This is a genomic window from Gluconobacter sp. P5E10 (assembly GCF_018812145.1).
Taxonomy (GTDB): Bacteria; Pseudomonadota; Alphaproteobacteria; order Acetobacterales; family Acetobacteraceae; genus Gluconobacter; species Gluconobacter cerinus.
The window spans coordinates 230,687-288,000 of the sequence record NZ_JACRVZ010000003.1 but is presented as its reverse complement, the minus strand read 5'-3'; the positions used below and the strand labels follow the sequence as shown (position 1 = coordinate 288,000).

At 56.5% G+C, this 57,314-nt stretch carries 53 protein-coding genes, 2 tRNA genes and 1 pseudogene (2 of these 56 running past the window's edge); 32 read left to right on the top strand and 24 right to left on the bottom strand.

All coding sequences use genetic code 11. The annotated features are described in order from the left end of the window. Positions 1 to 334 carry the 3' portion of a DUF1217 domain-containing protein gene (locus KP707_RS07845; protein WP_211502738.1) on the top strand. It extends 485 nt beyond the left edge of the window, so 334 of the gene's 819 nt are visible here — the last part of the coding sequence; its start codon lies beyond the left edge, outside the window; the stop codon is at positions 332 to 334. A gap of 73 nt (positions 335 to 407) precedes the next feature. Then, positions 408 to 1,820, top strand: coding sequence for a pyridoxal-dependent decarboxylase (locus tag KP707_RS07840; protein WP_211502737.1), 1,413 nt, complete (start codon positions 408 to 410; stop codon positions 1,818 to 1,820). Here KP707_RS07840 and KP707_RS07835 read toward each other — a convergent pair. From KP707_RS07835 to KP707_RS07825, 3 genes are all read right to left on the bottom strand, one after another. Further along, the gene (locus KP707_RS07835; RefSeq protein ID WP_211502736.1) at positions 1,789 to 3,663 is read right to left on the bottom strand and encodes a cobaltochelatase CobT-related protein; all 1,875 of its coding nucleotides are present in this window, start codon (positions 3,661 to 3,663) and stop codon (positions 1,789 to 1,791) included. The genes KP707_RS07840 and KP707_RS07835 overlap by 32 nt on opposite strands. Positions 3,664 to 3,669: 6 nt before the next feature. Beyond that, positions 3,670 to 4,686: a cobaltochelatase subunit CobS gene (gene cobS / locus KP707_RS07830; protein ID WP_211502735.1), complete on the bottom strand. Its 1,017-nt coding sequence runs from the start codon at positions 4,684 to 4,686 to the stop codon at positions 3,670 to 3,672. A gap of 78 nt (positions 4,687 to 4,764) precedes the next feature. Continuing rightward, entirely contained in the window at positions 4,765 to 5,379 is a 615-nt protein-coding gene (locus KP707_RS07825) for a J domain-containing protein (protein WP_211500707.1), read from the bottom strand. Positions 5,380 to 5,446: 67 nt separating this feature from the next. On the opposite strand from KP707_RS07825, the gene KP707_RS07820 reads away from it, so the two are divergent. Continuing rightward, positions 5,447 to 5,737 carry a BolA family transcriptional regulator gene (locus KP707_RS07820; RefSeq protein WP_099212308.1) on the top strand — a complete coding sequence of 97 codons (291 nt, stop codon included), beginning with the start codon at positions 5,447 to 5,449 and terminating at the stop codon, positions 5,735 to 5,737. Then, positions 5,734 to 6,327, top strand: a complete 594-nt coding sequence (locus KP707_RS07815; protein WP_211502734.1) for an outer membrane lipoprotein carrier protein LolA — start codon at positions 5,734 to 5,736, stop codon at positions 6,325 to 6,327. Before KP707_RS07820 ends, KP707_RS07815 begins: the two co-directional genes overlap by 4 nt. Here the strand turns inward: KP707_RS07815 and lipB are convergent. Further along, positions 6,308 to 6,991, bottom strand: a complete 684-nt coding sequence (gene lipB / locus KP707_RS07810; protein ID WP_211502733.1) for a lipoyl(octanoyl) transferase LipB — start codon at positions 6,989 to 6,991, stop codon at positions 6,308 to 6,310. The two genes, KP707_RS07815 and lipB, sit on opposite strands and share 20 nt — an antisense overlap. 75 nt (positions 6,992 to 7,066) lie before the next feature. On the opposite strand from lipB, the gene KP707_RS07805 reads away from it, so the two are divergent. From KP707_RS07805 to KP707_RS07775, 8 genes and pseudogenes are all read left to right on the top strand, one after another. Beyond that, a tRNA-Leu gene (locus KP707_RS07805) sits at positions 7,067 to 7,152 on the top strand. A 216-nt stretch (positions 7,153 to 7,368) separates the two neighbouring features. Then, positions 7,369 to 8,247: a UTP--glucose-1-phosphate uridylyltransferase GalU gene (gene galU / locus KP707_RS07800; protein WP_211498136.1), complete on the top strand. Its 879-nt coding sequence runs from the start codon at positions 7,369 to 7,371 to the stop codon at positions 8,245 to 8,247. A 186-nt stretch (positions 8,248 to 8,433) separates the two neighbouring features. Next, entirely contained in the window at positions 8,434 to 8,616 is a 183-nt protein-coding gene (locus tag KP707_RS07795; protein WP_211496909.1) for a DUF3553 domain-containing protein, read from the top strand. Between the two features lie 9 nt (positions 8,617 to 8,625). Further along, positions 8,626 to 8,835, top strand: a pseudogene (locus KP707_RS16990) (double zinc ribbon domain-containing protein); the annotation flags it as partial. 87 nt (positions 8,836 to 8,922) lie between these two features. Then, positions 8,923 to 9,399 carry a ComF family protein gene (locus tag KP707_RS07790; RefSeq protein ID WP_252348846.1) on the top strand — a complete coding sequence of 159 codons (477 nt, stop codon included), beginning with the start codon at positions 8,923 to 8,925 and terminating at the stop codon, positions 9,397 to 9,399. Positions 9,400 to 9,406: 7 nt separating this feature from the next. After that, positions 9,407 to 9,664 carry a glutaredoxin 3 gene (gene grxC / locus KP707_RS07785; RefSeq protein ID WP_099212323.1) on the top strand — a complete coding sequence of 86 codons (258 nt, stop codon included), beginning with the start codon at positions 9,407 to 9,409 and terminating at the stop codon, positions 9,662 to 9,664. Next, complete coding sequence (locus KP707_RS07780) at positions 9,665 to 10,141, top strand: DUF2147 domain-containing protein (protein WP_046901467.1); 477 nt, start codon at positions 9,665 to 9,667, stop codon at positions 10,139 to 10,141. A 105-nt stretch (positions 10,142 to 10,246) separates the two neighbouring features. After that, positions 10,247 to 11,518, top strand: coding sequence for a lactonase family protein (locus tag KP707_RS07775; protein ID WP_064273179.1), 1,272 nt, complete (start codon positions 10,247 to 10,249; stop codon positions 11,516 to 11,518). 41 nt (positions 11,519 to 11,559) lie between these two features. Here KP707_RS07775 and ubiG read toward each other — a convergent pair whose 3' ends face one another. Then, a complete protein-coding gene (gene ubiG, locus KP707_RS07770) occupies positions 11,560 to 12,315 on the bottom strand; it encodes a bifunctional 2-polyprenyl-6-hydroxyphenol methylase/3-demethylubiquinol 3-O-methyltransferase UbiG (protein ID WP_211502731.1) in 756 nt (251 codons plus the stop codon). 175 nt (positions 12,316 to 12,490) lie between these two features. On the opposite strand from ubiG, the gene KP707_RS07765 reads away from it, so the two are divergent. From KP707_RS07765 to prfA, 6 genes are all read left to right on the top strand, one after another. Next, positions 12,491 to 13,813, top strand: coding sequence for an aspartate kinase (locus tag KP707_RS07765; protein ID WP_064273181.1), 1,323 nt, complete (start codon positions 12,491 to 12,493; stop codon positions 13,811 to 13,813). Between the two features lie 5 nt (positions 13,814 to 13,818). Next, the gene (locus tag KP707_RS07760) at positions 13,819 to 14,853 is read left to right on the top strand and encodes a nitronate monooxygenase family protein (protein ID WP_211502841.1); all 1,035 of its coding nucleotides are present in this window, start codon (positions 13,819 to 13,821) and stop codon (positions 14,851 to 14,853) included. A 16-nt stretch (positions 14,854 to 14,869) separates the two neighbouring features. Beyond that, the gene (locus tag KP707_RS07755) at positions 14,870 to 16,105 is read left to right on the top strand and encodes a helix-turn-helix domain-containing protein (protein ID WP_211502730.1); all 1,236 of its coding nucleotides are present in this window, start codon (positions 14,870 to 14,872) and stop codon (positions 16,103 to 16,105) included. 61 nt (positions 16,106 to 16,166) lie between these two features. Beyond that, complete coding sequence (gene ispG / locus KP707_RS07750) at positions 16,167 to 17,318, top strand: flavodoxin-dependent (E)-4-hydroxy-3-methylbut-2-enyl-diphosphate synthase (protein ID WP_046901473.1); 1,152 nt, start codon at positions 16,167 to 16,169, stop codon at positions 17,316 to 17,318. Continuing rightward, positions 17,318 to 18,559, top strand: a complete 1,242-nt coding sequence (gene hisS, locus KP707_RS07745; RefSeq protein WP_064273183.1) for a histidine--tRNA ligase — start codon at positions 17,318 to 17,320, stop codon at positions 18,557 to 18,559. The genes ispG and hisS overlap by 1 nt, the downstream gene beginning before the upstream one ends. 3 nt (positions 18,560 to 18,562) lie before the next feature. After that, positions 18,563 to 19,624: a peptide chain release factor 1 gene (gene prfA, locus KP707_RS07740; protein WP_099212338.1), complete on the top strand. Its 1,062-nt coding sequence runs from the start codon at positions 18,563 to 18,565 to the stop codon at positions 19,622 to 19,624. A 4-nt stretch (positions 19,625 to 19,628) separates the two neighbouring features. On the opposite strand, the gene KP707_RS07735 is transcribed toward prfA, so the two are convergent. Further along, the gene (locus KP707_RS07735) at positions 19,629 to 20,087 is read right to left on the bottom strand and encodes a hypothetical protein (RefSeq protein ID WP_064273185.1); all 459 of its coding nucleotides are present in this window, start codon (positions 20,085 to 20,087) and stop codon (positions 19,629 to 19,631) included. Positions 20,088 to 20,117: 30 nt separating this feature from the next. On the opposite strand from KP707_RS07735, the gene prmC reads away from it, so the two are divergent. Together prmC and KP707_RS07725 are read left to right on the top strand one after the other, a co-directional pair. Further along, the gene (gene prmC / locus KP707_RS07730; protein ID WP_211502729.1) at positions 20,118 to 20,966 is read left to right on the top strand and encodes a peptide chain release factor N(5)-glutamine methyltransferase; all 849 of its coding nucleotides are present in this window, start codon (positions 20,118 to 20,120) and stop codon (positions 20,964 to 20,966) included. Positions 20,967 to 21,225: 259 nt separating this feature from the next. Next, on the top strand, positions 21,226 to 21,660 hold the full coding sequence (locus tag KP707_RS07725) for a DUF4167 domain-containing protein (RefSeq protein ID WP_373687787.1): 435 nt from the start codon (positions 21,226 to 21,228) through the stop codon (positions 21,658 to 21,660). Positions 21,661 to 21,701: 41 nt separating this feature from the next. Here KP707_RS07725 and KP707_RS07720 read toward each other — a convergent pair whose 3' ends face one another. Together KP707_RS07720 and KP707_RS07715 are read right to left on the bottom strand one after the other, a co-directional pair. Then, positions 21,702 to 22,571, bottom strand: coding sequence for a glycosyltransferase family 2 protein (locus tag KP707_RS07720; RefSeq protein WP_211502728.1), 870 nt, complete (start codon positions 22,569 to 22,571; stop codon positions 21,702 to 21,704). A 72-nt stretch (positions 22,572 to 22,643) separates the two neighbouring features. Continuing rightward, positions 22,644 to 22,718 (bottom strand) — tRNA-Met (locus KP707_RS07715). 174 nt (positions 22,719 to 22,892) lie between these two features. Between KP707_RS07715 and KP707_RS07710 the strand changes: the two genes are divergently transcribed. Both KP707_RS07710 and KP707_RS07705 read left to right on the top strand, forming a co-directional pair. Then, positions 22,893 to 24,080 (top strand): mechanosensitive ion channel domain-containing protein, encoded by a 1,188-nt coding sequence (locus KP707_RS07710; RefSeq protein WP_211502727.1) that lies wholly within the window; start codon positions 22,893 to 22,895, stop codon positions 24,078 to 24,080. A gap of 149 nt (positions 24,081 to 24,229) precedes the next feature. Next, a complete protein-coding gene (locus KP707_RS07705) occupies positions 24,230 to 25,162 on the top strand; it encodes a GIY-YIG nuclease family protein (RefSeq protein WP_211502726.1) in 933 nt (310 codons plus the stop codon). A 27-nt stretch (positions 25,163 to 25,189) separates the two neighbouring features. Here the strand turns inward: KP707_RS07705 and KP707_RS07700 are convergent, their stop codons facing one another. Beyond that, a complete protein-coding gene (locus tag KP707_RS07700; protein WP_211502725.1) occupies positions 25,190 to 26,719 on the bottom strand; it encodes an APC family permease in 1,530 nt (509 codons plus the stop codon). Positions 26,720 to 26,758: 39 nt separating this feature from the next. Continuing rightward, positions 26,759 to 27,601, bottom strand: a complete 843-nt coding sequence (locus tag KP707_RS07695; protein WP_046901482.1) for an undecaprenyl-diphosphate phosphatase — start codon at positions 27,599 to 27,601, stop codon at positions 26,759 to 26,761. 128 nt (positions 27,602 to 27,729) lie between these two features. Here KP707_RS07695 and KP707_RS07690 point away from each other — a divergent pair, with 128 nt between their 5' ends. Continuing rightward, entirely contained in the window at positions 27,730 to 28,194 is a 465-nt protein-coding gene (locus tag KP707_RS07690; RefSeq protein WP_046901483.1) for an MlaD family protein, read from the top strand. A gap of 6 nt (positions 28,195 to 28,200) precedes the next feature. Here the strand turns inward: KP707_RS07690 and KP707_RS07685 are convergent, their stop codons facing one another. Beyond that, positions 28,201 to 29,265 carry an ATP-grasp domain-containing protein gene (locus KP707_RS07685; protein ID WP_211502724.1) on the bottom strand — a complete coding sequence of 355 codons (1,065 nt, stop codon included), beginning with the start codon at positions 29,263 to 29,265 and terminating at the stop codon, positions 28,201 to 28,203. A gap of 4 nt (positions 29,266 to 29,269) precedes the next feature. Continuing rightward, complete coding sequence (locus KP707_RS07680) at positions 29,270 to 29,836, bottom strand: DedA family protein (protein WP_064273192.1); 567 nt, start codon at positions 29,834 to 29,836, stop codon at positions 29,270 to 29,272. Positions 29,837 to 30,016: 180 nt separating this feature from the next. Between KP707_RS07680 and KP707_RS07675 the strand changes: the two genes are divergently transcribed. From KP707_RS07675 to KP707_RS07640, 8 genes are read left to right on the top strand one after another with little or no spacing between them, the layout of a single operon-like run. After that, a complete protein-coding gene (locus KP707_RS07675; RefSeq protein WP_211502723.1) occupies positions 30,017 to 31,000 on the top strand; it encodes a lytic murein transglycosylase in 984 nt (327 codons plus the stop codon). Next, positions 30,987 to 31,844 (top strand): septal ring lytic transglycosylase RlpA family protein, encoded by an 858-nt coding sequence (locus tag KP707_RS07670; RefSeq protein WP_211502722.1) that lies wholly within the window; start codon positions 30,987 to 30,989, stop codon positions 31,842 to 31,844. The genes KP707_RS07675 and KP707_RS07670 overlap by 14 nt, the downstream gene beginning before the upstream one ends. Further along, complete coding sequence (locus tag KP707_RS07665; protein ID WP_046901487.1) at positions 31,841 to 33,118, top strand: D-alanyl-D-alanine carboxypeptidase family protein; 1,278 nt, start codon at positions 31,841 to 31,843, stop codon at positions 33,116 to 33,118. The genes KP707_RS07670 and KP707_RS07665 overlap by 4 nt, the downstream gene beginning before the upstream one ends. Further along, entirely contained in the window at positions 33,102 to 33,767 is a 666-nt protein-coding gene (gene tmk / locus KP707_RS07660) for a dTMP kinase (RefSeq protein ID WP_211502721.1), read from the top strand. Before KP707_RS07665 ends, tmk begins: the two co-directional genes overlap by 17 nt. Continuing rightward, positions 33,764 to 34,687 (top strand): DNA polymerase III subunit delta', encoded by a 924-nt coding sequence (locus tag KP707_RS07655; RefSeq protein ID WP_211502720.1) that lies wholly within the window; start codon positions 33,764 to 33,766, stop codon positions 34,685 to 34,687. The genes tmk and KP707_RS07655 overlap by 4 nt, the downstream gene beginning before the upstream one ends. 29 nt (positions 34,688 to 34,716) lie before the next feature. Next, on the top strand, positions 34,717 to 36,255 hold the full coding sequence (metG, locus tag KP707_RS07650) for a methionine--tRNA ligase (protein WP_211502719.1): 1,539 nt from the start codon (positions 34,717 to 34,719) through the stop codon (positions 36,253 to 36,255). After that, positions 36,252 to 37,037: a TatD family hydrolase gene (locus tag KP707_RS07645; RefSeq protein ID WP_211502718.1), complete on the top strand. Its 786-nt coding sequence runs from the start codon at positions 36,252 to 36,254 to the stop codon at positions 37,035 to 37,037. Before metG ends, KP707_RS07645 begins: the two co-directional genes overlap by 4 nt. Continuing rightward, positions 37,034 to 37,825, top strand: coding sequence for an MBL fold metallo-hydrolase (locus KP707_RS07640; RefSeq protein WP_211502717.1), 792 nt, complete (start codon positions 37,034 to 37,036; stop codon positions 37,823 to 37,825). Before KP707_RS07645 ends, KP707_RS07640 begins: the two co-directional genes overlap by 4 nt. Before the next feature lie 38 nt (positions 37,826 to 37,863). Here the strand turns inward: KP707_RS07640 and KP707_RS07635 are convergent, their stop codons facing one another. After that, the gene (locus KP707_RS07635; protein ID WP_211498115.1) at positions 37,864 to 39,492 is read right to left on the bottom strand and encodes a porin; all 1,629 of its coding nucleotides are present in this window, start codon (positions 39,490 to 39,492) and stop codon (positions 37,864 to 37,866) included. A gap of 516 nt (positions 39,493 to 40,008) precedes the next feature. Between KP707_RS07635 and KP707_RS07630 the strand changes: the two genes are divergently transcribed. After that, entirely contained in the window at positions 40,009 to 41,388 is a 1,380-nt protein-coding gene (locus tag KP707_RS07630; protein ID WP_211502840.1) for an MFS transporter, read from the top strand. A gap of 29 nt (positions 41,389 to 41,417) precedes the next feature. On the opposite strand, the gene KP707_RS07625 is transcribed toward KP707_RS07630, so the two are convergent. From KP707_RS07625 to gyrB, 11 genes are all read right to left on the bottom strand, one after another. After that, positions 41,418 to 43,982 carry a cation:proton antiporter gene (locus tag KP707_RS07625; RefSeq protein ID WP_099212391.1) on the bottom strand — a complete coding sequence of 855 codons (2,565 nt, stop codon included), beginning with the start codon at positions 43,980 to 43,982 and terminating at the stop codon, positions 41,418 to 41,420. Between the two features lie 74 nt (positions 43,983 to 44,056). Beyond that, positions 44,057 to 44,662, bottom strand: coding sequence for a thiamine phosphate synthase (locus KP707_RS07620; protein ID WP_211502716.1), 606 nt, complete (start codon positions 44,660 to 44,662; stop codon positions 44,057 to 44,059). Next, entirely contained in the window at positions 44,663 to 45,448 is a 786-nt protein-coding gene (locus tag KP707_RS07615; protein WP_211502715.1) for a thiazole synthase, read from the bottom strand. 1 nt (position 45,449) lies between these two features. Next, a complete protein-coding gene (gene thiS, locus KP707_RS07610) occupies positions 45,450 to 45,647 on the bottom strand; it encodes a sulfur carrier protein ThiS (RefSeq protein ID WP_211502714.1) in 198 nt (65 codons plus the stop codon). Positions 45,648 to 45,688: 41 nt separating this feature from the next. After that, positions 45,689 to 46,657: a glycine oxidase ThiO gene (gene thiO, locus KP707_RS07605; protein WP_211502713.1), complete on the bottom strand. Its 969-nt coding sequence runs from the start codon at positions 46,655 to 46,657 to the stop codon at positions 45,689 to 45,691. A 52-nt stretch (positions 46,658 to 46,709) separates the two neighbouring features. Next, positions 46,710 to 48,290, bottom strand: a complete 1,581-nt coding sequence (locus KP707_RS07600) for a hypothetical protein (RefSeq protein ID WP_211502712.1) — start codon at positions 48,288 to 48,290, stop codon at positions 46,710 to 46,712. After that, entirely contained in the window at positions 48,287 to 51,274 is a 2,988-nt protein-coding gene (locus KP707_RS07595; RefSeq protein ID WP_211506764.1) for an FAD-binding and (Fe-S)-binding domain-containing protein, read from the bottom strand. The genes KP707_RS07600 and KP707_RS07595 overlap by 4 nt, the downstream gene beginning before the upstream one ends. Positions 51,275 to 51,367: 93 nt before the next feature. Beyond that, positions 51,368 to 53,194 (bottom strand): glutamine--fructose-6-phosphate transaminase (isomerizing), encoded by a 1,827-nt coding sequence (glmS, locus tag KP707_RS07590; protein WP_211502710.1) that lies wholly within the window; start codon positions 53,192 to 53,194, stop codon positions 51,368 to 51,370. After that, positions 53,194 to 54,528: a bifunctional UDP-N-acetylglucosamine diphosphorylase/glucosamine-1-phosphate N-acetyltransferase GlmU gene (gene glmU, locus KP707_RS07585; protein ID WP_211502709.1), complete on the bottom strand. Its 1,335-nt coding sequence runs from the start codon at positions 54,526 to 54,528 to the stop codon at positions 53,194 to 53,196. Before glmU ends, glmS begins: the two co-directional genes overlap by 1 nt. A gap of 77 nt (positions 54,529 to 54,605) precedes the next feature. Next, entirely contained in the window at positions 54,606 to 55,424 is an 819-nt protein-coding gene (locus tag KP707_RS07580; protein WP_211498109.1) for a DUF3108 domain-containing protein, read from the bottom strand. Further along, on the bottom strand, positions 55,414 to 57,314 hold the 3' portion of the coding sequence (gene gyrB, locus KP707_RS07575) for a DNA topoisomerase (ATP-hydrolyzing) subunit B (protein ID WP_211502708.1). The gene runs 544 nt beyond the window's last position; only the last 1,901 of its 2,445 coding nucleotides appear in the window; its start codon lies off the right edge, out of view — the gene reads right to left on this strand; it ends in the stop codon at positions 55,414 to 55,416. Before gyrB ends, KP707_RS07580 begins: the two co-directional genes overlap by 11 nt.

Sequence of the window (57,314 nt, the reverse complement as noted above, 5' to 3'; positions counted from 1 at the left end):
GAAGCTTTCCAGCATCATGGCAGACCCGAAACTGTTGAAGGTGGCGGAAAAAGTGTGTGGGTTCGATACAACCCAGTTTGGCGCACTGGATTACGACCAGCAGGTTCGACTGCTGGGGAACAAGCTGGATCTTTCACGTCTCAGCACGTCCCAAGGCGTGCAGCGGTTTGCTGAACAATATCTGGCGCTTCTACAAATCAGCCCTGAAGCATCCACGACGCCTGCCAGTATGCTCACACTTTACGGAAGTGGAGGGACATCGGACGGTATTCTGTCCCTTTTTACAGGAAGCAGTAGCAGTTCCTCGTCATCGCTGTATTCCGCACTTCTCTGATCCGATTGCGTGACATCCTGAGAGGAGGCCTGTATCGCGGCTAGGGAAACGTGGCAGCGAAAAGGATCTCTTCATGGCAGGACTGGACCCTGAAGACTGGAGCGGCATTCGTGCCATGGGTCATCAGATGCTGGATGCTCTGTTTGACCGTATGGAACATGTCGGGGAAGGCCCGGTCTGGCGTCCTATGCCGCAAGCAGCCAGAGATGACCTGAGAACGGGCTTTCCTCCCGAAGGGACCTCTCTGGAGGAGCTGCACGAGCGTTTCACTGAGCTCGTTGTTCCCTATGGCAATGGAAATACTCATCCGGGTTTCATGGGCTGGGTGCATGGCGCCGGAACACCCGTCGGGATGCTGGCAGAAATGCTGGCGGCCGGCATGAACGCCAATTGTGGTGGCCGCAGCCATGCCGCAAATGAAGTCGAGCGTGAAGTTATTCGCTGGGCTCTTTCCATGGTGGGTATGCCGGAAGATGGGGCGGGCTGTCTGGTGACGGGCTCATCCATGGCCAACTTCATCAGCATGATTACGGCCAGTCGGGCGCGTGATCCGTCATTGCGACGGCATGGCGTCGGGCAGAGCAAAATGGTTGGATATGCCGCGACAACAGCCCACGGGTGTCTGCCTCGTGCCTTTGATCTTGCTGGTTTCGGAAGCGAGGCTTTGCGCCGTGTTCCGGTGACGGGTGATCATAGGATGGATCTTACTGCACTGCGCCAGATGATCACCGAAGACCGCCAGAGCGGGTTGGTGCCCTTCATGGTAGCCGGAACGGCCGGAACGGTGGATTGTGGGGCTATTGATGATCTTCAGGGGATCGAGGCTATCGCACGGGAGAACGGCCTCTGGTTTCATGTGGATGCAGCCTTCGGGGCGCTGGCCTGTTTGTCGTCACGTTTCAAAGCGCAGCTTTCCGGCATTGAAAAGGCTGACAGTCTGGCATTTGATTTTCATAAATGGGCACAAGTTCCCTACGATGCGGGCTGTGTTCTGGTGAGGAATCGTGAACTTCATGCGGCCGCGTTTGCTCAGTCGCTCGACTATCTGACGCGCGAAGCCAGAGGGCTTGCGAGTGGCGCGCCCTGGTTCTGTGATTTTGGGCCAGATCTTTCCCGCGGGTTCCGGGCGCTCAAAGTCTGGATGACGCTGGGCCATTATGGCTCACAGCGTATGGGGCAGATGGTGGAAGAATGTTGTGACGTTGCACAGCATCTTGCGCGCTGCGTGCAGGCTACGCCCGGGCTCGTTCTGCTCGCGCCAGTAACGCTGAATATTGTGTGCTTTGGAATAGAGGGCCTGTCAGATCAGGGTGTTTCCGAGCTGGTGCAGGATTTGCATGAAAGCGGTGTAGCGGCCCCATCCACAACGCGGATCAACGGTCGGTTGGCGGTGAGGGCGGCGATCGTTAATCACCGCACCACCACCGTCGATACCGACCGTATGCTGGATGCCGTTATCGCACTCGCCGCTGACCGGCGGGGGTAAACAGTTCACTCAATTGAGCCATCATGGTGCCGCCGAGGTCTTCGGCGGAACTGATGGTTACGCTGTGTCGATAGTAACGCGTGACGTCATGGCCGATACCAATAGCCAGAAGCTCCGTGTTCCGATCGCTTTCGATCCGCTTGATGACCTCACGCAGATGGTTTTCAAGATAGTTGTGCGGATTGGCAGAGAACGTGCTGTCATCCACAGGTGCACCATCTGAAATCACCATGAGAATATGACGGTGTTCCGGACGCCGTTTGAGGCGCTTCCAGGCCCAAAGCAGCGATTCGCCATCAATGTTCTCTTTAAGGAGACCATCACGCAGCATGAGGCCAAGGTTCTTCCGGGCCCGGCGCCAGGGCGTATCCGCATCTTTGTAGATGATGTGACGCAGGTCATTCAGGCGTCCCGGCTCGGGTGGTCGGCCATTTTTCACCCATTGCTCTCGGCTCTGACCACCTTTCCATTGACGCGTCGTGAAGCCCAGAACTTCGACTTTCACGCCGCAGCGCTCCAACGTGCGGGCGAGAATGTCGCCGCATATTGCAGCAGTTCCAATTGGGCGGCCACGCATTGAGCCTGAATTGTCGATCAGGAGTGTGACGACCGTGTCGCGGAACTCCATTTCGCACTCATACTTGTACGAGAGTGGCATGGTTGGGTTCGTGACGACACGGGAGAGACGCCCGGCATCAATGATGCCCTCTTCCTGCTCGAACTCCCAGCGGCGTTGTTGCTGAGCCATGAGCCGTCGTTGCAGACGATGCGCTAGACGGGAAATCAGGCCCTGAAGTTGAACAAGCTGCTGGTCGAGCTGTTGGCGTAGCCGGTCTAGTTCGTCCGGGTCACAGAGGTCAGCAGCTCCGACTTCTTCATCGAACCTTGTGGTGTAAGCTTTATAGGTTGAGCCGCCGCCGATGGCCGTGCCTTCACCTGACTGATCAGACGGCCCCGCAGCTTCTTCCGAACCTGTTTCAGGGGAATCAAGCGCGTCGGAAGACGTTTCTGTTTCGCCTGTTATCCCGCTTTCACCGCTTTCTGGCTGATAGCCATCTTCCTCATCAGGATCATCGCCTGCAGGTGTCTGCTGATCTTCCTGCGGAACCGCGGCTTCATCTTCGGAAGGCTGTTCGTCTTCAGATAAATCGTCTGAAGGGGCCTGTTGTTCGATTTCCTCTGGTAGTTCTGTGAGTTGGCAGGCACCGAGCAGATGCGTAATCGCGCGTGCGAAGGCTTTTTGGTCAGATTGCGTGACGGCCATTTCCGCCAGTGCGTTTTTGGCAGACGGAGAGAGGGACGCGCGCCAGGCTTCCAGCGCCGGGCCAGCCTGCGATGGGGTATGCTCTCCTGACATGGCCTCTCGAGCTAGCAGGCTCAGAGCCATGGCGGCAGGCATTTCGTCCTTGGTCGCCATGCGGTTGCAGCCCGCCTCGGCACACTGCTGGATGACACGCTGGTCAAGATTGGCACGAACGCCGGCCATATGGCGGGAGCCGTAAACTTCACAGCGCGCCTGTTCGAGGACGTTGAACGCCTCCTGAGCTTGCGGCTCTGGAAACTGCGCGTTCAGGCCACTCTTGTGGTAGCGCAGCTTCAGCGCCGCAGCATCGGCTGCTCCGCGAATTTTCTGAATTTCGCGGTCATGCATACTGCGGGACAGGTAGGGCAGTTGCACGGCATCAGGTGCCGGCGGAGCGGGCAGCCTGTTGCCAACAACCGCACCCTGAAAATCCACGCTCTGTTCAGGCGTGCCGCCCATGGCGCGAAGGGTTGCGATTGTGGCGCGGCGGAAACCTTCCTGACGGTTTTCGTCAGGAGGGGAGTTCTTGGGCGCGGACAAGGTTTTTTACTCCACCGGGGAGGTGTTGAAACAGCGCTGATAGTATTCCGCAACAATACCGCGCTCGGCTTCGTCACACTTGTTCAGGAACGTGAGGCGGAACGCGAATGCGACATCGTTGAAAATGTTGAAGTTCTCAGCCCAGGCAATGACAGTTCGTGGGGACATGACTGTGGAGATGTCTCCGGCCATAAAGCCCGAGCGCGTCAGATTGGCCAGAGCGACCATACGCTCGACCATCTTGGTCTTGTCCTTGTCTTCCGCACCAATCTTCAGCTTGGAGGTGACAATCGCGACTTCCTGTTCAAGCGGCAGATAGTTCAGGGTCGCGACGATGTTCCAGCGATCCATCTGGCCCTGATTGATCTGCTGCGTGCCGTGATACAGGCCTGTCGTGTCACCAAGGCCAACGGTATTTGCGGTCGCAAAGAGGCGGAAGGCCGGGTTGGGACGGATCACGCGGTTTTGGTCCAGAAGGGTAAGGTGACCCTCTGCTTCGAGAACGCGCTGGATCACGAACATCACGTCCGGACGGCCTGCGTCATATTCATCGAAAATCAGCGCACAGGGATGCTGCAGGCACCAAGGTAGCAAACCTTCACGGAATTCCGTTACCTGCTTGCCGTCGCGCAGCACGATGGCGTCCTTGCCGATGAGATCAATACGGGACACATGGCTGTCGAGGTTGATACGGACGCAAGGCCAGTTCAGGCGAGCAGCAATCTGCTCAATGTGGGAGGACTTTCCCGTTCCATGGAAGCCCTGAACCATCACGCGGCGGTTATAGGCAAAACCCGCAAGAATGGCGCGCGTCGTGTCTTCATCGAACTTGTAGGATGGATCGATGTCGGGGACGTGCTCTGTCCGGACGGAATAGGCTGGGATCTGAAGATCAGTCTTGATGCCGAAGACTTCACGCGAAGACACCGTGAGGTCGGGCGCACCAAGAACACTGGTTGGGACCGCAGAACTTTCGGCGGTGGTGACGGTTTCCGGGGCGTCGATCGTCGCGAAATCACTCATGAGACTGGCGGACTTTCATTGAATTCAGGAATGTTCTGAAAAGATGGGCCTTTAGGCTCTATTCTTCCAGAGAGAAAATCAGGAAACGAACTCTGACTCGCGACTGAAATGCGTTTTCAGCACGGCATACGCGGATCCGATGGCCTTGAAACGCTCTTCAGCCTGCTTGTCGCCAATATTCGCATCAGGGTGGTGACGGCGGGCAAGGGCACGATATCGGCTTTTGACGTCATCCAACGACACGGGCCATGTCAGGTCCAACGTTGCGAGAGGCAATCGAAGCGGTTCTGGTGGGCCGTCGGCTGTGGCGCGCTGACGTGCACTGTCTTTGGCGCGCTGGGCTCGGTCGCGGCGGCTGGCGCCGAGAATATCCAGAGGGTCGAGAACATCTTCTTCGTTGAATTCGGCTTTCTGTGCCGCACCCGTCCCCAGTTTCCATGAAGGGCGTTGCCAGGACGTGTCAGCTCTGAGCTGGGCTTCGATCTGGGCGGGTGTCATGCCGCGATAGAAGTCCCATCGCGCGTTATAGTCGCGAACGTGTTGAAGGCAGAACCAGAAGTAGGACCGCAGGGCATCGCGCCCGCGGGGAGCGCGGTAGCCGGCAGGCTCCGCACAGCCTGGATGATCGCAGGTCTGGTCTGGTGCCTCTGGATCGGGGTCAAAAGCCCGATGTCTGGTAGATTTACGCTGCATGGTGTCTGATATGGGCAATGTGAGCCGTTTGATGCAAGCGGACAAACCAAATCGGATTTAATTGACCATGACGCAGCCCCTCACTAGGCGGGACCGAATTGCTGAGATTCTTCACCGGGAACTGGCGCCGAGCGTTCTTGAAATTCAGGATGACAGTGCCCGGCATGCCCATCATGCAGGAGCAAAAGCTCTGGGGAGTACGGGAGAAACGCATTTCAATGTGGCGATCACCAGCGCGAAATTTGACGGACTAAACCGGATTGCCCGGCACCGTCTTGTGAACGGATTGCTCGCCGGGGAGTTTGAAACAGGACTACATGCCCTGTCTCTTGTTCTGCACGGAGAAACCACTCCATGAAGCGTGCACTTCTGGCTCTTCTGTTTCTGTCTGGCTGCGCCACAAGTGGGTACGGACATCTGCCTGCAGACCAGCAGGCGGATGTGCACAGAATTGAAACTTACATGAACGGCGTGACCGGGATGCAGGCGTCGTTCAATCAGACTGGCCCCGATAATGGGGTGAGCGCTGGACGATTCGTCTATATGCCCGGTCATCTGCGACTGGATTACGTGACGCCGCATACGATGGAACTGGTTGCGGGGGATGGTCATCTGGTTCTGGATGATATGGATAGTGGGGCGGTGACCCACCTGTCCTTGAAGCGAAACCCCTTGGGGCTCCTTCTTCATTACCCGATTCGGTTTGACCGTGGGATTCAGGTAACTGACGTAAGGCGCGGGCAGGGATCGCTTCAGGTTTCGGTTGCTGAGGCGGACAACCCTTCCCAAGGGCTGTTGACGCTCCAATTCTCCGATACGGCTGGAAAACTGCTGCTCATTGGTCTGCAGGGTGTGGATGCCCGGCAGAATCATTTCAGCGTATCTCTAGGGAATGTAGTGGAGGGGGTAACAGTGACCCCTACCGTCTTTACTCCTCGCGGGGGATAGATCCGAAATGCGCTGGCCAGGAGGCGGCCAGCGCATGATCCAGTTCTTCCATGGAAAGAGCCGGGTTGAAGCGCCTGAGGCTGGTGACACCAAATTCCCTGATTCCGCAGGGGACGATGCCGTCAAAGTCATCCAGGGCCGGATTAAGATTGATCGAGACGCCGTGCCAACTGACCCAGCGGCTGACCCGGATGCCAAGCGCTGCGATCTTGGCTTCCTCGCCGGTGACAGGATCAAAAGTCCAGACGCCGATACGTCCTTCTCTCGTAAAGGCCGTTACGCCGAGGCGGCTGAGAGTTTCAATGATCCAGGTTTCAAGTCCTTTCACAAAGGCACGAAGATCCCTGGGAGGTATTGTACCATTGGGCTGGCTTAGATTTAGAAGAACATAAGCCAGTCTCTGTCCCGGGCCGTGATACGTCCACTGGCCGCCTCGGCCCGCTTCGTACGTCGGGTAGTGATGTGGGTTATAAAGATCCTGCTGCTTCGCAGATGTTCCGGCCGTAAAGACGGGGGGGTGCTCTACGAGCCAGACGACGGGATCAGCTGTTCCTTCGTGAATCTGGCGCGAGCGGGTGGCCATGAAGTCCAGAGCATCAGGGTAGGGTGTTAGCCCGGCAGATTTTTTCCACAAAATTTCTTCACAAATATCGTTTCTGGTCATTGCTCTCGTTTCAGGCATCAGCTATATCGCCCCTCACCGGACGGTCTTGCACTACACAAGACGGTTTGTCACGGGGCGGCCGTGGCGGAATGGTAGACGCGCAAGCTTGAGGTGCTTGTGGGGGCAACCCCGTGGAAGTTCGAGTCTTCTCGGCCGCACCATCACTCTTCGGAGCTGATGGAAAAAATCTCGAAAAAATCACAATTATAAAAAACACCCTGAATGCCAGTGTTAAGGCATCCAGTGTGGTGTTTTATTCTGTGCCATTTTATTGCCAGACTGTTCATCCATCGTTATGCCTGACTATGTTTTCATTTGAACGCTGTGAGCTTTGTGCTCGGTAATCGAATGATATCTTGGCTGATGTGTGAGGTTTCGTGATCAAGCCCTTAAAGAAAGCAGTTCTTCCCGTTGCTGGACTAGGAACACGCTTCCTTCCGGCCACCAAGGCTATGCCGAAGGAAATGCTTCCTGTCGTCGACAAGCCTCTGATTCAGTATGCTATCGACGAAGCTCGTGAAGCTGGCATCGAAGAATTCTGTCTTGTCACGGGGCGCGGCAAAGACAGCCTGATCGATTATTTCGATATTGCTTACGAGCTTGAGGCAACGCTGAGGGAGCGTGGCAAAAAAAGTGCGCTTGAAGCACTTCAGCCAAGCAGCGTGCAGGCAGGCTCTCTTGTTGCTGTGCGTCAGCAGGAGCCCTTAGGCTTGGGTCATGCAATCTGGTGTGCGCGCTCCTTTATTGGGGACGACCCGTTTGCTATTCTGCTTCCAGACGACATCGTAAAAAGTGGCCGTAGCTGCGTTGCTCAGCTTGTGGATGCCTACAACCAGACCGGTGGCAATGTTGTCGCGGTAACGGAAGTGCCGCGTGAGCATACAAATCGGTATGGTATCCTCGACGTGGGCGCCGATGACGGCAAGCTCGTTGAGGTCAAAGGACTGGTCGAAAAGCCGAATCCTGAGGACGCTCCCTCAAACCTGTCCATTATCGGACGCTATGTCCTGACGGCTGATGTGATGGAGCATCTCGCCAAGCTGGAACGCGGTGCTGGCAATGAAGTGCAGCTTACGGACGCCATGGCCAAGATGATCGGGCATGTTCCGTTCCACGGACTGCGTTACGAAGGCACGCGTTTTGATTGTGGTGACAAGGCTGGTTTCCTGGAAGCTCAGATTGCTTTCTCCATTGACCGCCCTGACCTCGGCGATGCGGTTAAAGCTTTTCTCAAGAAATATGTCGACGTCGTCTGACATCTTGGGAAGCAGCATTATCTGCTGATGATGTTGGGTCTGATTTAAATTAAGTGAGGAAAGGGGGTGTCGTTTAATTACGGCAACCCCCTTCCTTTCTCTATTTTAAGCCTCAACGCGAATTCGCCTTGGTGTTTTTGCGAAAACGCTGGGCAGTGATGCAAATCTCATGGCATGAAGAGTGTCATGTCCATGCCATTTCAGTCTTTTCTAGAGCCGGGTCAGATTGTGCAGCATCCCGATTTTCCTGAGTGGGGATGGGGGCAGGTGCAATCGGCGATTGGTGAGCGTGTTACGGTCAATTTTCAGAATGAGGGGAAAATTCTGATTGATGCGTCACGTGTGGAGCTGAAACTGGTTCAAGGCTGATTCTGGCCTTTGGCTCGTTCTCTATTCTCGAAGCTTGGCCGTAGTGCTCTGGACGTTCTCCTTCCTCCAGTGTGCGGAGTGTGCGGAGCAGACGTCATGACGAACGGCGCGTTCTGTTCTGACTGCTTTGCTGAAGCAAAGAGAATTATTTTTCCCTGCTGTGAAAAATGTGGCGTTTCTCTGCCTGGTGAAGCTTTCGGAGGGACGCAGAAAATCTGTGTGCCTTGTCAGTTGCGTTCCCCGGCCTGGCGATTTGCGCGTGCTGCCTTTGAATATGATGATTGGTCACGGCGCCTTATCCTGCCCATGAAATATGCTGACCGGACTGAAAACGCGCAAATTCTTGTTCAGGAAATGTCTCGGGCAGGTTCTGCCTTGCTGGATCAGGCGAGCGTTTTAATCCCCGTGCCGATGCACCGAACCAAATTGTGGCGGCGGCGATACAATCAGGCCGCTCTATTGGCGCATGGTTTGTCTCGGAAAAAGGGGATTACGCTGCTTGCTGACGGACTGACGCGTCGGCAGGCCACCAGACCTTTGGCCCGTTTGTCCGCCAAAGAGCGTCAAATGGAAATTGCCGATACGATTATTGTCCGCGCCGGGCGGGAAAAACGAATTAAAGGGCAGGCCGTTCTTCTGGTGGACGACGTGCTGACGACTGGTGCCACGGCTTCTGTTTGCACTGGTGCTCTTTTGAAGGCCGGGGCATTGTCAGTGGATATTCTTGTTGCAGCGCGGACCTGCAAAGGCGATGAACAGGACGTTCCGTATCCCGAGGAGTAAGAGCTTTATGTCAGAAATTGAAATCTTTACCCAACCGGGATGCCCTTACTGTGTTCACGCTGTCGATCTTCTAAGATCAAAAGGTGTGGCCTTTAAGGAGATTAACGCGCCACACGGAACCCGAGAGCGTGAAGAATCCATGAGCCGTTCGGGGCGCAGGACTGTCCCTCAGGTATTTGTGAATGGGCAATCTCTGGGGGGCTGTGACGACATTATGGCTTTGGATCGGGCCGGACGGCTTGATTCTCTGCTTGGCGGTGCCTGAATGCGCTGGGGACGGCTTTTCGCAGGTGCATTACTCTGCCTGACGCCCTTCATGGGGTACGCTGAGGCGCCGGCAGTCTCTCAGGCAGCGACTACGCCGTCAGAGCTAGGCCTTTGGCTATCCGCGGGTAAAGACGGTGTTTTCTCGATCGAGCACTGCGGCAATGCCTTGTGCGGCAAGCTCGTCGGAATGGATTATGACGGGGAGATGCCCAAGGACGTTTGGGGCCGGGCAGAATGCCATCTTTGGATTTTGACAGATTTTGTCGCAGCAGAAGATCAGAAATGGCGGGGTCACATCCTTGATCCTCGGAGCGGACGTATCTATCAGGCGTACATCTGGCTCTCCGAGCCAAATGTTCTAAAGCTGCGTGGCTTTGTTCTTGGAATGCCTCTGTTGGGTCAGACCGAGACCTGGACGCGATATACCGGAGGCTCATTCGGGCCACAGTGTAAGATGCCTCCGCAGCCTCACTGAGAAACTACAATGGCAGGTCATATCTCTCTGATATGGTTTGCCAGGAACATGCAGGCCAATCTCAGGTCTCTGCTTCTGCCGAACTGAAAGGACCGTGGAACCACTATGTCCCACACTGTTTCCCGCCGCGATTTTGCGCTCGGGCTGGCTGCTGGTGCGGTTGGCGCCAGCGTGGCAGGCACGTCTTATGCTGCTGACGAACCAAAAATTGTCCCTGTTCCTCCGCCGTTGCCCAAGCTGGTTTCCAAAACAGTATGTTTTGTCGGGGGGTACACCAAGCATGCCCCTGCAGGTGGTGCTGGAAATGGGCAGGGCATTGCCGTGTTCGAGATGGATCGGGATTCAGGCGTTCTGACGCCAATCACGACCTACACGGACATTGCCAGTCCTTCGTTTATCACGCTCTCCGCAGATAACCATTTTCTGTATGCGTTGAGTGAGATCGACGACTACAACAAGGCCGGAGATGGATCTGTCACGGCTTTTGCTGTCGATCAGAAGACGGGTTCCCTGCGCAAGCTGAACAGTGTCAGCTCCGGTGGTGCTGTGCCTGCGCATCTGAGTGTTCATCATTCAGGTCGTTATGTTCTGGTCGCGAACTATGTGGGTGGCTGTGTTGCGGTCCTGCCGATCCGGAGCGATGGATCGCTGGGTGAGGCAACCGATGTGGTTCATAATACGGGACCGCGTCAGCCAGAGCGCGCAACGGATAATCCGCAAGGTAACTTTGCCGTTTCTGACCATTCCGGATCTCATCCACACATGATTCGTTCTGATCCGAGCGGTCGCTTCGTAATCGCGGATGATGCGGGTCTGGATCGAGTTTATGTCTGGACGCTGAATCTGGCGACTGGGAAGCTCATTTCAGCAAAAACACCATATTACGATATGGAGCCGGGGTCTGCGCCGCGTCACTTCGAGTTCAATCACTCGGGGCGCATTATGTACAATCTGTGTGAGCAGAACTCGAAGATTGTCGTGTCCAGCTTTGATCCGCTGACGGGTACAATCACGAATATCCAGACGGTCAGCACCGTCACACCTCATTTCCGAGGATCAACGCTCGCTGCGGAAATTCTGATTTCTGCCAGTGGAAAGTACGTATACGCGTCTAACCGCTTGGGAGATTCACTCGCGGTATTCGCGATTGCCGCGGACGGAACGCTGTCCCTGCAGGATGAAGTCTGGATGCATGCCGATTATGGCCGCGCCATGATGTTCGATCCGTCTGGAACGTTCCTGTTCTGCGCCAACCAGCGTTCGGATGCGGTGACGTCCTTCAAGGTGGACAAGAACACCGGGCAGCTTGCGTTTACTGAGAACTTTACGCCTGTCGGTAGTCCGACGACGTTTGCGTTCATGAACACGCAGGTCTGACATTCAGTGAAAAAGGCGCTCTTCGGAGCGCCTTTTTTATTTTAGCCCTTCGTAAACATCGCGATGTAGTTCACGCCGGTATCGCGGGTTGTGCGCCAGCGCGGGGGCAGGTAGCTCATGCCGGCAATATCGGTCATGCGCAGACCAGCGTTCCGCGCCATGGCGGCCAGTTCTTCCGGCTTGATGAATTTCTTCCAGTCATGTGTGCCGACGGGCAGCATGCGCAGAAGGTATTCCGCGCCCAGCTTTGCCATCGCGAACGAACGCGGTGTGCGGCTCATTGTAGAGACGGCAACCATGCCACCCGGGCGGGTCAGGGTTGCAAGCATATGCAGAAAGTCCTGTGGATCGTTGACGTGTTCGATGACTTCCAGAGCTGACACGACGTCGAATTCTGCGCCTTCCTCGACCAGATCTTCCGCGCTGCCATTACGATAAGTCAGAGATGCGGCACTCGGTGGTAGTGGGTAGGTAGCCTGATGGGCGCGGGCGGCTTCGATCCCGTCCGGGCTTGCATCAAGGCCGAGTGTCTCGAACCCCAGCTTTGCAAAAGCTTCGCTGGCGAGGCCTGCGCCGCAGCCAATATCGAGCAGGGAAAGGCGTTTTCCTTCGGACGGCTTGAGAGAGGTCGTCCGGGAAGCGACCCAGTCCGTCCGCAGGGGGTTCATGGCGTGCAAAGGGGCCATCGGGCCACGTGGATTCCACCAGTCCTTGGCCAGCGCACTGAAATGGGCGATTTCGGAATCGGAAACGGAAGAGCGATGTGAGGTGCTTCCGGAAACGGTTTCTGAGGCCATCAGAACTGTCCTTCTGTGTGCCCGCATGATGCCGTCGGCTGGACGCGGCGTGGCGAGACGAGTATGTGGACCGGCAGAGTCTGTTCAGAAGACCGGCCGGCAAATCTGTTTTGTGCCGTATCCGATGCCAGACCCGAGCGCGCAACGCCAGACACGTACTGGAGCCTTATCCGCGATGTCCATGTCCGATACTCCCGTTCACGACCAGATTTCGGGTCGTGCCGATACTCTTTCCATGTCTGTGGATAGCGGGAAACGGAAAACGATCGTCATGAAATTCGGCGGAACATCCGTCGGAAATATTGAACGCATTCGGATCGTTGCGCAGCGGGTCAAGGCCGAGCATGCGCTTGGGCGTCGGGTGGCTGTTGTTGTGTCTGCCATGGCCGGTGTGACCAATCAGATGGTTGGATACTGTTCCGAACTCGATCCGCTGGCGGACCCGAAGGAATATGATGCCGTTGTAGCGTCTGGTGAGCAGGTTACGAGCGGTCTTGTGGCCATTGCGCTACAGGCACTGGGCGTTCCGGCACGCTCTTTTCAAGGGTGGCAGATCCCGCTTGTAACGGATGATGCGCACGGGAAAGCATCCATTGATGGCGTTGACGGCACTGAGCTGCTGAAATGCCTTGATAATGGGATTGTGCCGGTTATCGCCGGCTTCCAGGGAGTTGGTCCGGATAACCGGATTGCCACACTTGGGCGTGGCGGATCGGACACATCTGCTGTAGCTATTGCCGCCGCGATCCATGCGGATCAATGCGACATCTATACGGATGTTGATGGAATTTATACGACGGACCCGCGTATCGTGAAGCGTGCGCGAAAGCTGGATCGCATCACTTATGAAGAGATGCTTGAACTCGCTTCCGTAGGCGCCAAGGTACTTCAGACCCGCAGTGTCGGGCTGGCGATGCGTGAAGGGGTCCGTGTACGTGTGCTGTCGTCATTCTCCGAGACGGACGATGACAGTGGGTCGATTGTGGTGGATGAGGACGAGATCGTGGAGAAGGAACTGGTTGCGGGCATTGCCAGCTCGCATGATGAAGCAAAGCTCTCCGTCCGGCGTATTCCGGACCGTCCGGGCATTGCCGCGGCCATCTTCGGACCTCTGGCTGAAGCAAACATCAACGTGGACATGATCGTGCAGAGCACGGGCGTTGACCGCATGACGAACATGACCTTCACGGTCGGTAAAAGCGATGAGGCTGCTGCCCGTGCTGTTCTGGAAAGTGCTCATGGCATCATCCAGTATGGCGAGCTTGAGACGTCCCACAATGTGGTGAAGATCAGCGTCGTGGGTGTTGGCATGCGTTCGAATGCCGGGCTTGCTGCGACCATGTTCGCTACGCTGGCGGAACGTGGGATCAATGTGCAGGTGATTTCTACCAGCGAAATCAAGATCTCCGTCCTGATTGATTCGGAATACAAAGAGCTTGCGATGCGTGCACTGCACACCGCGTACGGGCTGGACAAGAAAGAGGAACCCTCTACGTGAGTGCAATGATGGACGCCCGCGAGACCCTGAACCGCCTTTGGAAGCCAGGATGTGACTTCCTAGGCAGCGAAGTCGCCATTCTTGGCGGCGCGATGTCCTGGGTGAGCGAGCGCAATCTTGTGTCCGCCATTTCCAATGCTGGCGGTTTCGGTGTGATTGCCTGCGGTGCCATGACGCCGGAGCGCCTTGAGGAAGAAATTGTTGCCACGCAGGCTCTGACGAAGCGCCCGTTTGGTGTGAACCTCATCACCATGCATCCTGAGCTAGAGCGTCTGGTGGATGTGTGCCTCGCACATAACGTATCCCACGTCGTTCTGGCTGGTGGTGTGCCGACAAGCGCGATCATCAAGCGCGTTCGTGATGGCGGAGCCCGTGCGATTGGTTTCGCGCCTGCGCTGGCACTGGGCAAGCGTCTGGTGAAGCTCGGTATCGAAGCGCTCATCATCGAGGGGTCGGAAGCTGGTGGCCATGTCGGACCGGTGTCCCTGACAGTTCTGGCGCAGGAAATCCTGCCGCACATCAAGGATGTTCCTGTCTTTGTTGCTGGCGGTCTGGGCCGTGGTGATGCCATCGTGTCCTACCTTGAGCAGGGCGCTTCCGGTGCGCAGCTTGGAACGATCTTTGCTGCGTCTGAAGAGAGCATCGCGCACGAAAACTTCAAGAAGGCGTTCCTGCGGGCCAATGCCCGTGACGCTGTGACATCCGTGCAGCTTGATGAGCAGTTTCCGGTCATTCCAGTTCGTGGTCTTGCCAATGCTGGAAGTCGTGGCTTCCTGAAGCATCAGGCAGAGACGATCCGCACGTTCCAGAGCGGTGGTGTCAGCAAGGAAGATGCTCAGCTTTCCATCGAGCACTTCTGGGCTGGTGCACTTCGTCGTGCCGTAATCGAGGGTGACGTCGAGAACGGGTCTGTCATGGCTGGCCAGTCTGTTGGTATGGTCAAGGAAGTCCGTCCGGTTTCCGAAATCATTGCCACACTCGTTGAGCAGGCTGTCGAAGCCATTGCGAAGCGGGAAGATCGCGTTCACGCTTCTGCCTGATCAGGTTTTATCAGCCATGTCTCCTCCCTCCGACCGTCCGATGCCGCTTCGCTCAGACCAGCCCAGTGTTGGCACGATTCTGCGTACGCGGCGGGAAGAGTTGGGATGGCAGATAGATGACGTTGCGCAGTGGCTGCGCATCCGGTCGCGTCTGCTGGTTGCTCTTGAAACTGATGATCTCTCGTCTCTGCCAGGTGTGGCGTATGCTGTCGGCTTCCTGCGGACGTATGCCCACGCTATGCAGTTGGACGCAGATGGGCTGGTTGCCCGTTTCCGTCGAGAATATCGCGGGGTTGTCAATCGGAAGACGGATCTCGTCTTTCCGCAGCCTGAGGGTGAGCGCGGGCTGCCCATTGGTCTGCTGGTTGGAGCAGGGCTTGTTGTTGTCGTGGCGGCCTATGCTGGATGGTATCGGTTTGCCTCGCATGACAGTCCGGCAGATCGCCGCATTCCTGCTGTTGCGGAACTGATGCCAGGTGCCGCGACGTCTGCGACCACGTCTCCTCAGGTGGCGTCTGTTATGCCAGGCAGGGCGCCAACTCCCGATCCCTCTCTGCCGCATGATCCACTTCCTGCGTCTGTCGCTCCAGTTGTGCCGGCTCCGGCACCACAGCCGGTTATTGCGCCGACTGAGTCTGCGACACCTGTAGCATCGCCAGCACCTCCTTCGCCGAGCGCCGAAGAGGATGACGGCGCGCCAAACAATACGGATCAGTTTGGCCCCGCTACAGATGTTCCTGCTGAAACTCCAGCTCCAGCTGTCCCCGTCGGGGCTGTAGTCGTGCGTCTGTTGGCGCCTGTCTGGATGCAGGTGAAGGACAAGGACGGTCATGTTCTTGTGTCTCGCGTGCTCAAGGCAGGCGAGAGCTGGCAGGGTGACGCGTCTGCAGCGCCGTTCCGCATGTCATTTGGCAATGCGGGTGGTGTTGTCCTTTCGACAGATGGCTGCACGAGCGCGCCGCTTGGTCGTCAGGGCGAAGTGCGCCGGAATGTTGAAGTTACAGCGGATGCCATCCGCTCAGGTGCATTCGGCAATGGTGTTGCTCTTCCGGCACAGCCGTTTGCCGTGGTGACTGCGCCTGCAGAGCAAAATGTTGACGGGTCGACTGCGGCCGCACCAGATGATTCGTCTGCGGCGCCTGCTGCGAAGCCTGTAATTCGTCGCCCTAAAAAAGCTCCTACGCCTTCCGCAGAAGTTTCTGCTGACGATCTGAATGCCCGGCAACTGGATCAATCGTCTCCATCGCATTAAACAGGGGGGTAACGCCCCTGACCCAAAGGACCCGGTTATCCCGGGCACGAAGAGGTAAATCATGAGCAGCTACCGCCCCTATCAGCACATCGAGCGTCGCAAGTCGCGCCAGATTCATGTCGGCAAGGTTGCGGTCGGTGGTGATGCGCCGATCTCCGTGCAGACCATGACCAATACCCTGACGTCTGACGCGCAGGCGACGATTGACCAGATCCGTCTCGCCGAACTGGCAGGTGTGGACATCGTTCGTGTGTCCTGTCCGGATGAAGCCAGCACGGCCGCTCTGAAGGAAATCGTTCATGAAGTGAACGTGCCGATCGTTGCGGACATTCACTTCCACTATAAACGCGCGATCGAAGCCGCGAAGGCTGGTGCGGCTTGCCTGCGTATCAATCCGGGCAATATCGGCAGTGCCGAGCGCGTGCGTGAAGTTGTGAACGCCGCCAAGGATTACGGCTGTTCCATCCGTATCGGTGTGAATGCTGGTTCGCTGGAAAAGCACCTTCTGGAAAAGTACGGTGAGCCTAACCCGGAAGCGCTAGTTGAGAGTGCTCTGGAGCACGCAAAGATCCTTCAGGATCATGATTTCCATGAGTTCAAGATCAGCGTGAAGGCATCTGACGTATTCATGGCAGTTGCGGCCTACCAGCAGCTTGCAGACTGCTGTGATCATCCGCTGCATATCGGCATCACGGAAGCGGGCTCCAAGCGTGCCGGTACGGTGAAGTCTTCCATCGGTCTGGGCAATCTGCTTTGGGCGGGCGTGGGTGACACCATGCGCGTTTCACTGTCTGCGGCACCGGAAGAAGAAGTGCTGGTGGGCTGGGACATTCTGAAGTCTCTGGGGCTGCGTCATCGCGGTGTGAAGATCATTTCTTGCCCGTCCTGCGCGCGTCAGGGTTTCAACGTGGTCGAGACAGTTCAGACGCTTGAAGATCGCCTCCAGCACATCAAGACGCCGCTGACGCTGTCCATCATTGGATGCGTTGTGAATGGTCCGGGTGAAGCCCTGATGACCGATATCGGTGTGACTGGCGGTGGCTCAGGTCGTCATATGGTCTATTCGGCTGGTCGTCAGGACCACACGATGCCAGCAGAAGACATGATCGAGCACATTGTGGACCTGGTTGAGACCAAGGTTGCCGCTATTGAGGCAGACAAGGCTCAGACAGAAGCTGAAGCAGCCAAGTTGTTGGACCCGGCGGCTCACTGATGTCAGGATTGCAGCCACCTCGCGGCACACACGACCTTATTGGCGACACGATGCGCCGTCACCACCATGTGGTGCAGACGGCCAGAGCTGTTCTGGAAACCTATGGCTTTGAAGAGTGGAGCACCCCCATCTTCGAAGATACGCGGGTTTTCTCGCGGACACTCGGGGAAACCTCCGATGTCGTCTCCAAGGAAATGTACACCTTTGAGGACCGGGGCGGCGAAAGCATTACGCTGCGTCCCGAGAACACAGCCTCAATCTGTCGTGCTCTTGTGACGAACGGCCTGACCCAGTCCTTACCTCAGAAGGCGTTTTATCACGGGCCGATGTTCCGTTATGAGCGCCCGCAGAAGGGGCGTTATCGCCAGTTTCATCAGATTGGTGCGGAGCTACTGGGCGCAGAAGGCCCTTTGCGAGACGCCGAAGTCATCACAATGGCCTACGACATTCTGAAAGCGCTTGGTCTTTCAGAGCATGTTGTTCTGGAAATCAATACGCTCGGGGATATTGCGTCCCGGCAGGCGTGGCGTGAGGCTCTGGTGGCGTATTTCCGTCAGCACGCAGATGCGCTTTCTGAAGAAAGCCGTGTGCGTCTTGAGGTAAACCCGCTGCGAATTCTGGACAGCAAGTCCGAGCAGGATCGTGCGCTGCTGGCAGATGCGCCGGCATTTGCGGATTATCTGAACGATGAGTCTCGTAAATTCTGGGATGACCTGCGGTCCTACCTGACGGCATTTGGCGTGAAGTTTGTCGAGAACCCGCGGATTGTGCGTGGCCTTGATTACTACAGCCACACGGCTTTCGAGTTTGTGACGACGAAGCTGGGTGCTCAAGGCACTGTTCTGGCGGGGGGGCGCTACGAAGGTCTGGTTGAGCAGATGGGCGGTCCTGCTGTTCCGGCAATTGGCTGGGCTGGGGGTATCGAGCGTCTGGCCCTGCTGCTTGAGGACGCGCCTGCTGTTCCTGCTGGAATTGCAATTGTTCCTATGGGAGACGAGGCTCTTCTCAAAGGTGCTGCGATTGCCCGGTCCCTGCGCGAGGCGGGGCTGCGTGCTGAAATTGAGACGCGTGGGAACATGAAGAAGCGCATGGAGCGCGTCGTGAAGTCTGGTGCATCTCATGCGGTTGTTCTGGGTGATGAAGAAATTGCGCGCGATGTCGTGCAGCTTCGTGATCTGGGAACACGTGATCAGCAGGAAGTATCTGTTGCGGATCTGGTTCAGGCACTGAAGGGCGCCTGACACGTGGCATTTGACGACAGGCTTGAGCGAATTGTTGCGCGGTCGGAGGAAATTCAGGCTCTGATGTCCGCAGGTGAGGCGACGGGGGAAGAGTTCACGCGTCTCTCACGGGAGTATGCAGAACTCGAGCCTGTCGTTGCTTCAATCCGGGCCTGGCAGGACGCCGACACACAGCGCGATGGAGCCAAAGCTCTTCTTTCTGACCCGGAAATGAAGGAACTGGCTCAGGCTGAGCTGGAAGAGATTGAAGCCCAGATTCCTGAACTGGAGCACAATCTCCGACTCGCTCTTCTTCCTAAAGATGCAGCGGATGAGCGTAGCGCCATTCTGGAAATTCGTCCGGCGGCAGGTGGTGACGAGGCAGGGCTTTTTGCCGCCCAGCTTTTCGATGCCTATCGCCGGTTTTCGGAGCAGAATGGCTGGCGTTTTGAAGTCATGGAATATGCCGAGAATGAAGTTGCAGGCCTGAAAGATGGCATGGCAACGATTTCCGGTCGTTCCGTGTTTGCTCGCCTGAAGTATGAGTCTGGCGTGCATCGCGTACAGCGCGTCCCGGCGACTGAAAGCCAAGGGCGCATTCATACGTCCACGGTGACAGTTGCTGTGCTGCCAGAAGCAGAGGAAGTGGACGTCACGATCAATGACGACGATCTTCGGATTGACGTTTATCGTGCGTCGGGTGCGGGTGGGCAGCACGTCAACAAGACTGAAAGTGCTGTTCGCATTACGCATATTCCTACCGGCGTCGTAGTGGCGATGCAGGAAGAAAAGAGCCAGCACAAGAACCGTGCCAAGGCTATGAAAATCCTCCGTGCACGTCTGTATGAGCGGCAGCGATCAGCTGCTCATGAATCCCGTGCCGCTGATCGGCGCTCTCAGGTCGGAACAGGGGACCGGTCAGAGCGAATTCGGACGTATAACTTCCCGCAAGGGCGTGTGACGGACCACCGCATCAATCTGACGCTCTACAAGATCGAACGCATCATGGCGGGCGAGTTTGATGAGATTATCGATGCGCTGACACGTGAAGAACAGACAGAGCTTCTGGCCGCTGAAGGCTTTTAAAGCCTCAGCTGCTGGGAACCGCGCAAACAGCAGCCCGTCCATGCCGATGAGTGGCGACGGAAGGGTCGTTGTAGTCTACCAAAAAAAAGTCTGTGAAATTATTGCTGCCAACAGCATCCAGGGCATGGTCTTGCGGGCTATGAAGCTGTCCGTCGCTGCTGACCTGATGCGTTTCCTGATGACCGTTGTGCATGATGGTGATTTCGCCGCACAGGGCATAGTCAACATCGTTGCGTCCGGCAGGCAGCGTGATGGTTTGGGTTTCTCGTGATTTGGATAAGCCGAGGCGGAAGGTCGCAACCAGGTTACCATTCAGGTAAAGGCGAGAGACTTCGGAGATTTCTTCAGGAGCACGTTCATCGGTGACGGTGAAGGTGCCAGGAAGTTCAGACTGGGCGCTGGCTGAATGCAGGGCGCATCCCAGAAGAAGGACCGAGAAGAAAAATGCACGTTTGGACTTCATGATCACAGGTATAGCAGGTTCACTGACAAAATGACTGCAAAAGATGACATTCTTCAGCGTGCAGCGGTGGTCTTGCAGCAGGCTGGACTTGAAGATCCTCGTCGTGAAGCCCGATTGCTGCTGTCTTGGGCCACGCATCGTGATCTGGCTGGATTGTTCGCTCTGAACGTTCTTTCGGAGGATGAAGCGAATCGCTTTGAGGCGGCTGTTCAGCGGCGTGCGTCTCGCGAACCTCTGGCTTTCATCACGGGTGAAACGGGGTTCTGGACTCTTGATGTTTTTACGTCACCCGAGACGCTGATTCCCCGGGGAGACAGTGAAGCTCTGATTGAAGCGCTCCTGATCGTTCGACCGGACAAGGCGGAGGCTCTTAGCATGCTGGACCTTGGGACGGGGACAGGGTGCCTGCTGTTGTCCGCGCTTTCAGAATATTCCCGGGCGTGGGGGGTCGGCGTTGATCTTGCACCTGGAGCGGCACTTCTGGCCCAGCGGAATGCGGTTCGGAACGGACTGGAAAAACGTAGTGCGTTTTTGGCAGGGAACTGGGATTCCGCCCTGAACGGGCAGTTTGATGTCGTGATTTCCAATCCCCCTTATATCGAGAGTGCTGACGTGCCCGATCTGATGCCGGAGGTCTCGCGTTATGAGCCCGCCCGGGCGCTGGATGGAGGAACGGACGGCCTGGATGCCTATCGGTTGTTGTGTGACGCGTTACCCCGACTGCTTGTGCCGGGGGGGCATGCCATTCTGGAAATGGGCATTGGGCAGATCGATGCTGTGTCCGAACTGGGGAGCCGGCGAGGGCTGAAAGAGGTCGCGCGGCATGATGATCTGGGGGGCATCGCACGCGCTCTTGTTCTGCAGCGGACAGAAAACTGAGGAAAGACGTTGGCTTAAGGGCCGAGAGTTGGTATGACCCAAAAGCTACGTTTTGGAGTGAAGGCCGTAATGGCGGTTTTTTYCTCACGGAGTTGCTCCTGTTGGCCGTCTTTCAGTAAGCCGGTAACAGATGAGAAGGCTGGCCAGTGTCCAGCCACAGCGAGATAGACAGACGTCTTTTCGACAGCGGCGGATGCATCCTTCTGCAAGGGCAGAAGAGGGGCCCGCCATCAGGAAAGTGCATCACGGGTCGATGAATATGAAGCGTATAAGAGGCCGGCATCATCGTGCAGGCGGCGGGACACCACGCACAAGTAGTTCCCAGACCCCTCTGAACCGCAACCATGTGTTTGACAGCAATGGCCCGGACCTCAGAATTCGCGGAACTGCTCAGCAGCTTTTCGAGAAGTATCTCCAGCTTGGTCGGGATGCCACCGGAACGGGGGACCGTATTCTTGCGGAAGCCTATTTCCAGCATGCCGAGCACTATTTCCGCATTCTTAATGCGATGAATCAGGCGGCCCAGCAGAGTCAGCAGGAGCGCAACGAGCGTCAGGCGCAGCGTCAGCGCGCTTATGAAGATCGTCGTGAGCCACATGGCGAAGAAAATTATCAGGGCGGCGACCGTGAAGGTGGCGAACAGCCTTCCTTCGAGGCCCAGCGGCCTCAGGACGCTTCAGCCGAAGCTGAATAAGATTTGAAAAAGAGCCGGTCCTGAAAAGGTCCGGCTCTTTTTTATATCCGTCCTACAAACCGTTCGGGGAGGTGCCAGAGCTCGGTTCCATTGATGTGGAGGTCGAGCCGGTACTGGTCATGATTGCGGTCAATTGCGCTTTGTTCGACCGCATGACGCCAGTTCTTCAGCCGCTGGTCCTGCTGATCGAATGTTGGGTGGACAATCGGAAGGCCTGCCATGTTGCGGAGCATGTTCTCCCAGTCCTGATCAAGGAGGCGCTGGTGCTGGCCGGCAATTTCTGAGCTCCAAGGCTGCGTTCGGGTTCGATTCAGACGTCTGAGGCCGGAGGCAAGGTCGGCGTAACGCAGGTGGAAAAGAAACAGCGGTGCTGTCAGCTGAGGGCTGACTTCTTTGCAGCAATGAAAGCCGGGCGCCCACGTTACCGCGGCGCGGATAAGTACCGGCTTACACATTGCACTCGAAAATCGTAAATGCTGCCTCTGGATTGAAACCGGGCGACTATAATCGAAGTCAGTCTCGCTGTTGGGCAGATGGATGACATCCAGCCCGGTAGCTGTGACGACAGGGCTACTATTGGCAATGGCAAAATGGGTGAGGGACGGGTACATGGCAGGATCTGCCAGGAGAAGCTCATCCACATCACTGTAAATGACGCTATCATACCATTCGAGAAGACTGGCACAGAATGCGCCAATGGCACGCGTACGTCGTTCGTCATCCTGAGGAGAGCGGGGAATTCGGATCCTGTTGACCTGACCAAGATGATCCGTCGATCCGTCATTGGAGCCATGGTCAATAACGTAACATGACGCTTCGCCGACCTGAGCGCCATAATGCCGACGCCAGATATGAAGATGTTCTGGCTCGTTATAGGCCATGGTGACGACGGCAAGAGGCTTCTTGATCATGTCAGCATGATACAAAAATGCTTTCAGATCAGATACCTGAAAGATTTTTATTTAATTTTAGGAAAATATGGATGGTAGCGGTGGACGGATTTGAACCGCCGACCAAGGGATTATGATTCCCCTGCTCTACCACTGAGCTACACCGCCATCCCACCGGGCAACCCGGCGTTGAGGCCGGTTTTTAAGGGGGATCTGTTGGTGTGTCAACACGTTATCAAAAGGAAAATGCAGGATTTTAGTCACCGCATTTTTCACAATGGTCATATCTGTTATGGTTTTCTGAATCCCTCAATTCCCTCTTGATATGGAGCTTCCTGCCTAGTGACGCAGCACTTCGTCAGCACGCTGTTTGCCGTAAGGTCTTATTTTACGTGGCTTCCGGCAGCCGTTGTTTCTGTTCTGATGCTCGCGGTCGTGGGTATTCTGGCTTTTTATTGCGGTAATCTCGTAACGTCCCTGACGTTGCGGATCCCCGGCTCCCGAAGTGGTGCACTGATCCGCCGGATCGTGGCTGCGCTTCGGCGTCCAACACGGATTATGATCGCACTGCTAGCGATGATTGCGGCTTTGCCTGCCGTGACAGGCTTTGCCTACGAGACTGAACAGAACCTCAGACTCTTTTTTCTGTTCCTGCTGGTTCTGACGTTTGGCTTCTCTGCCATCATCGTTTTCCGGATCATGACGGAAGCGTATCTCAATCGGCTTTCTTCAAGAGAACAGACCGACGACATCATGATCCGTACGCATCAGACGCAGATCCGCGTTCTGAGGCGTCTGACGGAAATCATGGTGGGCATTGTGACCGTGGCGTCCGCCCTTATGCTGTTCCCTTCCGTGAAACAGTATGGTGTGTCGCTCTTTGCTTCGGCTGGAGCCGCGTCACTGATCGTGGGTCTTTCTGCGCGCGGCTTGCTGACCAATCTGATTGCAGGCGTGCAGATTGCCGTGACCCAGCCCATTCGTATGGAAGATCTCGTCATCATCAATGGTGACTGGTGCTGGGTTGAGGAAATCAACGCGACATATGTTGTGCTGCGGGTGTGGGACTGGCGCCGTCATATTGTACCGATTTCTTACTTCCTGGAGAACCAGTTCGAAAACTGGACGCATAATTCTGCGGCGATCATCGGTGTTGTGTTCCTATGGCTCGATTATGAGGCGCCAATGGATCGCATCCGGGAGATGCTCAATGAGATCATCCGCACATGCCCACTTTGGGACGGCAAGGTTTTTGATGCGCAGGTGGCGGACTGTAACTCTCAGGTGATGTCGATCCGTATTATCGCCAGTGCACGCAATGCTCTTCAGAGCTGGGATCTGCGGTGTGATATCCGGGAAAAGATTATCACGCGGATCAGGGAAGAATGCCCGGAGGCTCTGCCGCGGGCACGTTTTGCCATGATGCCACCCCGGCCGGGGGCTGAGGCCTGGCCAAGCGAGCTTTTGTCTCCAAAAATCGATCGGCCGCCGCCGGGAAGTTATATGGGCCCAGGAACGCCGGGAGCCTGAGACAGGAACCATCGCTTCGGCGGTGGTTTTTTCTTTTGAGGGACGTAGCCGCTCTGCATCTGGCCGGATCAACTGATGGCTGTTACGTCGGATTGGAGTGTTTCTGCTTGAAACATGAATGCCGGATCTTGTGCAGGACTGAAGAAGATATGTCGGAACATCCTCAAACCATTCAGATCTTTCTTCCGTCAGGTGACCCGCAGGGCATTCGTACCGCAGCCATTACCACACGTATTGTGCAGGTGATTGAAATTCCCCGAGTGCGCCTTGAGTCCTTTCTGGAGATGCCTGAAGCCGGGTTTGTTGGTGTGTATGTTCTTTTTGGTGAGAATGAACAGACTTCCGCGCCCATGGCTTATGTGGGGCAAACAGGGAACCTCGGTACGCGCCTGAAGCAGCACAATGAGAAGAAGGATTTCTGGAACCGCGCAGTTGTGGCGTTATCTTTGACGCAGAGCCTGACGCTGACGCACGCTTATTATCTGGAATGGTTGTCAATCACTCGGGCCGCGAAAGCGCAACGCTTTGAGTTGGATAACGGTACGATCGGTACCAAGCCGCATACGCCACCAGCGATGGAAGCCGAATGCCGGGAAATCTTTGAAACGTTTGATATTTTGCTGACGACGCTGGGCTATCCGCTCTTTGATCCATTGATCAGGGCGCGTGTTGTTCAAACTCCAATCATCACTCCGCATCACACCTATAATCCTGTGGCATCGGAAGATGTGGAACAGGAGTTTTATTGCAGAGCATCCGGAGTGAATGGCCGGGCGCGGTATACTGAGGAAGGTCTTGTAGTTCTCGCTGGATCGTACGGGAGAACAGAGGTTTCCGAAGCGTTTCTGAAAAACGGATACTATCAAAAGCGGCAGGACTTAATTGATCAGGGCGTTCTGAAGGTGGAGGGAAGTCGTGTCATCTATACGCGTGACACGCTTTACAAATCCCCCAGCTCATCCGCCGCTTATTTGCTCGGGCGGTCGGCTAATGGATGGTTTGAGTGGAAAAACAGCGTCGGTGTGTCTCTTGGAGAAGCCATGGGCCGCTATGGTGCCACGGAAGAAAGCGTTGTCGAATAAACGCTATTCTACCGTGAAACGAGACTTTCACCCTGCCATTGTGGAATTGCGGCGTCCGTAAAATACATATGTGACGATGCCGAGAATGACGTAGCTGGTGAGGAGAAAAAGCGGCACGGGATTACCGTTGGCAACGGAGTGGATCATGTCCGTGACGAGTGGAATGGTCATGAACAGGCAGAAAATAATCCCGAGCAGTGGTGTTATACCGATCCAGAAACCACGCACCCGGAACCCGCCCAAGGGGACACTGAAAGGCCGATGCAGATCTGGCCGTGTGTTCCGCTGCCAAATGACCGTAAAGCACACGATACCAAAAGCTGCTGCTGTACCGATTGAAACCAGATCACTGATAATGTCGATGGGAAGCGTTGCCGTCATAATGGCAACGATGATTCCCAACACGATCGTGCCGAGCCAAGGGGTGCGGAATTTGGCATGAACCTTGCCGAACAGCGAGGGGATCAGGCCGTCACGGCTCATTGTCATGAGCACACGCGACTGGGCATACATCAGCCCCATCAGAACGGAACACAGTCCGATGGTTGCGCCCACATTAATGAAAATGGACAGCCAGGGCGTGTTCATTACGCGCACAGCGATGGCCAGTGGGTCCGGAACGTCCAGATCTCGGTAAGGGACGATCCCGAGAAGAACCGCAGCAACGATGATGTACACAATCGTGCAGATCAGAAGGCTGCCGATAATCCCGATGGGGACATCCCGTGTCGGGTTCTTCGCTTCTGCTGATGCAGTCGAGACGGCTTCAAATCCGACATAAGCGAAGAAGATGATCGACGCTGCCCGAAAGATCCCTTTGACACCGTAGTGAAAGCCACCTTCGTTGGGCGGAATAAACGGGTGCCAGTTTGCGGGGTGAATGGCATGGATGCCGAAGGCAACGAACAAACCAAGAACGCCGACCTTCAGGATAACGATCAGCGTATTAACGCGGGCAGATTCCTCAATGCCACGCACCAAGAGGCCGGTTACCAGGAAGACTGCCGTCAGGCCGATAAGATCCAGTCGCCAGCCAGCGCTAATGGCAGTGCCATCCGAACCGGGGACGGGTTGCAACGTCGCCTGAGTAAGGCTGGCAGGAATATGGATACCAAAAACGGCAAGGAGAGACGACGCATAACCGGATAGTCCGGCGGCGACGGCTGCACAGGAAATTCCATATTCCAGAAGGAGAAGCCACCCCACGATCCAGGCTACTTTCTCACCCATGGAGATGTAAGCGTAGGAGTATGCCGAGCCCGAGACCGGAAGCGTGGATGACAACTCGCCGTATGAGAACGCGGTGAAGAGGCAGGCGAGGGCGGCCACCACGAACGAAACAAGAACAGACGGTCCTGCATATTCGGCAGCAGCCGTTCCAGTCATGACGTAAATGCCTGCGCCGATGGTGGAGCCGACGCCCAGCAGAATAAGCTGCGTGGCCGTGAGGCTGCGTTTCAACCCGTGCGCTTCATTCTCGGACATGATCTGTTCGAGACTCTTTCGACGGGCAGCCGTGGCTGAGGCGGATGAGCTGGATTGTATCGGAAGTGGCATGATCCCTAATCTGCCGGGAAAAGCGGCGTCTGGAAAGGTTTATAGAACGATGAGAACGCCTGCCAGCAGGCCAGCAGCAATGCAGTAGATGCCGAAAGGCTTGAGAGCCCATTCGTCATGATTGCGGAAGAAGCGCAACATCAGGAGAGAACAGATAAGAGCTGTGATGCCGGCAGCGATGGCTCCCACCACGCACTGAAACATCACGTCGTGGGAAATCGTCATGTGTCGCATCTGCCAGCCTTCCTTGACGGTCGCTGCCAGAACGACCGGCTGGGCCATGAGCAGGGAGAAACGGGCGGCGGTGCCGTGATCCAGTCCACGCAGAAGACCGCCATTCATGGTGGCACCTGAACGCGACAGACCTGGGAACAGGGCAAGACACTGCCAGAACCCGATAATCAGAGCATCCTTGGGAGACAGGGAAGAAATCGGACGGTGATCCGCCTGTCCGCGCTGTCTGCGGAGCCATTCCGTGACCAGAAGCAGCAGGCCATTCAGAACCAGGAAGCCTGCGACGGCCAGAGGCGCCCCGAATATGGACCGCAGGCTATGCTCAAAAAGCCCACCGAAGATGACGGCCGGGATGGTCGCGATGACGAGAAGACCAAAAACCCGAATCGATTCAAGCTGGTTGTATCGGCCGTGCAGACCGAGCATCCCGCGAAGGATGGCCATCCAGTCGCGCCAGAAGACACCAGCCAGAGCCACAAGGGTTCCGACGTGCAGCATTGTCAGAAATGGCAGGAACATTTCCGAATGTTCATCCAGGTTCCAGTGAAGGATACCGGGCAGCAGAACGGCATGGCCGAGGCTACTGACGGGGAAGGGCTCAGTAATGCCCTGAACGATGGCGAGAATGATGGCCTGAAAAAGCGTCATGGAGCCTGCACGGATGGGCGGAAAAGGAAGTCACTTGCCTGATGGCGCGAAGGGACGCAACCTTGACCGTGCTGTGGGGGAAGACTAACTCGCCAGCTTACCGGGTTTTTTGAAAGTTGAGGCACCACATGAAGGCAGGATACAGCGGGCGCGGTGGCGCCATTCTGGCAAGCGGTCTTGTCCTTCTTGTTGCCGGGGCTTTTCTTGTTTATGGCGGTGAGCTTCGCAAGGGGCCGGTTCAGCACAGCATCGTCATGCATGCGCAGTTCAATTCAGCGAATGGCTTAAAAGCTGGCGCGGATGTTGATCTCGCCGGGGTGACGGTGGGGCGTGTCCAGTCGATCAGCCTTAACCCACAAACCCAGATGGCTGACGTGACGTTTTCCGTTGATCAGCAGCTTAATCTTCCGGTTGATACGGCTGTTGGTATCGGTGCGCCGAGCATGACGGCTGATAACGCGCTTCAGATTGAACCGGGGAAAGACCCCAAGACGCTGTCTGCTGGCGGGGTCATCAAGGACACCCGCGACCAGCTTTCGCTGGAGCAGCAGGTCAGCAACTATATCTTTGGCGGTGGTAAACTCGGGAACTGAGTTCCCTCAGTCGTTCATTGGATAGGACGCCAGCAGACGGCGCTGCTTGCGCCATGAGTGCAGCATTCCGAAAGCACCTGATGTCTTCCATCCACGCGCCTTGTTGGCAGCACCGATGAGGAAGGTCTGGTGGTAGTGTGAGAACTGCGCCCGATACGCTTCCCACAGGGTTGTGCGGCGGTCCCAGATATGGATTGCTTCGGAGCCGACACCGTTAATTTCGATAATGCGAAGGCCTTCTCCGCGCTGCAGGGCTTCAACCGACGGAACCTTCACGTCTACACGGCCGAAATAGAAGTCCGGAATATCTTTCATGATGGCGTCCAGGCGCGCGGTCAGCTCTGGGGTGGTATCAGCCCGGCCATCGCGAAAGACAGACCCTTTGCAATGATTGCCAGCAAACACAAGGGGTAGAACTTCCCCTTCTGACAGAACGGACTTTTCCCGACCCGCCAGACGCGGAAGATAGATTTGCGGAACCTGGCCCATGCGAGGATCACTCATGATGAGTTCCTCGATGGTGGAATGTCCGTCGCCAGTGAGGACCGGGGCTTCCTTGTATGTTACCGATGTGATGCGGCCTTGCGGTTGATCGGGATGGCGGATGTAGAACAGGCCGGCTTCGACAGGATAGTCGATGAGTTCCTGCACCATCAGGTCAACGTCGTTCGGGAACTGAGGAAGAACGTTTTCGAGTTGCTCCCGGGAGCGGACGAGTTTCACGCCTGTTCCGTTGCAGCCAATATCGGGTTTGACCACCACCGGAAATGACAGCTCCTTCCGTTCCATCGCGGCCAGCGCACGATCCAGCGCGCCCGTGCCACTCGCAAAAACAGCGTAAGGAGCAATAGCCTCCTGGGCGATTGGGCCAGCCATGTCGAGAATGGAAGACTTGCTCTCTCCGCAAAGACCACCGGTCTCAATGCGCGGATTGGCGGCCGTCGGAATGCTGAGGTCCCGGTACTTCAGGCCCATTGCGATCCAGTACAGGACGATGGGCGTGTAAAAGATGGAACCGGGCCAGAACTCGAAAAGCGAGAGGGGATTTTGTTCAGTCTCTGTCTTGGACATTCGGTTACTGGCTCACGGTCTGGATACGGGCGATCAGGCGCCCGACAACAACAATACACAGAACAAATCCCGCCAGTCCGGCCCAGCGCCAGCCTCCCTGATGCGCCAGAAGCCAGCCGCCAATGCGCATGGCCAGCAGAAACAGCAGTGTTGTCCACACAAGGGTGGCGAGCACTGCTGTCAGGGCAAACCGCAGAAACGGTGCGTGGAAGAAGCCGCAGGCTGTGTAGAGCGGGAGGCGCGCGCCGGGCACGAAGCGGGAGATGGCGACGATGCGGATGACGTTCTTGGAAAACCAGTCCTGCGTTCGTTCCTGCTTGGGAAGCGTCAGGAAGCGGCGAAGACGGGGCCAGCGTGCACCAGCGGCGCCAAGGCCATATAGCCCGAGATCACCGATTGCGACGCCAAACCAGAGTGCCCCCAGGGCCAGGGCGATGCTGACATGCCCCGCACGCGCAGCCACTCCGGAAAGAACGGTTGCCACGTCTTCGAGGATAAAGGTCCCCACAATGATGCTGACTGCTTTCAGCCAGGCAGGCTGTGACGCCAGGGCGGGGCCAATGGCTATCATGCCGCGGGATGTTCCATGATCATGGAACGTTGATGTCGCATGTCAGCGCGCTGGCGACAATCTCACGCCGGGCGTTTTGACCGGAGAATGCTCGAAAGGTTTTGCGGAAGACTGGTAGGGAGCATCACAGGTTGCTAGCGTGCGCTTCAAATGAACCACCCTCTGGGGGCTGATATTCCCGTGCTTAAAAGACGTCATCTTCTTGCTGCCTTTTCCTCTGTTGCCGGAGCGGCTGCGATGGGGATCCGCTCTGCTGAAGCTCAGGACTACGGTGCATTTCTCGCCGGCGTCCGATCGCAGGCACTGGCGCAGGGGCTTTCTTCCAGCATCGTCTCCCGCGCTCTGGCTTTGACGCGGGAGCCCAATGCCAAAGTTCTCAAGCTCGATCGGCATCAGCCGGAGTTCACCCTGACATGGGCGCAGTATCGTGATCGCGTGCTGCCGGAGTCGCGTTTTCAGAAGGGCCGGACTGTCTATTCAGGTGTAGAGAGCGTGATGGCACCCGTCAGTGAGCGCTTCGGATGTGACGATCGGGGCGTGATGGGGATCTGGGGTCTCGAGTCGGGTTTTGGTGCCCATACCGGCACTTTCTCCGTCGTGGACGCCCTTGCGACTCTGGCATTCGATGGACGGCGTTCGACGTTCTTCCGTGGGGAGCTGATGAAAGCACTCCAGATCCTGAATGATGGTGATATCGCACCGGAAGCCATGATGGGCAGCTATGCCGGTGCCATGGGGCAGGCTCAGTTTATGCCGAGCGCGTATCTGCGGTATGCGGCTGATGGTGATGGTGACGGCAAGCGTAATATCTGGACGTCTCAGCCCGATGTGTTTGCGTCTATCGCGAACTATCTCGGGAAATGCGGTTGGCAGCCTTACGAGCCATGGGGACAGGAAGTCACACTGGCCAGCGCATTGGATAAAAGTGAGATTGGCCGGACCAATACCAAGTCACTGGCAGAGTGGATGTCTCACGGCGTGCGGCGGGCAGATGGTGCGCGTTTCTCCCGTACGGACGTAAAAGGCGCGATTGTGCAGCCGGATGGTCCGGGGACGCAGGCCTTCATGGTTTACCATAATTTCAACGTGATCCGTCGTTACAACCCGTCCGATTATTACGCGCTGGGCGTAGGTCTTCTGGGAACCGGCATTGTTTCTCCGTAATTTCGCGCCACTTCTGGCGTTCTTGCCCCTGGTCGGGGCGTGTCATCAGGATGATGAGCCTGCTACTGCGCCGCATCCCCACTATGAACTGGGGAATGCGTGGCATGGCCCGCAGGGTTGGTTTTATCCCAATGAGCAGTTCGACTATCGGGCAACGGGTCTCGCGACACGTGAGGCGCCGTTACATGGGCAACTGGCTTCTGACGGAGAGGCTTGGTCTTCGGGTGGAATGACCGGGTCACACCAAACCCTTCAACTGCCGTCGATCGTGACGGTCCGAAATCTGCTGAATGGGCGCGTGGTTCGGATCCGACTGACCCGGCGGGGGCCGGAAAGTGCAGGGCGTGTTGTCGCGTTGTCCCCAAAGGCCGCAGATCTGCTGGGCATGACATCTGATACGCCTGTTGAGATTGTTGAAGACGAAACCGCGAGCCGTTCCGTTATGGAGGGACTGACGGGTGCGCCGCATCTGGACGTCCAGTCTGCTCCGGTTGGGGAAGTTCGCGCAGAGTCGCTTGATGGTGGCGCTTCGAAAAAAGTCTATGGCAGCGACTCGTCTGTGGGGGGGCAGCCGTCCGCTGCGCTCACGCCGTTGCCTGTAACGTGGTCTCAGGGGATGACAGGTCCGCAGGGGCTATATGTTCTTCTTGGAAAATTTTCCGGGCATGGGGCCGCGGCGAGTGTGGCTGTGCGCTGTTCCGGCGAGGTTCAGCGTGTGCCAGATGGAGCAGGCCTGGACTGGCGCGTAAGGTCCGGACCCTATACCGATACCGCCCAGGCCGATGCGGCACTGGACCGGACCCATGCGTGCGGGGTAGAGGGCGCGCGGATCATTGTGGAATGACGGCCGTGACAAAGGCCGAACAACTGGGGACGAACGTGCGGACTAGACGCTCTCTTTTCGGTGGTGTTGCGGGCTTTGCAGCCTGTGCTTCTTTTGGCGGGCCGCTGAGTGCGTTGGCACGCCCGCACCATCATGCCGCAGCTCATGCAAAAGCCGCTGCTGCCGCTTCTGATGTTCCGGCTGCTCCGGTTGGGACGCCTGCCAATACGCCGATTGGTCCGTTCGATACCGTTGCGCGCTGGGCTTACATTGTGGATTCCAGCACGGGTGCAGTTCTGCTGGATAAATCTGCAGATGAGCGGATGGCACCATCGTCCCTGACGAAAATGATGACGGCCTATATCGTGTTCGGCATGCTGGCGACCGGGCGTCTGCATCTGGAGCAGGGGCTTCCCGTCAGTGAGAAAGCCTGGCGGACGCAGGGCTCCAAGATGTTCGTGCCGCTGGGCGAGAGCGTACTTGTCTCTGAACTGATCCAGGGCATGGTCATTCAGTCAGGCAATGACGCTTGCGTTGTTCTCGCAGAAGGGATCGCCGGCTCTGAAGAGCGCTTCGTCGCCATGATGAACGAGGAAGCTCCGAAGATCGGGCTGACGAATTCGCACTTCATGAACGTGACGGGTCTGCCTGCTGAAGGGCACTACATGTCCGCGCATGACGTCGCGACCGTGGCCATGCACCTGATCCGTGACTTCCCGCAATATTACCATTTCTTCGGTGAGACGGAATTCACGTTCAACAAGATCCGTCAGGGCAACCGTAACGTTCTGGTCGACAAGGGACTGGCTGATGGCCTGAAGACGGGTCACACCGATGCGGGTGGGTTTGGTCTTTGTGCCAGCTCCAGCCGGAACGGAAATCGCGTGATTGTCGTGATTAACGGGACAGCGTCCAGCAATGAGCGCGCGCATGAAGGTGAACGCCTTATGTCCTGGGCGTTTGCAAACTTCGAAAATGCCACGTTGTTCCGCAAGGGGCAGGTTGTGGATCATGCGCCGGTCTGGATGGGTGAACACAAGGCTGTACCGCTTGTCGCGGGTGCTGACATTGTGATGACCATGCCGGTGGGCTGGCAGCAGCGCTCCCATATTGCAGTGGATTATGCGTCACCAGTGATTGCACCGGTCGTTGAAGGTCAGGCCTGTGGTGCGATCGTAATTTCAGCGCCGGGCATGGGTGATATTCGTGTGCCGCTTCAGGCTGGTGCATCCGTTGCAAAACTCGGACTGGTTGGACGTGCGATGGCGCGCCTTGGTCATGGCCCTGCAAATTAAAAACGGTTTGTTCGTTACGCTGGAAGGTGGCGAGGGCGCTGGGAAATCCACGCAGGCGCGCCTTCTGGCAGATCACATTCGTGGGCTAGGGTACGAAGCCACTCTGACGCGTGAACCGGGCGGAACGCCGGGCGCAGAAGCAATCCGGCATCTTCTGCTGTTCGGAGAAGAAGAGCTGTCCTGGCGGGCAGAGGTGCTGGCACATATGGCAGCCCGTTGTGACCATTTGGATAATCTCATACTTCCGGCTCTTCAGCGCGGCGCAGTTGTAGTTTGTGATCGGTTCCATGATTCGACACTGGCTTATCAGGGCTATGGTGTTGGGCGCGGATCAACGGAACGTCTGGACTTCATTACTGGCGCGCGACGTCTTGTCGGGCGAGAGCCTGATCTGACCTTGCTGCTTGAACTGCCACGCGAACAGGCGCTGGAGCGGCTGGAAAGTCGTGGAGGCCGGACAGACCGATACGAAGGACAGGCTGAGGCTTTTCATCAGCGTGTCCTTTCTGGCTTTGATGCGATTGCCAAGGCAGAACCGGAGCGCGTGAAGCGTATTAACGCTGGCCGCACTCCTGAAGCTGTCAGCCGATCTCTTCTGGATGCTGTGTCGGAGAAGCTCGGTCATACGGCGTGCGCGTCTGACGCGTGACGGATCCACGGCACACATTCGACCTGCGAGGCCACGAAGCGGCTGAAGAGACGTTCCGTGCTGCCCTTGCATCTGGGCGATTACATCATGCATGGCTGATTTCCGGCCCCGTCGGGATTGGAAAGGCGACGCTCGCGTTCCGGCTGGCGCGGATACTGCTGAATGGAGAAGATCCAGCCTCTGCAGCCGCACGGCGTATTACGGCTGGGACGCACGGAGATCTTTTGGAAATCTCGCGTGCAGTGGACGAGAAAAAGGGTCGTTTGCGGGGCGAAATCACGGCTGCAGATGTGCGGCCCGTACAATCTTTCCTGCACCACACAGCCACGGAAGGTGGCTGGCGTGTCGTGATCGTGGACGGCGCAGAATATCTGAACCGTTTTGCAGCAAATGCGCTTCTGAAAATTCTGGAAGAGCCGCCCCCGAAAGCTATCCTTCTGCTGACAACCGCGTCTCCGGGACGGCTGCTTCCGACCATCCGCAGTCGATGTCGGGCGCTTGCCCTTTCGCCTCTGCCTGACGCGGATATGCGCGTGCTGGTTCCTTATGTTCCGGAAGATGTTCTTGCGCGGTCTCATGGTTCTCCAGGGCGCGCATTGTTTCTTGCTCAGGATCGGGATGGAGCGATTGCTGCGTTTGTGGCGGAAATACTGGCGGGGAAGACGCTGACGGCTGATATGCTTCCTCTCATTGACCGGATTGCCCGTGAGACGGAAGGTTTCGCATTGCTCTGTGATTTGCTAGGCGAGGGACTGGCAGACCGTGCACGCTCGGCAGCACGACGTGGCGACCTGCCTGTTGCTGATTCTTCTGCCCGTCAGTGTTCGGAACTTGATACACTGAGGCGGCAGACAGACGGTTTTAATCTGGACAAGGCCCAGGCCATCCGTCAGGCAGTGGAACTCGCTGCCGGAACGTGAATGGCTCAGGCATGACAAGACGAGTGGACATGACGCGGCGCTTCACCATTACAACTCCTATTTTCTACGTGAACGGCGCTCCGCATATCGGGCATGCCTATACGTCCATCGCGGCGGACGTTCTGGCCCGTTTCCATCGCCTGAACGGTGAAGACGTTCTGTTCGTCAGCGGGACGGATGAGCACGGCCAGAAGGTTGAGCAGACCGCGACCGCTCAGGGCATGGAGACGCGAGCCTACGCCGACAAGATTTCTGCGTCTTTTCGCCAGATGCAGCAGGACATGGCGATCTCCACGGATGAGTTCATTCGAACGACGGATGAGCGCCACAAGGTTGCTGCAAGTGCATTGTGGGAAAAAGTTGCGGCTAACGGTCACATCTATCTCGGCGCGTATGAGGGCTGGTACTCCACACGCGATGAAGCGTTCATTGGTGAAGATGAGCTGGTCAAGAAGCCAGATGGCACGATGGTTGCGCCATCCGGTGCGCCGGTAGAGCGCGTCAAGGAGCCGTCCTACTTCTTTAAACTGTCCGAGTTTCAGGACCGTCTGCTGAAGCTGTATGAAGATAATCCCGACTTCATTGGTCCTCATGGTCCACGTCGGGAGATCGAGAGCTTCGTGAAGCAGGGGCTGAGGGATCTTTCCGTCAGCCGCACCAGCTTCAAATGGGGTATTCCGGTTCCGAACGATCCGGATCACGTCATGTATGTCTGGTTCGATGCGCTCGCCAACTATCTGACGGCTGTGGGCTACCCGGATCTGAATGATCCGCGTGCGAAGTTCTGGCCGGCAGATTTGCATATTGTTGGCAAGGAAATCGCTCGGTTCCATTGTGTGTACTGGCCGGCTTTCCTGATGGCTGCTGGCATTGAACTGCCGAAAAGCGTCTTCGCCCATGGCTGGTGGACGGTCGAAGGCGAGAAGATGAGCAAGTCTCTCGGCAACGTTCTGGACCCGAAGGCACTAGCTGATGAGTTTGGTCTGGATGCGCTGCGGTTCTTCCTGATGCGAGAAGTGCCGTTTGGTGGTGATTCAAACTTCAGCCGTCGTTCGATGATTACGCGCACGAACGTCGAACTGGCGAACGATCTCGGCAATCTGTGCCAGCGGACGCTGAGCCTCGTGGCGCGCAATCTTGGTGGTGTTGTCCCGGAATGCGGGCCACAGACAGAAGACGATCTTGCCATTCTGGCGACGGCGCAGCTTCTGCCGTCTTTGATGAGCGAGCAGATCGAGCGCAAAGCCATTACAGATGCGCTTGAGGAAGTCTGGAAGATCATCCGTGCGGCCAATTCGTACATTGACCGTCAGGCTCCCTGGGCGCTGAAGAAGACTGATCCGGAGCGGATGGCGCATGTTCTGCGTGTGTTGCTGGATGTGATCCGTGCGATTGCGACGATGCTTCAGCCCTATATGCCCAACACGATGGACAAGATGCTGACCCAGCTTGGTGTGGAAGAGAACGAGCGGACATTCGCCGCTCTTGAAACGCCGCTTCCAGGTGGTCGCACATTGCCAAAGCCGGAAGGGCTGTTCCCGCGCTTCGTCGTCGAGGACGCAGAATGACGGGACTGATCGACAGTCATTGCCATCTTGATCGTCTGGACGATGTGCCTGCCGCGCTGGAGATCGCGCGGCAGTCTGGTCTGGCTGGCATGATTACGATCGGGACGCGCTTTTCACAGGCAGAGACCCAGATTGGTCTGACGCGCTTTGACGCGCCAGACCTGCGCGTCTGGTGTGCCATCGGTACGCATCCGGATCATGTGGGTGAAGAGCGTCTTCCTTCTGTGGAAGAGCTGGTTCAGAAAGCCGAGCCATCCTGCGTGGTGGCTATTGGTGAATCCGGGCTGGATTATTTCCACAGTGGAGATGAAGCGAAACCGGCGCAGCACGCTGCATTCCGCACGCATATTGCTGCGGCTCGTGAGACAGGTTTACCGGTCGTCATTCATACGCGACAGGCAGACGACGATACAATCGCGATTTTGCGTGAAGAGAGCGGGAAGGGTGCGTTTCCTTTTCTGATTCACTGCTTTGCTTCGGGCCCCAAGCTTGCTGAGGCTGCGCTCAAACTCGGGGGCTATATCAGCTTCTCCGGGCTTCTGACGTTTCCGAAATGTGAGGAAATCCGGGACGTTGCGCGGATCGTTCCTGAGGATCGGCTACTGGTTGAAACAGACAGTCCGTTTCTTGCGCCCGTTCCAAAGCGCGGTAAGCCGAATACGCCGGGATATGTGGCCCACACAGCTGCGCGACTGGCGCAGGAGCGGGGGATTTCCGCTGAAAAAATCGCGGATATCACTACCGAAAACGTACATCGCCTTTTTGCAAGGACACGCCTGTGAAAGTCACAATCCTTGGATGTGGAGGTTCTGCTGGCGTGCCAATGCTTGGTGGTCAGAACGGCTCGCAAACGGGGATCTGGGGGCACTGCAATCCGCAGAACCCCAAGAACAGGCGTACGCGTTCTTCGATTGTTGTTGAAGGTGAGGGCGGGTTTCGGCTTCTGGTTGATTCCGGGCCGGACTTCCGTTCTCAAATGCTGAATTGTGGCCTTAGCCACATTGATGCAGTGCTCTATACGCACCCGCATAGTGACCACATTGCAGGACTTGATGATCTGCGGGCCATCAACCGTGTGATTGACAAGCCACTTCCGCTTTTGGCCGCGCAAAGCACTTTGGAAGAGCTCCGGCAGCGATTTTCTTATGCATTTGCACCTTGGAAAGGCCCGGATTTTTATCGTCCAGTCTTCAATGAGCAAGTCGTTACAGCTGGAGAAGACGTCGATTTTCCCGGTCTGGAAGGGCGTATTTTCGAGCAGCGTCATGGGCGGATCACGTCTCTGGGGCTGCGCTTTGGAAAATTTGCCTATTCCACGGATGTTGAAACATTGTCCGAAGACGCTCTGACGCTTCTGGATGGTGTGGATACGTGGGTTGTGGATTGCTTCCAGTATGAACCGCATCCAGCTCATGCCTGGCTGGAACGTGTGCTGGAATGGCGCACGAAAATCAGGGCAGGGCGGACAATTCTGACTCATATGGGCACAGATATGGATTACGACATCCTATGCCAGACACTGCCGCCGGATGTGCGTCCAGCTTATGATGGAATGGTTCTGACGTTCTGAAAAAACCGGGCAGGGTGGTCTGCCCGGTTTTTTCAGGCTCAGAAGGTGATCATCGCGCCCGCTGACATGGTGTGATCGCTCTCATGGTTCGGGCCATGAGCATCGGATTCCGTATGGGCATATTCACCCACGAGGAACATCCAGTCTGTCAGTGTGTAATAAAGTGCGCCGACTTCGGACTGATTGCGACGGACCAGCGATGGATTGTCTTCGCCCGCAGCCTGATAAAGATTGCTGACGCCATAGCTTCCAACCAGCTTCAGGCGTGGCAGGATCTTGTAGGAAGCCTGAACGTAATAGCCTTCCGAGTTTCGTTTGCGGCCGGACTGGGAAATGCCGTCAAACAGCAGGCCGGTCGTGCCCAAACCATTACCGTAATAGTAATAAGCCACGCCTTCAAACGGTCCGCGGGAGAGCTTGACGCCAACATCGCCTGCAGCGACGGTCGCGCCTTTGCGGCTGTCTGTACCCAGGGTTGAGCTTGTTAGGTTCTGGACGTGCTGGGTCAGGAAGCTGGCCCAGAGGCGTGTGGCGAAACCTGCAATTTTTGCGTCGTAGGTAACTTTACCCTGAACCATTGGCGAGCTGTGCTGCGTGCTTGTCGCAGACAGTCCACCGCCAGCATAGTTGAACGGATCCAGCGGCGTCATGATGCCGACAGATCCCTGAAGACCATGCCACTTTGGGGAGATGTAGGTGATCTGTGGGAGCCAATCCGTGTAGACGTAACCCACACCGATGCGGCCCAGAGACGTATTGGCCGGATTGGCATTACTGCCCGTACTGCCGACACTCAGTAATGTTGCATCATTCAGAATGGCATCAGATGCGAACAGGGCAATGTCACGACCGATCTTGATCGTACCAAGTCTGTCGGTGCCGGCTGTCATGTACACCTGACGGAAATCAACGCCCGCTGTTCCGAGGCCCACGGGGCTGCCACCGGAATTGGCGTTGAACGCGCCGACATCTGCGTTGTTCAGTCCCGGATACATTCCGAAGACCGCGCCAAGTTTGATGCCGTCTTGAACCGTGTTCAATTTCAGGATGAGGCCACCAGGAAGCAGCCCGTTTCTGACGGATGAGGAATCAAATCCACTGGAGCCGGTGGAGACGCCACCTGCGACGGGCTTGCCGCCACCAGGGCTGTTATACGTGTAAAATCCGTTGACGAAGCCTGAGAGATTGATCTCGATCTGGCCGGCCTGAACGGTTACGCCTTTGCCTGCGACGTAAGGTTTGACGCGCACAACGCTATCTGGATCGTAGCTCGCGCGCGCCTGACGGAGCATGGAACGTGTATCACGTGCATCAGCCGCAGCTTCACTGGCTGCACGGCGTGCGGCCTGAGCGGCAGCGATGGTTGTGACGTCGGGGGGCTCAAGGCTGCCGTCATACTGAGTTGGATTGTAGCGGCGGTATCGGTTGCGTTTTGCCGGGGGGCTTGAGGTGCCATCCTGGTTGGAAGATGCCTCGGATCGGCTGTGTCGCAGATGGTGTGCCAGAAGGCTGTTATATTCTCCGTGTGTCAGGCTGCCTTTGGCCCGAAGGATATCCAGAAGTTCGGTGTAATCGTCGGCGTGTGCGGTTGCAGGAAGAACCGTGAGAGACCCAACAGAAAAAACGCAGCTCAGAAAAGCAATCTGGCGCAATGAAAGGCGTGGCATGCAACAACCGCTCCAGCGGAGGATCCGGTTCACGACAATGGGTTCGTGCACCAGAAGAATTGAACTTCGTTTCACGTTAGCGCCAAAAATGACATTCTTCGCAACAAGTCATCGTGTATCACGGATATGTGAGTTTTCCGGCTGTTTTTGATATATAAGTTGGCATAATATATATTATACGACATGCATGTGAAGTAAAATATGAAACCTCTTCCGCATTTGCAGACCCAATATCAGAGACTGAAATCGGCTTATTCTCCACGATTTTGGCCTGGTTTGACGTTCTTTGCATTGAGTTAAGTGATTTATGGCATTTTGCCACTTCGTCTGATGCTTGTGGCTCTCTGGCATATCGTCGAGTACGAATTTTCGTTTAGTGGCAAAATGCCATGATGACTGATCGCGACTTGTTGATGGCATTTTGCCACTAAACTTTTCAGCCTCTTTACCCATGGTCTGATTGGCCTTTACCCATGGTCTCTCCTCTCTTCAGGCTGTGAGACTGTTTTGACCGAAGTGATTCCGAACGACCCTGTGGTCGATGCCGTGAAAGTGCCGTCTTCCAGGGATTTGTTTGGGCACCCCAGAGGGCTTTGGGTCCTGGTGCTGACTGAAGGCTGCGTAGCATTCTCGCTTTACGGCATGCAGGCCATTCTGGTGCTCTATCTGGCGGACTACCTGCTTCAGTCCGGGCATGTAGATCATGTGCTGGGTATGAGTGCGTTGAAGTCGTTCCTTGGCGCGCTTTACGCACCAGTCGGGACACAGGCTACGGCAGGTGCGATTACTGGCCTTTTTCTGGCGCTGATTTACGCAACCCCTCTTCTCGGCGGTATCGTCGCTGACCGGTTTCTCGGTCGAACCCGCACGATTTTCCTCGGTGCGATCCTTATGACAATCGGGCATGTTCTCATGTCTTTTGACTGGAGTTTTGTCATCGCCATCACCACGCTCCTATTGGGGCTTGGAGCGGCTGGTGGTCTACGCGCTCAGGTCGGCGCTCTTTACGCATTGGACGATCCAAGGCGCTCAGAGGCCTATCAGATCTATTCGTTGGGTGTTCAGGCTGCGGTCATCGCAGCTCCTGCCCTATGCGCTTATCTTGCCATCAAGGCCTGGCACTGGGGCTTTCTGGCTGCCAGTCTAGGGATGCTGACGGGGCTTTTCGTCTATATGTTGGGCAGGCGCTGGCTGCCGGAGGACGGCAATTCCAAAGCAATCGTCCCTCGCCCATCTTTGACCTCTACGGAAAAGAAAACAACAGTTCTGCTTTTGGCGCTTTTGCCCGTTCTGGCTCTGAGCGCCCTGCCAAATTCCGAAATTTTCGATGGCTATTTGTTATGGGGTCGTGAGCATTACCAACTGACACTTCTGGGGCACCCGTTCCCGGTCAGCAGTCTTGTGTCACTGGATGGTCTGGTCAGTACTGTTTGTACGATTTCTGTTCTTGGTTTCTGGAAGCTCTATAATCGCCGCCGCCCAGACCCAGCGGAAATTACAAAGGTTGCCATCGGGGCCTTTATCGCGTCGTGTGGCCCGCTCGTTCTGGCCCTTGCATCGTGGCTTTATCCTGCGCCGCATCAGGTCAGTCTGCTATGGGGCATTGCCTTTCATACGATCAACGATATCGGCTTCAGCATGAGCTACGCGATCGGTATGGCGTTATATTCCCGTGCTGCTCCTGCGAGCCTTAATACTATCCTTGTCGCCTGCTTCACCCTGCATCTCTTTCTGGCAAACCTGATGATCGGGAAGCTTTCAACCCTGATCGGCCATGTCGCAGATGTTCCGTTCTGGCTTATTCACAGCGGGGCGTGCCTGCTGGCAGCCTGTATTCTATTGGGATGCTCTTTCCTTTGGCGGGATCTGCTGGCGCCTGAGAAAAGAGCTTCGTAATTGAAAGTAGCATAAGGCCGGAATGAGGCTCAGGAAGACGCAATTCCCTTGAGCCCCTGAGCGGGAGCCAGCCTCACGCCCTCTGCCGTTTTCACGACGTATGGGTCCAGAAGGCCGTCTGCACGCTTATTGCTTCGAGCGATGATAAGACGCTGGACAATCGGGTAGTCGGTGATCAGTTTTTCGAATACCGGCTTGGGGATTGCCAGAAGATGGCTGAACTGAAGCGACCGGACTGTGCCCTGTAGCCTCTCGCCGCGAATGACAGAGGCAGCGCCGATCAGATCTCCGCTGCCAAAGAGGATTTCACGCTCCGGAAGATGAACTTCGGCCAAGCCCGCAACCTGTGCATAGACAACCCGGGCTTTCTGCCCACGCTTGAAAAGCACTTCGCCTGGTGAAACGAAACGCATCGCGACCTTCCGGGACAATGTGTGCAGAACACTGTCAGGCACGCCATTGAAAGCTGGGAAAGCTCGCAGCCGCTGTTCAATGCCGCTCTTGAGATTAAAGCGCAGCGGAGCTTCAAGACGCGCGCTCCGGCGTTCAATATCCCGGTGTAGTTCCCGATGTAGCTCCTCGGAAATGAGATTGTCAGCCTGAAGCGCATCATATTCTTCGTCTTCCAGGCGGAGCGCGATCTGACGGAGAATACGGCTTTCGAGAGCTTCCGAGTAACCGGAATAATGCAGGCGGAGTGTTTCCAGAGCATCGTCCAGAAGCTTGCGCTGACGGCCCAGAACCTCGGACACGATTTCCGTAATGCGCGGGCCGAGGGTTGGCTCCATGCGCTGCCTCACAAAGCGCTGCAACGACAGTGACACGAGATGCGCGATGATCAGCATCTCGAAGCGTTCCATCATCGCGTACATCAGAGGTTCGTCGAAATGGAAGCGGCTGTGCAGTTCCTGAGCAACCCGGAACCTCACCGGCGGCTGTAGTCTGCGCTTCAGGGCGCGGACATAGCCATAACGCCCTTCGAGACGAGCGCCATCGGCCATGGCTTCAGCCGTCCGCAGGAGCGTTTCCATGACACGACGTGACAGGCCCTGAATGCGAAACAGGTCCAGCAGAAGGGAGCGTTCCTGATTGGCAATCGTGATGAGCGCGATATTGACGCGAGCGCGGTCGCTCAGGGCAGATTCAAAATTATTGGCCGCCCTCTCCTTTTCAGCGCGCTTCTCGATCCGGCTGATGACACCGATGCGCGTCTGCTCGCTAAAGCCCAGTTCATCAGACATCACGCGTGTCCGTTCTGCGACTTCACCAAGGCCGATCCCAAGGATCTGCTGGCGGATCGCCTGATCGATCGGTGACAGTTGATCAAGCTTCAGGAACAGGACGAGTGAACGCAGGGTCGTCCCGTTAACCAGTAGGGTAATCAGCACGAAGCCTGTCGCGATGATGCCGATGAAATGCGCTACGGGGCTTGAGACGCTCTGGTTTTCGGTCACGGCCAGCGCGAGCGCCAGAGTAATGGCGCCGCGCAGGCCGCCCCAGACCATGGTAGCCTTGAAAGGCGTTGGGACAGGTGGCGAAAGCTTCGTGAACGCCAGGATCGGCAGCATACCGAACACAACGGCACCGCGCGCGACCAAGCCTGCCACGCTCGCGATCAGGATGAGCACACAGTCCCACTTGGTCATGCCAATCAGGAGGCGCGGAACCAGCATGGAGGCAAGAAGAAACACGAGAGAGCCTGCCCAGAAAACGAGCTGCTGCCAAAGCTCGTTCAGGAAGCGCCAGACTTGCGGACGGAAGGTGGACGGCCCGTAAGCTGAGACTGTCAGGCCGGCTGCTGCCGTGGCGACAACGCCGGAGAAGCCGAGCATTTCGTCACAGAGAATATAGACCGTGTATGGCAGAGCGAGCGTCAGGGTGATTTCTGCTGCCGGTGCGCCCCCGAGGCCCGCGATGAGCAGCAGCGTCAAGCGGCCAAGGCAGACACCGACAACAATGGCACCACCAAAAGCCGACGCAAAATCAACGACCGCCTCACCGAGATGGATGTGCCGGTGGGAGGTGACGGAGGCCAGCAGAATAGCGAAAATCGCAATCGCGGCAGCATCGTTCAGGAGCGCCTCACCTTCGACAAGGCGCGTCAAACGTGACGCAGCGCCGATCTCCCTGAAGATGCCTGCTACGGCTGACGGATCAGTCGTGGCGACAATGGATCCGAGGAGAAGGCAGACCACCAGGCTCTGATTGGCGAAGGGGTAAAGCGCCAGACCAATGGTGGCTGTGGAAACCACAACCGCTACAACCGCCAGCAGAAGCACTGTCGCTGTCTCATGGGCCAGACGACGAACATCAATGCCCATGGCACCCTGGAACACCAGAATGGGCAGGAAGATCAGCAGGAAGGCTTCACTATTGATCGGGAAATAGATCAGGGCTTCGGCGGCGCCATCCAGCAGGTCCGTTGCGGAGGAACGAACAACAAGAGACGCAGCGCCACCCAGAACGATGCCAGCAAGGGCCAGCAGAACCGTTTCGGAAATCTCAAGCCGTTTGGCCAGAGGCTGAATGATGCTGACGAGCGTGAGCAGGAACGCAATCGCGAGAAGAACGGCTGCAAGGCCTGTCACCATCATTGTATTCCGTACTCCCTTGGTTCGAAAACCATCCTAGAGACGGTTGCCGCCCCACGATAGCTCTGTCTTGCAAATTATGTGTCAGCGGCGGCAAGCCACTGTCTGACCTGGCTTTCCGGGTCTTCGGCGCGAATGAAATCGCTTACGGCGGCAACGCTGTCTGCCCCTGCCTTCAGGCAGGACGGCAGCCTATCGAGTGTGATGCCGCCAATGGCCACCAGAGGAACATCGCCGCTGAGCTCATGCCACTCGGTCAGGCGCTCAACACCTTGCGGACCAAACGCCATCTTCTTCAGTTTCGTTTCCCAGATCGGACCGAGTGCAACGTAATCGGGCTTGCAGGCCAAAGCACGCTGCAGCTCTTCATGGCTATGGGTCGAGATGCCGAGGCGAATGCCCGTCTGGCGGATGGCCTCAAGGTCTGCGGTCTCAAGATCTTCCTGCCCCAGATGCAGCCACTCATAGCCCAGTTCGATTGCCAGCTCCCAATAATCGTTCAGCACGAGGGCGACATTATGGCGGGCGGCCAGTTCCTGGGCAGTTTCAGCCTGCGCCCGGATTTCTTCCGACGGCATGTCCTTGAGGCGCAGCTGAATGAAACGTGCCCCTGCTCCGCCGAGGCGTTCGACCCAACGAGGATGATCAACGACAGGATAGATTTTCGAAGGCAGACGGGACATTTACAGCATTTCTCCACCGAGGCTGCGGGCCAGACCGAGGGTTGGGGTCGAGGGCACCGCCATATCGCGTTCTTCCATAGGGTCTGCAGCAAATCCGGCAAGCCCGGCTTCGCACGCCAGGCGAAACGCGGTGGCCATCTGGGCCGGGTTTCCTGCTTTGGCGACCGCCGTGTTGATCAGAACGGCATCGTATCCGAGTTCAAAGGCTGCCGTGGCATGAGAGGGCTTTCCGATGCCGGCATCCACGACCATTGGAATGTCCGGGAAATGGCTGCGCAATGCGCGGAGGCCGAAAAGATTGTTCAGTCCCCTGCCCGAACCAATTGGTGCGCCCCATGGCATCAGCACCTCAGCACCCGCACGGAGCAACCGTTCAGCCACAACCAGATCTTCCGTTGTGTATGGGAAGACTTTGAAGCCATCTTCCGTCAGGATCCGTGTGGCCTCGACCAGCCCAAAGACATCGGGCTGAAGCAGGTCTCCCTGGCCGATCACTTCCAGCTTGATCCAGTCCGTTCCGAAAACATCCCGGGCCATCTGTGCTGTGGTGACAGCTTCCCGAACCCCATGACAACCTGCCGTGTTAGGGAGAATGGGGACGTTCAGGCTCTGGATCAGAGACCAGAACGCCTGTCCTGCCTGAGCGCCCGCGGCTTCGCGACGCAAAGACACGGTTACAACACCAGCCTGAGCGGCCTTTACCGCGTCTGCGAGGATGGTGGGACTGTCATATTGGGCTGTGCCCAGCATCAGCCTTGAAGAGAGTTCGGTGCCGTAGAACTGCATGTCAGCCTCCCTGCATGGGGGCAAGAATTTCGAGGACGGCGCCCTCTTCCACCGTTTGTGCACTCCGCTGGTTGGCTGGAATGAAAAAACCGTTCAGGGCCGTCGCCACGCGCGCCTTGCCGTAACCCAGTTCATCAAGGACCGCGCCAAGTGTTCGCGCGTGAACTTCATGGAGTTCGTCATTCACGGTGATCTGCATGATGTCTCTCCCATCCAGGGGTATAAGAGGAAGAAAGGGTCTCAGGCCCGATCTGTTCCGAAAATGATGTCACAGACTTCTTGTGCACGCGCTGGCGATAGCAGGAAACCGTGACGATACATGCCATTGAGGGAGATGCTCTTCCCGTTCTGCCTCACCCTCGGAACATTGTCAGGATAGGCTGGTCTGAGGCCAGCATTAGCCTCCAGAAGCTCGGCTTCCGCGAAAGCAGGATGCAGCGTATAGGCCGCATTGAGCAGTTCGGTCACGGCACGCACCGTAATGCCGCGCGTATCATCACTCTCGACCATAGTGGCACCGACCATGAAAACGCTGTCTGCCCTCGGGACAATATAGACCGGAATGCGCGGATGCAGCATGCGAACAGGTCGGTGAAGGCTGATTTCTGGGCAGCGCAGTAAAACCATCTCCCCACGCATGCCTCGAAGGTCATTTTGCATGGTCCGGGCTGCTACGCCCGTACAATCAACAACCCAGTCGAATTCATTATCGTTAATCGCCTGAACCGTCAGGACTTGGCCGCCTTGTTGCTTGAGACGGTGAGCAAGAGCCAGCAGAGCCTTGCGAGGATCAACATGACCTTCTTCCGCAAAGAACAACGCCTTATCGAAACGGCCTGCAAGATCTGGCTCCAGCGCGTCAATCTGGGGAGCGTTGAGGATTTCGAAGTGACTGGTACGGCGTCCAAAGCGGTTTAACTCTGGTGTATCGCGAGGTGGCGCGACGACAAGACTGCCCGCCTGCACAACGTCTGGAACGTGGGATTTCCACCAATCGAGCGACGTTAAACTGTCCTGAGTGACCTCGTCTGGTGCTGATTCTGCTTCACACCAGGGCGCCAGCATGCCGCCTGCAAACCACGAGGCACCAGCACCAACGCGGCCGCCGATGTCATGAACTGTGACGTGCGCGCCGTGTTCCGCCAAAGCCACAGCAGTGACCATTCCGGCTACGCCAGCCCCTCGAACCAGAATGCGAGGTCCAGTCATCCACGTCCTCCTCGTAAAAGCGGGACGTGTTTAACATGGCTTGACTGTTTGGTCAGGAGGCGCGCACGGGGAGATGATCGGCTGGGTACAGAAAGATCGTATAGCGCCCTTCCGTCAGGCGTTTGGCCGGAGTGCCAAATGTGCGCAGGGCCTCGGCTTCCCCGAAGGTTTCTTCCGGGTGTGGGATCAGGACGAAAAAGGCTTTTCCATCAAAGCTATGCCAATCCATTTTCTTGCGAATGTGCACGAACGGCGCAACCGTGCCGTCTCCCTGCTTCATCCCGGGGTAAATGTGTATTTTTCCGAGAGAGGCCACTTCCAGATTGCCGGAACTCCACCAGGAACCCACACCATCCGGAGGGAGATCGCGCTCAAGTCGGCTGAGAAGCTGGTTATCATCGGAACTTAGAAGGCCAGTCGAATGCGCTGGGAGGTTCCGGTAATCCGTAATGAGGGTGACGACCAGGATCATGGCTGCCAGACTCACGGCTACGCCTTTTTTCGGCCAGACAAGTGCTGTGAGGCAAGCCAGATCAATCCAAAGCGGGAAAAGATAACGCGCGACAGCAATGGGACTGCCATCCAGAGCGATGCGGTTGCTAAGAGCGAGCGCCACGAAATTCAGGGCGGCGGACAGAAGCAGCATCATGGGGAATGCGGCAATCTGGCCCCTGCTCTGCCATCCTGATCTGGCAATCTTGAAAGCCGCAGTAAGAGCGAGGGCGACGAGAAGAAGCCGGAGGCATTCCGGTATTGTGGATGCTACGGCCTGCCCAAAGGGTTCTGCTCCGTAGAGAAGAAGAATGGAGCGAACGGATGTCCCGAAGTTGCTGCCCAGTTGTTCCCATGGTGCAAAGCGGGTTTCCAACGGCTCCGTGACAAAGCCGCCGGTCACGGCATTGATGTGCAGAATGGCTTTGGCCAGCACGGTTGCTGCCAAGGATGCGAGGACCAAAAGCCCACGTTGGCGAAGAGCAAAGTGTGGAGCCAGAAAAGCGTAGGCGATGATCGCCCCCGCTCCTGTCACTGCGAGTAACGGGTCTCCAATCACCCCGAGGCACAGTAGCACTGCGACGGCCGCCAGTGACCGGTAGGAGTTCGATGAGAGAAACCGGTCAGCCCAGTGAAGTGCCCAAAGACCGTAAATCAGAGCGCCCATATGGATGGCAGACAGCGTGATGAAATACGCCATCGGAGAGCGCATCAGGGGAAAGGCAAGCACTGGCAAAAGCAGGGTCGCTGCGCCGAGGCGTTCTTCAATGCCGCGCAAGCGCAGAAAAACCACCGAGAAAGCTGACGCGACAACGCCGACCCATAGGATTGCGGGTTGCACCATCAGAAGAAATGGGCTGCCTGCCGGTCTGCCTAACAGGTGCCATAGTCCACTCAGGACGGCGCTGAGAGGGATATCGGACGTCCAGAAATCCGGCGGGGTCAGAACCCAGTCATGCAGGCGCCAGTTTCCATGCAGTACATCCAGTCCGGCAAGGAAATAGGACGCCTGATCCGATGTCTTGGGCCACAGCGAACAGACGTAAACCGCTAGAACGAGATAAAGCGTTAGCCCTATGACCGAGGCAATAAAATAGCCGTTTCTAAAAGAAAAACTTCCAAGAAATATTTTTGATATCATTGGGTTGAGAAGGCTTTCTCATTTTTTATATAAAGGTGAGATACGAGTATTTCGACTGGATGAGCAGGCCGTCGTCCGGCAAGACGCTTTGTCTGGCAACGACAGGAGAAGCCCGTTGCCAGAATATTGCCTTCCGCTTTGCTGGCCCAGTTCTGGGCAAAAATGCTGGCGGACAGATCGGCGTGTTCCTTCTCATGGCCGAACAGGCCAGCCATCCCGCAGCAACCAGCTTTGCCCGCATCTGCCTGAACGCCCAAATGTCGCAGAATGGCCGTCCAGTCCTCAGCACTTCCCGGACGAACAGCCTGCTCTGTGCAATGTGAGATGATGGTTAATGCCGCAGTGTCAGGTTTTATCGCATTTGAAGGTATGATGCCCTTGGTGATCTGGCGTTTCAGAAAAGCTTCCAGTGAAAGCACGGTTGGGATGGCTTCCGACCCTGCGACATCCCGATATTCCTGTTCGAACATCAATCCTGTGGCGGCATCCAAAGAAATGACGGGTACGCCGTGACGAGCGATATTCTGGAGTTGCTTCAGGGTCTTGCGAGCAGTGGCTGAGAACCCTTTACGAAATCCTCGTACATGCCTGGCCTTGCCATTATCCCACACGGGCGTGACGCGCGGGTCCATCCCAAGAGATTTGAGAAGCGTGTATGCGCTTTCGATGACACCGCCATCAAAGCTTCCCGTAAAAGAGTCTTGGATCAAAACAACCGACCGGTCATTCTTTCCTGCTTGTTCAAGCCATTCTGTGCTGACCTGCGTGATTTTGGGCAGTCTCGCGGGGCTGATCTTCGGAAGATCGACAAGCCCCAGCTTCTTGAGAAATACAGTCGAGATCGGGTTCTGCATCAGAATATTGGCGAGCGTCGGCATCTGTCGGCCTACCTTCAGGAGAGGCTCGAGCCAATACACGAGATAGTCCCTCACCGGGCGGCGATGCTTGAGGAAATAGAGGTCCAGAAACTTCGACCGCATGGATGGAATGTCCACCCGGATCGGACATTGCGTCGCACAGGCTTTACAGGACAGGCATGTGTCCAGACTGGCTTTGAGCTCGGCTGTTAGCTCGGGAAGCGCACTTTTGTCAGCGGCAGTATCTGGGAGCGAATTCAGTCGCGCCCAGCTTCGCAGCAAGGTCGCTCGGCCCTTAGGTGACTGAAGCCTGTCCTTGGTAGCCTTGTAGGACGGACACATGGCCATGTCAGGTTCGCGATTATAGCAAGCCCCATTTCCATTGCAGCTCACAGAGAGGCTAAAGTCATCTCGCAGATCTGAGGAAATCTGCTCGTCAAACTGACCTTTGAACGGGATGCCATCTATCCGGTCTACTGGATATTTGACGCCAACCGGCGCAAGCTTCCCACGATTAAAAATATCTTTGGGATCAAAGACTTCTTTAATGCGGCAGAGCTCTGCGAAGAGTGTCTCCCCAAAGAAAAGAGGCGAAAATTCTCCACGGTAACCACGCCCATGCTCCCCCCACAACAACCCACCATGGCGTTTGGTCAGGTTGGCCACGGCGTCAGAGATCGGGCGGATCAGGGCTCGATCATGTTCGGACAGCATATCCAGAAAAGGACGGACATGCAGACAGCCAACATCGGCATGCCCAAACATGCCGTAAGACAATCCGTATCCGTCGAGAATGGCCCGGAACTCAGACACATAATCAGCTAGGGCTTCGGGTGGAACGGCTGTGTCTTCGACAAAAGCCACGCCCTGTTTGCGGCCATCCGGACGGCCGAGAAGCCCCACGGATTTTTCACGCAAGGTCCAAAGCTGATTAATGATTGCCTGATCAGAAACAGGTTTATAATCAATGACTTCGTAAGGAGAGCTTTCAAGGAGAGTGACGGCTTCCTGCATTTGTTGATGGAGATGGTCTTCGTCATCTCCAACGAACTCAACAAAACTCATCCCCCGCACCGGTTGCTCTGAACGGGCACCAAGAACGCTTTCCAGGGATTGCCAGACAATATCCTGTGACGCTTTCTCCAGCACACGGTCATCCAGCACTTCCACTGCTGAAGGATTGGCTGGAAGAATGGTCTGGACGTCTCGGAGGGTGCTGTCGAAACTGGCGTAGCGCACGACGAGAAGCTGACGATATTTCGGAAGCTTCCGAACACGCAGCACAACACGCTTCGTTAGGGCCAGCGTTCCCTCTGAACCCGCCAGCAGGCGAGCCAGACTGAACTGGCCGTTCTCAAGAAGAACGTTTTCGAGGTTATACCCGGTCAGTCCCCGGTTCATGTCTGGAAAGACCCGACGGATCTCGCCCGCCTGCTCCGTCACTACACGGTACACTTCGCGATAGACCCGTGCGGAGAGATCGCTACCAGTCTTCTTGTGCTCAAGAGCGTCGCTGGTCAGTTTTTCAACATGGAGATTACTGCCATCCGATAGCACCACATCCATGGTTTCAATGTAGTCAGATGTGCGGCCGTAAATGCGAGAGCCCTTGCCGGAAGCATCGGTCGCAATCATTCCGCCGATCGTGGCGCGGGTCGCAGTTGAAACTGTAGGCGGGAAAAAATAACCGTGGGGCTTGAGAAAGGCATTCAGTCTGGCCAGAACAACGCCAGGTTCGACGGTTACGTGCCCAGTGTCAGGGTTAAAATCCAGAATGCGATCCAGATATCGGGCCACATCAACGACGATCCCCGCAGTAAGAGATTGACCGTTGGTTCCTGTGCCGCCTCCACGCATGGCGAGTGTGAGAGAGCCGTCTTCTGCAGCACGCACGGCACGGTTCAGGTCTTCGGTTTTTCGGGGATAGATGACGGCCAATGGAAGGCGCTGGTAAATGCTGTTGTCTGTCGCCCCGACTAATCTGGCAGAGACCTGAGGCGTGACATCCCCCTCAAAGCCTTCGGCTGCCAGTCTGGCGAGGAAAACATCGCGGATGTGCAATTCAGATGCGGCAAGATAGAGGCCGGACCGTCCGGCCACACCTGTCAGATCTGCATCGCCACCCATGTTCGTTTCTCCCCGGTCGTATAGCGTGTTGGAAGACTATCCTCGACGAAATGAAGCATCTTGGAAAGTCCTCCTCACGGAAAGAAAATGTCCTTATTCCACCGTGACAGATTTCGCCAGATTGCGAGGCTGGTCGACGTCCGTACCCTTCAGAAGAGCGACTTCATACGCCAGAATCTGGACTGGGATAGCATAGAGGATGGGGGCAACGAACGCATCGACGTCCGGCAGGATGACAACATGCTCCGCAACACCTTCCAGACGCTTGGCGCCGGCGGCATCTGTAAAGGCCAGAATACGGCCACCGCGAGCCTTAGCTTCCTGAAGATTGGAAAGGGTCTTGTCGAATAGGATGGTTGATGGAGCGATCGCGACGACCGGAACGGTTCTATCGATCAGGCTGATCGGACCATGCTTCAGTTCACCAGCCGCATAAGCTTCGGCATGGATATAACTGATTTCTTTGAGTTTTAGAGCGCCTTCGAACGCGATCGGTGTGCAGATACCGCGACCGAGGTAAAGAACATCCCGAGCTTCCGCGACAATACGCGCCATTTCCTGAATGGCCTCAACGCGTGTGAACACTTCTGCGGCCCGGGATGGCAAATCAAGCAGGCTTGCTGTCAGGGTTTCTTCCCGTGCCTTGTCGATCGTTCCACGAGCCCGTGCAAAATCAATAGAAAAAGCTGCAAGAACAGAGAGTTGTGCCGTAAAAGCCTTGGTCGAGGCTACAGAAATTTCTGGACCGGCAACCATGCCCAGGACGAGATCGCTTTCGCGGCCCATCGTCGAATGCTCGACATTTAGAACCGACACAATGCTCTGTCCTGCCTTCTTGAGGCTGCGCAGGACGCCAAGCGTATCTGCCGTTTCTCCAGACTGGGAAATCAGCAGTGCCACGCCCTTGTCTGGTTGCGGTGCATCGCGATAGCGCATTTCAGACGCCACATCAATTTCCACCGGAACGCGAGCGAGTGATTCAAGCCAGTAGCGCCCGACCATGCCCGCATAGAAAGCAGACCCACAGGCTGTAATCGTGACGCGGGGCACCTGTGCGGGATCGAAAGGCATTTCCGGCAGGGCAATTGTCTTGGACGCTGGATCCGTAATGCGCTGAAGCGTCTGGCCAATGGCGACCGGATGCTCGTGCAGTTCTTTCTCCATGTAATGGCGATAGCCATCCTTGCCGACCTGCCCTGCCATGAACGCAATGTTCTGGATTGGACGGCTGACTTCCTGACCGTCCCCGTTGAAGATGATGACATTGCCGGGCGTCAGTTCGCACCAGTCTCCATCATCCAGATAGGTGATGCGGCTTGCCAGAGGTGCCAGGGCGAGGCTGTCGGAGCCAAGGAACATCTCGCCGTCGCCGTAACCTACAGCGAGAGGCGCACCGTGGCGTGCGCCGATGAGCAGACCATCATGACCCTGAAAAATGATGGCAATGGCATAAGCGCCTTCAAGACGCTTAATGGCCGCGAAAGCGGCATCACGCGGTGCTTTGCCCTGATCAAGATAGAAATCGACGAGATGGGCAACTGTTTCTGAATCCGTGTCGGACAGGAAAATCCGGCCTTCACTCTCAAGCTCGGCCTTCAATGTCGCGAAGTTTTCGATGATGCCGTTATGTACGATGGCAACCCGGCCTGCCGCATGGGGATGGGCATTGGCTTCTGTCGGTGCGCCATGCGTGGCCCAACGCGTATGGCCGATGCCTGTGGTGCCTGTTAGCGGATCAGCCTTTAGAACAGCCTCAAGATTATCAAGTTTGCCAGCAGCGCGTCGGCGATCAATCGTGCCGTCGGCTGTAAGCGTGGCGATGCCTGCGGAGTCATATCCGCGGTATTCAAGCCTGCGGAGAGCCTCGAAGACGATCGGGGTGGCTGGACGATGGCCTACAACGCCACAAATTCCACACATCAGCCCTGCTCCTTTTTGGCTTTAAGGGTCTGTTTGATTTCAAGTCCGCGGTTTGGCTTGATTGTCTGGCGAGCGCGCCCGAAAGCGAGTGCTCCGGCCGGTACGTCTTCCGTGATGGTGCTTCCCGCAGCGATCAACGCGTCATCGCCAATTGTGACGGGGGCCACCAGAATGGCATCAGAGCCGATAAAATTGCGGGCGCCGATCGTCGTCCGGTGCTTGAAGTATCCATCGTAATTGCAGGTGACGGTCCCTGCTCCGACATTGGTTTGTGCACCGACGGAGGCGTCACCCAGATAGGTCAGGTGATTGGCTTTTGCGCCAGGGCCTAGATCAACATTCTTCAGCTCAACGAAATTACCGACATGGGTATCGGCAGCGCAGATTGTTCCGGGTCTTAATCTTGCATAAGGGCCGATCATGGCGCCCTCGCCCACGGTGCAGCCTTCAAGATGAGAGAATGCACGGATCAGGGCACCGCTGCGAACCGTGACGCCTGGGCCAAAAAAGACATTTGGTTCAACGACGACATCCGGCTCCAGGCAGGTGTCGGTGCTGAAGAATGTGGTTTCTGGAGAGACAAGTGTGACGCCGCCTTCCATCGCAGAAATGCGCAGGCGCTGCTGAAGCGTGGCTTCTGCCTGGGCAAGCTCTACACGTGAATTGACGCCAGCCAATTCAGTCTCGGGCGCTTCCACGCACTGGACGCGGCCTTCCGAAGCGGCCATTGCGACAACATCGGTCAGATAATACTCACCCTGCGCATTGTCATTGCCAACAGCTGCCAGCCACCGCCGGAAATCTGCGGCACCTGCGCACATGACGCCTGCATTGCAGAGTGCGATTTCACGTTCCTGCTCGTTTGCGTCTTTGTATTCTACAATTCGGCTGACGCGGCCCTGCTCTTCAACAATGCGTCCATAACGACCTGGATCGGCCGGGCGCATCCCAAGGAGTGCGAGGCTCGCCCCGCCCTGACGGGCTTCCGTGAGACGACGCATTGTATCGGCTGTGATCAGCGGGTTGTCTGCGTAGAGAACCGCGATATCGCCGTCTCCGAACAGGTCTTTTGCAGTATTGGTCGCGTGTGCGGTGCCCAGACGTTCGGTCTGAACGACTGTTCGGTATGGCTGAACGGCTTTTTCCAGTTCAGGCATATCCGGTCCGACGACCACAACGACGTCGTCAAAGATTTCTCGCGCCGTATCGATGAGGTGTGTGATCATCGGGCGGTTTCCAAGGCGATGCAAAGCCTTGGGAAGACGTGATTTCATCCGCGTGCCGAGGCCCGCTGCAAGGATGATGGCTGTGGTGTGGCGTGCGGTATTGGTCATGTTCCGTTCCGGGTATCCAAACCACGCCAATCCGTCAAACGATGGTTGAGTTAGGCTCCATCACTTCCGATTGCCATTTATTGCGAAAGGACGGCTGTGGATTTTGACGGTGGAAGTGGCTGTTGCATGACAACAGTGACGTGCCCAAGCTTGGGATGATTGAATTCGATCCGCACTGGGACAAGTCCAACACCATCGATCTCTTTGAACCAGGCTGACCCGGGCTGTGGCGCGGCCATTTTCGAGCGATTTGGAGAGTCTTTTACAAAGCCTGCAATCTGTTGGCCGACAAAGTCGCAGCGAAGTGCCGGACCTGAATAGGCCTGCTTATGACTTTGAGGAATGTCAGATGTAACTGGACCATGCACCGTCATTTTTGTCAGACGCAGCCCATCAAAAATAACGCCAGATCCCTCACAGCTTTTCGTTTGGGTCAGGGTTTCAAGAAGTCGCGCCATTCCACTGAGCGTATCAATGGTATGGGGGAGATCGCTGTCCGGAATGGGATCGCGGTCTGTCTCCGCAGGCTCCAGAATGTCTACATGCGGTGTGTTGCCATTGTAGGTCAGCAGGACACGCCGATGTTGGCCCCGGGATAGCCCTCCGCTATCATAACGGATGGGTTTGACGTTCCCGCCCGGAACGAAGTCGCCCTCGACGCGGGAATGAATGTCCATCGTCACGAACCAGCTGATCAGACCGGCCGGTCTGATATGCGTCGTTCCGCCGTAGCCCCAGGGTTCGATCTGATATGAGGCGTCCGCGTCAAGCACATGAAGTCCGCGCATATAAATGGCGAACGTTGTGTTGACCTGTCCGGCCGCATGAGCTGTAGGCGCGAAGCCAGCCAGCAGCACTCCTGCTGCGGCCAGCGCGCGAAGGCCCTTAAACGTCAAGGTTGGCAACCTTGAGGGCATTACCCACGATGAAGTCTCGGCGTGGCTCAACCACATCGCCCATCAGTGTGGAGAATACCTGGCCAGCCTCTTCCACATCGCCAACCTTGACCTGCAGCAGGGTACGGGTCGAAGGATCAAGTGTGGTGTGCCAGAGCTGTTCATCATTCATTTCGCCAAGGCCCTTGAACCGGTTGATTGTCAGGCCACGACGACCCTGGGCAAAAATCCGGTCCATGACGTTGGACGGGCCAAACAGCGGATACTCCTGCGTGTCCAGACGAAGTATGGCTGGCGTCATGAAGTCACGTGCCAGACGCTCGCCTTCCGAAGCAAGCCAGCGTGCTTCAGCAGATTTCAGAATGCTCTGCTCCAGACGGTAGATCTCGTTGACGCCACGTACAGAGCGGGCACATTCAATGCCCGTGCTGGACAGTGAAACTTTCCAGCCACGTTCATTGGCAGGTGACGCTTCTTCCAGGTGGCGCTGGAATTCCGGAATACGATCGCTGATCGCTGCTGGATCAATATCAAGCACGCGGGATACAGCCGCCTGCTCCAAAATCCACACAGGGATTTTGGTTGCGATATTTTTCAGGTTCTGTGCCGCGGCAATCAGGAAGCGGACTTCTTCACGAAGCTCTTCTCCCGTGAGCTCAAGGCCGTCACCGAAGCGTAACGAGGCATTTGTCAGGGCCTTGTCGAGCAGATACTGCTCCAGCGCAGCATCATCCTTCAGATAGCGCTCTTCCTGGCCGCGCTTGGCTCGGTAGAGTGGCGGCTGGGCGATATAAAGATACCCGTGTTCAATCAACTCTGGCATCTGGCGGAAGAAGAACGTCAGAAGCAGCGTCCGAATGTGGGAACCGTCCACGTCGGCGTCTGTCATGATGACGATCTTGTGGTAGCGCAGTTTGGCAGCCGAGAAGCCACCCTGATCGACTTCACCACGGCCAATGCCCGTACCGAGGGCCGTGATAAGTGTACCGATTTCGGCAGACCCAAGCATTCTGTCGAAACGGGCGCGTTCAACGTTCAGGATCTTGCCGCGCAGCGGTAGGATGGCCTGGAAGCGACGGTCACGCCCCTGCTTGGCTGTGCCACCTGCAGAGTCACCCTCAACAATGAAGATTTCTGCTTTGGACGCATCACGCTCCTGACAGTCAGCCAGCTTGCCAGGCAGCGAAGAAACATCGAGCACACCCTTACGGCGCGTCAGTTCACGCGCACGACGGGCAGCCTCACGGGCGCTGGCTGCGTCAATGATCTTGGCGACAATCGCCTTGGCTTCCTTAGGGTGCGTCTCAAACCAATGTGAAATCGAGTCAGCTGCCGTTGCATGAACGACCGGCTGAACCTCGGATGACACCAGTTTGTCCTTCGTCTGGGACGAGAACTTCGGGTCCGGAACCTTGACGGACAGGATGGCGGTCATGCCTTCACGCATGTCCTCACCCGTCAGCGAGCCTGCTTCACGCTTGGCAACGCTTTCCGCATATTTGCCAACAACACGCGTCAATGCCTGACGGAACCCAGCCAGATGTGTGCCGCCGTCTCTCTGTGGAATGTTGTTGGTGAAGCACAGCATTGTCTCGTGATAGCTGTCGTTCCACGTCAGAGCGAACTCGACGCGGATACCGCTTTCAGTATGGTCAATGAGGCCGGTGATCGGCGGGTTAACAATGGAAGTCTTGGAAGCGTCAAGCCATTCCGCGAAAGCACTCAGGCCGCCTTCGTAGAAGAACCGAAGTTCCTTGCTTTCAGCGTGACGCTCATCGCGCAGGATAATTTCAAGCCCGGAATTCAGGAATGCCAGTTCGCGAACGCGACGTTCCAGAATGGAAAGCTCGAAATCGACCCTCGTAAAGGTCTGCTTGCTTGGCTTGAACG

What these genes read in the sequence shown, in the direction of transcription:
- glmS (WP_211502710.1), bottom strand. Translation starts at nt 53,194, where the DNA reads ATGTGTGGAATTTGTGGCGTTGTAGGCCATCGTCCAGCCACCCCGATC.
- KP707_RS07620 (WP_211502716.1), bottom strand. Translation starts at nt 44,662, where the DNA reads ATGTCCCGTCTGCCTTCGAAAATCTATCCTGTCGTTGATCATCCTCGT.
- hisS (WP_064273183.1), top strand. Translation starts at nt 17,318, where the DNA reads ATGTCAGGATTGCAGCCACCTCGCGGCACACACGACCTTATTGGCGAC.
- KP707_RS07690 (WP_046901483.1), top strand. Translation starts at nt 27,730, where the DNA reads ATGAAGGCAGGATACAGCGGGCGCGGTGGCGCCATTCTGGCAAGCGGT.
- KP707_RS07635 (WP_211498115.1), bottom strand. Translation starts at nt 39,492, where the DNA reads ATGCCACGCCTTTCATTGCGCCAGATTGCTTTTCTGAGCTGCGTTTTT.
- tmk (WP_211502721.1), top strand. Translation starts at nt 33,102, where the DNA reads ATGGCCCTGCAAATTAAAAACGGTTTGTTCGTTACGCTGGAAGGTGGC.
- KP707_RS07755 (WP_211502730.1), top strand. Translation starts at nt 14,870, where the DNA reads ATGTCTCCTCCCTCCGACCGTCCGATGCCGCTTCGCTCAGACCAGCCC.
- KP707_RS07615 (WP_211502715.1), bottom strand. Translation starts at nt 45,448, where the DNA reads ATGCAGTTCTACGGCACCGAACTCTCTTCAAGGCTGATGCTGGGCACA.
- prmC (WP_211502729.1), top strand. Translation starts at nt 20,118, where the DNA reads ATGACTGCAAAAGATGACATTCTTCAGCGTGCAGCGGTGGTCTTGCAG.
- KP707_RS07735 (WP_064273185.1), bottom strand. Translation starts at nt 20,087, where the DNA reads ATGAAGTCCAAACGTGCATTTTTCTTCTCGGTCCTTCTTCTGGGATGC.
- KP707_RS07680 (WP_064273192.1), bottom strand. Translation starts at nt 29,836, where the DNA reads ATGATAGCCATTGGCCCCGCCCTGGCGTCACAGCCTGCCTGGCTGAAA.
- KP707_RS07645 (WP_211502718.1), top strand. Translation starts at nt 36,252, where the DNA reads ATGACGGGACTGATCGACAGTCATTGCCATCTTGATCGTCTGGACGAT.
- glmU (WP_211502709.1), bottom strand. Translation starts at nt 54,528, where the DNA reads ATGACCAATACCGCACGCCACACCACAGCCATCATCCTTGCAGCGGGC.
- metG (WP_211502719.1), top strand. Translation starts at nt 34,717, where the DNA reads ATGACGCGGCGCTTCACCATTACAACTCCTATTTTCTACGTGAACGGC.
- KP707_RS07720 (WP_211502728.1), bottom strand. Translation starts at nt 22,571, where the DNA reads ATGATCAAGAAGCCTCTTGCCGTCGTCACCATGGCCTATAACGAGCCA.
- KP707_RS07600 (WP_211502712.1), bottom strand. Translation starts at nt 48,290, where the DNA reads ATGATATCAAAAATATTTCTTGGAAGTTTTTCTTTTAGAAACGGCTAT.
- lipB (WP_211502733.1), bottom strand. Translation starts at nt 6,991, where the DNA reads ATGACCAGAAACGATATTTGTGAAGAAATTTTGTGGAAAAAATCTGCC.
- KP707_RS07665 (WP_046901487.1), top strand. Translation starts at nt 31,841, where the DNA reads ATGACGGCCGTGACAAAGGCCGAACAACTGGGGACGAACGTGCGGACT.
- ispG (WP_046901473.1), top strand. Translation starts at nt 16,167, where the DNA reads ATGAGCAGCTACCGCCCCTATCAGCACATCGAGCGTCGCAAGTCGCGC.
- KP707_RS07815 (WP_211502734.1), top strand. Translation starts at nt 5,734, where the DNA reads ATGAAGCGTGCACTTCTGGCTCTTCTGTTTCTGTCTGGCTGCGCCACA.
- KP707_RS07820 (WP_099212308.1), top strand. Translation starts at nt 5,447, where the DNA reads ATGACGCAGCCCCTCACTAGGCGGGACCGAATTGCTGAGATTCTTCAC.
- KP707_RS07685 (WP_211502724.1), bottom strand. Translation starts at nt 29,265, where the DNA reads ATGTCCAAGACAGAGACTGAACAAAATCCCCTCTCGCTTTTCGAGTTC.
- KP707_RS07765 (WP_064273181.1), top strand. Translation starts at nt 12,491, where the DNA reads ATGTCCATGTCCGATACTCCCGTTCACGACCAGATTTCGGGTCGTGCC.
- thiO (WP_211502713.1), bottom strand. Translation starts at nt 46,657, where the DNA reads ATGACTGGACCTCGCATTCTGGTTCGAGGGGCTGGCGTAGCCGGAATG.
- KP707_RS07825 (WP_211500707.1), bottom strand. Translation starts at nt 5,379, where the DNA reads ATGCAGCGTAAATCTACCAGACATCGGGCTTTTGACCCCGATCCAGAG.
- KP707_RS07705 (WP_211502726.1), top strand. Translation starts at nt 24,230, where the DNA reads ATGTCGGAACATCCTCAAACCATTCAGATCTTTCTTCCGTCAGGTGAC.
- KP707_RS07780 (WP_046901467.1), top strand. Translation starts at nt 9,665, where the DNA reads ATGCGCTGGGGACGGCTTTTCGCAGGTGCATTACTCTGCCTGACGCCC.
- KP707_RS07775 (WP_064273179.1), top strand. Translation starts at nt 10,247, where the DNA reads ATGTCCCACACTGTTTCCCGCCGCGATTTTGCGCTCGGGCTGGCTGCT.
- KP707_RS07760 (WP_211502841.1), top strand. Translation starts at nt 13,819, where the DNA reads ATGATGGACGCCCGCGAGACCCTGAACCGCCTTTGGAAGCCAGGATGT.
- KP707_RS07700 (WP_211502725.1), bottom strand. Translation starts at nt 26,719, where the DNA reads ATGCCACTTCCGATACAATCCAGCTCATCCGCCTCAGCCACGGCTGCC.
- KP707_RS07725 (WP_373687787.1), top strand. Translation starts at nt 21,226, where the DNA reads ATGAAGCGTATAAGAGGCCGGCATCATCGTGCAGGCGGCGGGACACCA.
- KP707_RS07790 (WP_252348846.1), top strand. Translation starts at nt 8,923, where the DNA reads ATGAAATATGCTGACCGGACTGAAAACGCGCAAATTCTTGTTCAGGAA.
- thiS (WP_211502714.1), bottom strand. Translation starts at nt 45,647, where the DNA reads ATGCAGATCACCGTGAATGACGAACTCCATGAAGTTCACGCGCGAACA.
- KP707_RS07795 (WP_211496909.1), top strand. Translation starts at nt 8,434, where the DNA reads ATGTCCATGCCATTTCAGTCTTTTCTAGAGCCGGGTCAGATTGTGCAG.
- cobS (WP_211502735.1), bottom strand. Translation starts at nt 4,686, where the DNA reads ATGAGTGATTTCGCGACGATCGACGCCCCGGAAACCGTCACCACCGCC.
- ubiG (WP_211502731.1), bottom strand. Translation starts at nt 12,315, where the DNA reads ATGGCCTCAGAAACCGTTTCCGGAAGCACCTCACATCGCTCTTCCGTT.
- grxC (WP_099212323.1), top strand. Translation starts at nt 9,407, where the DNA reads ATGTCAGAAATTGAAATCTTTACCCAACCGGGATGCCCTTACTGTGTT.
- KP707_RS07595 (WP_211506764.1), bottom strand. Translation starts at nt 51,274, where the DNA reads ATGGGTGGCGATGCAGATCTGACAGGTGTGGCCGGACGGTCCGGCCTC.
- KP707_RS07695 (WP_046901482.1), bottom strand. Translation starts at nt 27,601, where the DNA reads ATGACGCTTTTTCAGGCCATCATTCTCGCCATCGTTCAGGGCATTACT.
- KP707_RS07840 (WP_211502737.1), top strand. Translation starts at nt 408, where the DNA reads ATGGCAGGACTGGACCCTGAAGACTGGAGCGGCATTCGTGCCATGGGT.
- KP707_RS07625 (WP_099212391.1), bottom strand. Translation starts at nt 43,982, where the DNA reads ATGATGGTGACAGGCCTTGCAGCCGTTCTTCTCGCGATTGCGTTCCTG.